General features: G+C 37.8%; 38 protein-coding genes and 2 pseudogenes (1 of these 40 cut by a window edge). 26 read left to right on the plus strand and 14 right to left on the minus strand.

Annotated elements, in window-relative coordinates; genetic code table 11:
- The 4 genes from sov to IPI15_RS18060 all read left to right on the plus strand — a co-directional run.
- Positions 1-2,068: the 3' portion of a T9SS outer membrane translocon Sov/SprA gene (gene sov / locus IPI15_RS18045; RefSeq protein ID WP_287421654.1), read on the plus strand. It extends 2,975 nt beyond the left edge of the window; the window shows 2,068 of its 5,043 coding nt (coding positions 2,976-5,043); its start codon lies beyond the left edge, outside the window; its stop codon occupies positions 2,066-2,068.
- Positions 2,069-2,359: 291 nt separating this feature from the next.
- Positions 2,360-4,231, plus strand: coding sequence for a CocE/NonD family hydrolase (locus IPI15_RS18050; RefSeq protein ID WP_287421655.1), 1,872 nt, complete (start codon positions 2,360-2,362; stop codon positions 4,229-4,231).
- Between the two features lie 211 nt (positions 4,232-4,442).
- Positions 4,443-5,282 carry a cupin-like domain-containing protein gene (locus tag IPI15_RS18055; protein ID WP_287421656.1) on the plus strand — a complete coding sequence of 280 codons (840 nt, stop codon included), beginning with the start codon at positions 4,443-4,445 and terminating at the stop codon, positions 5,280-5,282.
- Positions 5,283-5,622: 340 nt separating this feature from the next.
- On the plus strand, positions 5,623-6,102 hold the full coding sequence (locus tag IPI15_RS18060; RefSeq protein WP_287421657.1) for a nucleoside deaminase: 480 nt from the start codon (positions 5,623-5,625) through the stop codon (positions 6,100-6,102).
- A 366-nt stretch (positions 6,103-6,468) separates the two neighbouring features.
- Here the strand turns inward: IPI15_RS18060 and galE are convergent, their stop codons facing one another.
- Together galE and IPI15_RS18070 are read right to left on the minus strand one after the other, a co-directional pair.
- On the minus strand, positions 6,469-7,488 hold the full coding sequence (gene galE, locus IPI15_RS18065; protein ID WP_287421658.1) for a UDP-glucose 4-epimerase GalE: 1,020 nt from the start codon (positions 7,486-7,488) through the stop codon (positions 6,469-6,471).
- A 25-nt stretch (positions 7,489-7,513) separates the two neighbouring features.
- Positions 7,514-9,982 carry a M6 family metalloprotease domain-containing protein gene (locus tag IPI15_RS18070; RefSeq protein ID WP_287421659.1) on the minus strand — a complete coding sequence of 823 codons (2,469 nt, stop codon included), beginning with the start codon at positions 9,980-9,982 and terminating at the stop codon, positions 7,514-7,516.
- 364 nt (positions 9,983-10,346) lie between these two features.
- On the opposite strand from IPI15_RS18070, the gene IPI15_RS18075 reads away from it, so the two are divergent.
- Complete coding sequence (locus IPI15_RS18075; protein WP_287421660.1) at positions 10,347-11,240, plus strand: aldo/keto reductase; 894 nt, start codon at positions 10,347-10,349, stop codon at positions 11,238-11,240.
- Positions 11,241-11,375: 135 nt separating this feature from the next.
- Here the strand turns inward: IPI15_RS18075 and IPI15_RS18080 are convergent, their stop codons facing one another.
- The 4 genes from IPI15_RS18080 to IPI15_RS18095 form a co-directional block, all read right to left on the minus strand.
- Complete coding sequence (locus IPI15_RS18080) at positions 11,376-16,157, minus strand: M36 family metallopeptidase (RefSeq protein WP_287421661.1); 4,782 nt, start codon at positions 16,155-16,157, stop codon at positions 11,376-11,378.
- Positions 16,158-17,017: 860 nt separating this feature from the next.
- Positions 17,018-17,605, minus strand: coding sequence for a bifunctional nuclease family protein (locus IPI15_RS18085; protein WP_287405217.1), 588 nt, complete (start codon positions 17,603-17,605; stop codon positions 17,018-17,020).
- An 88-nt stretch (positions 17,606-17,693) separates the two neighbouring features.
- On the minus strand, positions 17,694-18,656 hold the full coding sequence (locus IPI15_RS18090) for an electron transfer flavoprotein subunit alpha/FixB family protein (RefSeq protein WP_287421662.1): 963 nt from the start codon (positions 18,654-18,656) through the stop codon (positions 17,694-17,696).
- Between the two features lie 47 nt (positions 18,657-18,703).
- Entirely contained in the window at positions 18,704-19,444 is a 741-nt protein-coding gene (locus IPI15_RS18095; protein WP_287405219.1) for an electron transfer flavoprotein subunit beta/FixA family protein, read from the minus strand.
- Positions 19,445-19,877: 433 nt separating this feature from the next.
- On the opposite strand from IPI15_RS18095, the gene IPI15_RS18100 reads away from it, so the two are divergent.
- Complete coding sequence (locus tag IPI15_RS18100; protein ID WP_287405220.1) at positions 19,878-20,201, plus strand: hypothetical protein; 324 nt, start codon at positions 19,878-19,880, stop codon at positions 20,199-20,201.
- 349 nt (positions 20,202-20,550) lie between these two features.
- Here IPI15_RS18100 and dapF read toward each other — a convergent pair whose 3' ends face one another.
- The gene (gene dapF / locus IPI15_RS18105) at positions 20,551-21,336 is read right to left on the minus strand and encodes a diaminopimelate epimerase (RefSeq protein ID WP_287405221.1); all 786 of its coding nucleotides are present in this window, start codon (positions 21,334-21,336) and stop codon (positions 20,551-20,553) included.
- A 137-nt stretch (positions 21,337-21,473) separates the two neighbouring features.
- Between dapF and IPI15_RS18110 the strand changes: the two genes are divergently transcribed.
- On the plus strand, positions 21,474-22,880 hold the full coding sequence (locus IPI15_RS18110) for a trypsin-like peptidase domain-containing protein (RefSeq protein ID WP_287405222.1): 1,407 nt from the start codon (positions 21,474-21,476) through the stop codon (positions 22,878-22,880).
- A gap of 307 nt (positions 22,881-23,187) precedes the next feature.
- Here the strand turns inward: IPI15_RS18110 and IPI15_RS18115 are convergent, their stop codons facing one another.
- The 7 genes from IPI15_RS18115 to rho form a co-directional block, all read right to left on the minus strand.
- Positions 23,188-23,796, minus strand: a complete 609-nt coding sequence (locus IPI15_RS18115) for a thioredoxin family protein (RefSeq protein ID WP_287405223.1) — start codon at positions 23,794-23,796, stop codon at positions 23,188-23,190.
- 7 nt (positions 23,797-23,803) lie between these two features.
- On the minus strand, positions 23,804-24,289 hold the full coding sequence (locus tag IPI15_RS18120; protein ID WP_287421663.1) for a TlpA disulfide reductase family protein: 486 nt from the start codon (positions 24,287-24,289) through the stop codon (positions 23,804-23,806).
- 62 nt (positions 24,290-24,351) lie between these two features.
- The gene (locus IPI15_RS18125) at positions 24,352-24,918 is read right to left on the minus strand and encodes a hypothetical protein (RefSeq protein ID WP_287421664.1); all 567 of its coding nucleotides are present in this window, start codon (positions 24,916-24,918) and stop codon (positions 24,352-24,354) included.
- The gene (rnpA, locus tag IPI15_RS18130; protein ID WP_287421665.1) at positions 24,908-25,297 is read right to left on the minus strand and encodes a ribonuclease P protein component; all 390 of its coding nucleotides are present in this window, start codon (positions 25,295-25,297) and stop codon (positions 24,908-24,910) included. The genes IPI15_RS18125 and rnpA overlap by 11 nt, the downstream gene beginning before the upstream one ends.
- 67 nt (positions 25,298-25,364) lie before the next feature.
- Positions 25,365-25,520: a 50S ribosomal protein L34 gene (rpmH, locus tag IPI15_RS18135; protein WP_287405227.1), complete on the minus strand. Its 156-nt coding sequence runs from the start codon at positions 25,518-25,520 to the stop codon at positions 25,365-25,367.
- Between the two features lie 886 nt (positions 25,521-26,406).
- Positions 26,407-27,225, minus strand: a complete 819-nt coding sequence (locus IPI15_RS18140) for a universal stress protein (RefSeq protein ID WP_287405229.1) — start codon at positions 27,223-27,225, stop codon at positions 26,407-26,409.
- Between the two features lie 486 nt (positions 27,226-27,711).
- On the minus strand, positions 27,712-29,514 hold the full coding sequence (gene rho / locus IPI15_RS18145; RefSeq protein WP_287421666.1) for a transcription termination factor Rho: 1,803 nt from the start codon (positions 29,512-29,514) through the stop codon (positions 27,712-27,714).
- A 346-nt stretch (positions 29,515-29,860) separates the two neighbouring features.
- On the opposite strand from rho, the gene serS reads away from it, so the two are divergent.
- The 19 genes and pseudogenes from serS to rfbA all read left to right on the plus strand — a co-directional run bounded on the left by serS (position 29,861) and on the right by rfbA (position 49,275).
- A complete protein-coding gene (gene serS, locus IPI15_RS18150; protein ID WP_287405231.1) occupies positions 29,861-31,141 on the plus strand; it encodes a serine--tRNA ligase in 1,281 nt (426 codons plus the stop codon).
- A 95-nt stretch (positions 31,142-31,236) separates the two neighbouring features.
- The gene (locus IPI15_RS18155) at positions 31,237-31,938 is read left to right on the plus strand and encodes a zinc metallopeptidase (protein ID WP_287405232.1); all 702 of its coding nucleotides are present in this window, start codon (positions 31,237-31,239) and stop codon (positions 31,936-31,938) included.
- A gap of 39 nt (positions 31,939-31,977) precedes the next feature.
- The gene (locus IPI15_RS18160; RefSeq protein ID WP_287405233.1) at positions 31,978-34,218 is read left to right on the plus strand and encodes a TonB-dependent receptor; all 2,241 of its coding nucleotides are present in this window, start codon (positions 31,978-31,980) and stop codon (positions 34,216-34,218) included.
- Between the two features lie 39 nt (positions 34,219-34,257).
- Positions 34,258-34,887: a hypothetical protein gene (locus IPI15_RS18165; RefSeq protein ID WP_287405234.1), complete on the plus strand. Its 630-nt coding sequence runs from the start codon at positions 34,258-34,260 to the stop codon at positions 34,885-34,887.
- 174 nt (positions 34,888-35,061) lie between these two features.
- Positions 35,062-35,598, plus strand: a complete 537-nt coding sequence (locus IPI15_RS18170; RefSeq protein WP_287405235.1) for an ArsR family transcriptional regulator — start codon at positions 35,062-35,064, stop codon at positions 35,596-35,598.
- 3 nt (positions 35,599-35,601) lie between these two features.
- Positions 35,602-36,114: a transcription termination/antitermination protein NusG gene (nusG, locus tag IPI15_RS18175; protein WP_287421667.1), complete on the plus strand. Its 513-nt coding sequence runs from the start codon at positions 35,602-35,604 to the stop codon at positions 36,112-36,114.
- A gap of 187 nt (positions 36,115-36,301) precedes the next feature.
- On the plus strand, positions 36,302-36,676 hold the full coding sequence (locus IPI15_RS18180) for a four helix bundle protein (protein WP_287421668.1): 375 nt from the start codon (positions 36,302-36,304) through the stop codon (positions 36,674-36,676).
- A 174-nt stretch (positions 36,677-36,850) separates the two neighbouring features.
- The gene (locus IPI15_RS18185; protein ID WP_287421669.1) at positions 36,851-38,155 is read left to right on the plus strand and encodes a UDP-glucose dehydrogenase family protein; all 1,305 of its coding nucleotides are present in this window, start codon (positions 36,851-36,853) and stop codon (positions 38,153-38,155) included.
- A complete protein-coding gene (locus IPI15_RS18190; RefSeq protein WP_287405239.1) occupies positions 38,152-38,361 on the plus strand; it encodes a hypothetical protein in 210 nt (69 codons plus the stop codon). The genes IPI15_RS18185 and IPI15_RS18190 overlap by 4 nt, the downstream gene beginning before the upstream one ends.
- Positions 38,358-38,825 carry a DUF6036 family nucleotidyltransferase gene (locus IPI15_RS18195; RefSeq protein ID WP_287405240.1) on the plus strand — a complete coding sequence of 156 codons (468 nt, stop codon included), beginning with the start codon at positions 38,358-38,360 and terminating at the stop codon, positions 38,823-38,825. Before IPI15_RS18190 ends, IPI15_RS18195 begins: the two co-directional genes overlap by 4 nt.
- Before the next feature lie 6 nt (positions 38,826-38,831).
- Positions 38,832-39,501 (plus strand): annotated as a pseudogene (locus IPI15_RS18200) (nucleotide sugar dehydrogenase); the annotation flags it as partial.
- A 1,039-nt stretch (positions 39,502-40,540) separates the two neighbouring features.
- A complete protein-coding gene (gene rfbB, locus IPI15_RS18205) occupies positions 40,541-41,593 on the plus strand; it encodes a dTDP-glucose 4,6-dehydratase (RefSeq protein ID WP_287421670.1) in 1,053 nt (350 codons plus the stop codon).
- A gap of 132 nt (positions 41,594-41,725) precedes the next feature.
- Positions 41,726-42,739, plus strand: coding sequence for a UDP-N-acetylglucosamine 4,6-dehydratase (inverting) (pseB, locus tag IPI15_RS18210; RefSeq protein WP_287421671.1), 1,014 nt, complete (start codon positions 41,726-41,728; stop codon positions 42,737-42,739).
- A 247-nt stretch (positions 42,740-42,986) separates the two neighbouring features.
- The gene (gene pseC / locus IPI15_RS18215) at positions 42,987-44,174 is read left to right on the plus strand and encodes a UDP-4-amino-4,6-dideoxy-N-acetyl-beta-L-altrosamine transaminase (RefSeq protein ID WP_287421672.1); all 1,188 of its coding nucleotides are present in this window, start codon (positions 42,987-42,989) and stop codon (positions 44,172-44,174) included.
- Positions 44,167-44,847 carry a pseudaminic acid cytidylyltransferase gene (gene pseF / locus IPI15_RS18220; RefSeq protein WP_287421673.1) on the plus strand — a complete coding sequence of 227 codons (681 nt, stop codon included), beginning with the start codon at positions 44,167-44,169 and terminating at the stop codon, positions 44,845-44,847. The genes pseC and pseF overlap by 8 nt, the downstream gene beginning before the upstream one ends.
- A gap of 168 nt (positions 44,848-45,015) precedes the next feature.
- A complete protein-coding gene (pseG, locus tag IPI15_RS18225; RefSeq protein ID WP_287421674.1) occupies positions 45,016-46,248 on the plus strand; it encodes a UDP-2,4-diacetamido-2,4,6-trideoxy-beta-L-altropyranose hydrolase in 1,233 nt (410 codons plus the stop codon).
- Between the two features lie 511 nt (positions 46,249-46,759).
- A pseudogene (pseI, locus tag IPI15_RS18230) lies at positions 46,760-47,774 on the plus strand (pseudaminic acid synthase).
- A gap of 126 nt (positions 47,775-47,900) precedes the next feature.
- Positions 47,901-48,251: a four helix bundle protein gene (locus IPI15_RS18235; protein WP_287421676.1), complete on the plus strand. Its 351-nt coding sequence runs from the start codon at positions 47,901-47,903 to the stop codon at positions 48,249-48,251.
- A 166-nt stretch (positions 48,252-48,417) separates the two neighbouring features.
- Positions 48,418-49,275 carry a glucose-1-phosphate thymidylyltransferase RfbA gene (gene rfbA / locus IPI15_RS18240; protein WP_287421677.1) on the plus strand — a complete coding sequence of 286 codons (858 nt, stop codon included), beginning with the start codon at positions 48,418-48,420 and terminating at the stop codon, positions 49,273-49,275.
- Positions 49,276-49,438: the final 163 nt, after the last annotated feature.

Consider the following 49,438-nt stretch of genomic DNA (forward strand, 5'->3'; position numbering starts at 1 on the left):
TCTTAACTGGGATCTCACCAAATCATTGAAATTTGATTTTGTCGCTCAGAATACTGCAGTAATAGATGAATTAAGTGACAGATTTGTAGATTCCGGGCTTCCTGATCCTGCTTTTAATACCAATAGCAATCGAGCGGAAATATGGAATAATGTAAAAAATCTTGGAAGGAATAAAAACTATAAGCATACATTCAACCTGAACTATAACGTGCCATTTAAAAACATTCCATTCATGGAGTGGGTTACGATGCGGGCATTGTACGGAGGTTCATATACCTGGAGTGCTGCTGCTATCAATGTGGATACTTTGGGTAATGTGATCCAGAATACTCAGATCAGACAGATCAATGCTGATCTAAGTTTTGATAGATTATATGCTAAATGGGACTATCTCAAAAAGATTGAAAAACCCGGTACTAAGACTACTCCTAAAAAAGGTGATAAAGTCACACCTCCAAAGAAACAAGGCGATAAAAATACTCCTGAAGATGGTAAAATAGGTAAAAATAAGGATGGTGATGCAAAAGTAGACTCTACTTCCACAGGGAGTCTGACGAAAGCAGAAAAAGCTAAGCTTAAGAAAGAAAAAGACAAGGCTAAACGCAAGCAGGAACGAATAGAGAGGAGGGCGAACTATCAACCGTCCCTTGCAGAACGTATACTGATAAGGCCATTGCTTAGTGTGAGAAAAGCCAGATTAACCTATACGGAAAACCTAAACTCTTCAATTCCTGGATATACACCTAAGACCACAGCTTTGGGTATGGACTCCTGGGATGCTCCCGGACTTAGTTATGTAGCTGGCTGGCAACCTGACAATGCATATTTTGAAAGGGCCATAGCACCGAATAATCAATGGATCACTAAGAATATATTCCAAAATCAATTGGTTATCCTTGGTAAGAATCAAGTCATAGAAGGAAGAGTCAATCTAGAACCTTTCAACGATTTTAAAATTGATCTAAACGCGGGTAAGACCTATCAGGAAACGCACACAGAATTGTTCAAGATCAAGGCCCCCGGAGAAGGGTTTGGTAGATATAGCGGCAGGGATGTCGGTTCTTATACCACGACTTTCTTTACATTGGGTACTTTCTTTAATGATATTGACGATGTGTTCAAGCGATTTGAATCCAATAGGGTGGTTATTTCAAATAGGTTAGGTACTAATCCGGATCCAACTACAGGATATGCTGAAGGGTTTGGAAGGATACAGCAAGAGGTGCTTGTGCCTGCATTCCTGGCTGCTTATTCAAACAAAAGTGCCGCCACGCAGAATTTAGATGCATTTAAGACTACTCCAAAGGTCAACTGGCAGGTGACATATAATGGACTGACTAAGATTGCTTTCTTTAAGAAATATTTCTCGAGTATCAATGTCTCTCATGCGTACAAATCTACGTTGACAGTCAATAGCTTTAATACTTCTCCTTATTTCGATGCGAATGACCCTACATTGGTCAATCCAATCACACAGAATTATTACAGTAGGCTGGAGATACCTGCTATTTCTATCACAGAAGGATTGTCCCCTTTGATCAGGTTTGATTTTAAAACTAAAAATGACATTACCTTTAATGTAGATTATAAAAAAATCAGAAACCTTTCTTTGTCATTCGTTGATAACCTGGTGAATGAGACTAAAACTTCTGATTTCACGATTGGAGCCGGATATGAAATGCACAACGTAAAGTTGCCTTTTATGAAAGAATTCCAAAAGAAAAAATCTAAGAAGAAAAAGGATAAGGAAAAAGATACAACCAAAACTTCCTCACAGCCAGGTGCCGGTGGCTCCAGAAAAGCACCTTCTGCCAATGACCTTATTTTTAGACTGGATGTATCTTACCGAGATGATATTTCTGTGAGTCATTTTATAGATCAGGACAGGACACTTACTTCAAGAGGTGCTACTACATTTAGAATAGCCCCGAATATTGAGTATGAATACAACAAGAATCTTACACTCAGACTGTTTTATGACTACAATCTTTCAAGTCCTAAGACATCACAACAGTTTAAGACGATATCTCAAAGAGGAGGGGTAACATTCCGATTCCTTTTGAATTAACTAAGAATATTATTGGTAAAAAAGCAGATCCATTTTCCGGATCTGCTTTTTTTATTAGCTTCCTATCGCATTACCACATAGATGTCCCACCTATTTGAATCGTTGTTTTATTCTCTTATACAGAATGTCGTTGCTATTATTGTAAATACTCCTTAATAGATTCGTTCACATCCAATAAGACAATTACCGTTCAAAAATTACAATTCTTTTCAAAATTTGACTTTGCTTGCATTAATTTTTGCCCAACTGATGAAGATTTACTTAATTTTATCTGTAATTAATATTCATTCTATGAGATTTGCTAGATTTTTTCTTCTTTTCCTTTGTTTAAATGTATTTCACTCACTATCAGCCCAGAACAGTCAGGACTCCCTGTATATGCGGATGCATTATACAAAGGAGGAGAAGATGATCAAAATGCGCGATGGTATAAGCCTTTTTACTTCCGTTTATATTCCCACGGATTTGTCAAAAAAGCATCCTATCATAATGGTAAGAACCCCGTATTCATGTAGACCTTATGGCGTGGAAAAATTTGCCGAACTATACAATACCTATCATAAATATTACCTAAGAGCAGGATATATTATAGTGTTTCAGGATGTAAGAGGAAGATTTATGAGTGAAGGCGTATTTGAAGATATCCGACCATTTATCACCAACAAAAAATCAAGCAAGGATATAGACGAGGCTTCAGATACTTATGATACCGTCGATTGGTTGGCCAATAATGTGAAAAACAATAATGGCAATGTTGGTATCATGGGTATTTCATATCCCGGTTTTTACGCTACGATGGCTGCACTGTCAGGGCATCCAGCGTTGAAAGCCGTAAGCCCGCAAGCACCTGTGACAGATTGGTTCAGAGGAGATGATTTTCATCATAATGGAGCATTTGCATTGATGGATGCTTTTAATTTTTACAGGAGCTTTGGATTGCCAAGACCAAATCCATTAAAGCAGTATGCATCAGTTAAATCAAAATTTTCAGAAGATTCATACGACTTTATGTTGAAGGCCGGAGCATTATCCGATATTAAAAAAAATTATTTTGGTGATAGTCTTCAGTTTATGAATGACATGTATGCACATCCTGATTTGGATAAATTTTGGGCTGACCGCAATCCACTGCCTCATTTAAATGACATTAAACCAGCCGTGATGGTCGTCGGTGGTCTCTTCGATGCAGAAGACTGTTATGGTGCATGGAATACCTTTAAAACCCTTGAATCACAAAGCAGCTCTTCAGATAATATGCTCGTCATGGGACCCTGGTATCATGGTAATTGGGGTGGAAGAGGAGATGGAGCTTCAATTGGAAATGTAAAATTTGGACAAAAAACTGCTGAATGGTATCAGAATGAAATGGAGATCCCGTTTTTTAAAAAATACCTGGAAGACAGCCCTAATAAAATGGTGGGTGGCAAGGTGAATGTCTTCATCACAGGTGAAAATAATTGGCATAAATTTGAAACATGGCCACCTAGTGGTTCACGTCCTTATAAGTTGTACTTGACATCAGAGAATGGCCTAAGTCAGAATGCTGCATCAGATAAAGCTACCGGATCAGATTCTTACATAAGTGATCCTGCCCATCCGGTTCCTTACAGAAGTGAGATTGGCTGGAACAGAACCAGAGAATATATGCTTGATGATCAAAGATTTACTTCCCAAAGGAGTGATGTTCTCACCTATCAATCCGATATACTTGAAGAAGATGTGACGGCAATAGGTCCTGTAATAGCAGACCTTTTTGTTAAATTATCTACTACAGATGCTGATTTTGTTGTAAAAATAATTGATGTCTTTCCTGATGACTTCAAAGAATACTCCTCTGATAAAGTGCCCATGGGTGGTTATCAGATGTTGGTTCGTGGCGAGATCATGCGTGGCAGATATAGGAATAGTTTTTCTGATCCGGAGGGCTTCAAACCCGGTAAGGATGATAGAGTAAAGTTCAATTTGCCGGACATTGCACACAATTTTAGAAAGGGACATCGCATCATGGTGCAGATACAGAGTTCGTGGTTTCCTCTTTTCGACAGGAATCCTCAACAATTTGTCAATATCTACACATGCAAACAATCTGACTTTGTAAAGTCTAAAGTTGAAGTATTTAGAGACAAGGTACATCCCTCCAGCATCGAATTTTTAGTTAAATAGAATATACAAGGAAATTATTTCTTAATTTTTTGCACAATTTCGGTCGATCTGTCGTTAATTAATTGAAAAAAATTAAGTAAAAATGAAACTTAGATTTCATATTTTAGTTAATAGGATATAGAAGATGATTAAATCTTAATAAGGCTGTATTGCATTGTTTTATAGCTTTAATATATCTATTAAAAATTTATCAAGTATATTTTCTAAGCTCATGATTCTCAAGTCAATAGAAAGAAGGTCAAATTTATCCAAAGAAGCATTTAAAAATGAATATTTGGATAAGAATCTGCCGGTTATACTTACCGACATGTCGAAGGATTGGGTAGGGTTGGATAAGTGGTCCTTTGATTTCTTTAAAGAAAAATACGGAGACCTTCAGGTACCCCTTGTGGATAAAAATTTTCATAATCCTGGTGCACATTATATGGAAAAGAAGAAGGTAGCTTTCAAGACATATATTGAGGCTATCGAAAAAGGTCCAACAGATTTGCGCCTATTCTTATTTAATATTTTTGCTGAAGCTCCGGAATTAAGAGAAGATTTTACCTGGCCTACTATTATGGATGGTTTTGTAAAAACGCTCCCTTTTATGTTTTTTGGAGGTAAAGACAGCATCACACCATTGCATTTTGATATTGATTGTCCTTCTAATTTTCTCACACAATTCCATACAAGAAAAAAGGTCTTGCTCTTTGATAAAGATCAGTCAAAATACCTTTATCATCAGCCATTTACAGTCCAAAGTCAAGTAGATTTGCATAATCCGGACTATGACAAATTTCCCGCATTGCGCAAGGCAGAAGGCATCGAAGCCATCCTCGAACATGGTGATACTATTTATATACCCCCTCATTGGTGGCATTATATTGAATACGTGGATAGTGGTTTCTCCTTGGCACTGAGAGCTCATAACAGTATTGCTAATAAATTTGTAGCTGTTAGAAACCTTGTTCAGCACTCTGTCATAGATAAAGGTATGAATAAAATCATGGGTGAGAAGTGGAAGAACTGGAAACTCGAAACAGCAAAGCATAGAGCTGAAACTTATTAAATCGACCAAACTCAATGAAGTTTCAACGCGATTATATTCGGTGAAACAGTTGGTATCATTGATCTGTGAGTTAGAAGTCAGAAACTGGAGTATAGCGGAAGTCCCGAGCTAGATTATCACGTTTGCAAGGAGTAGAAAATCTTATTCGGGATTAGAAGTTAGAATAAAACTTCGAATGTTGTGTTACGCTTATATTTGAGAGAACAGATTAATTAAAATATTAATTGTTTGGATAATAAATTAGATATCAAAATATTAAGATATATTATTATTCTATTATATATATATGTTAAGCAATATTTAACCTTACTCGAAAACTTGAGTTACTAATTGATAAAAAATGAATGAAGATCTGACTTTACGCGAACTTGGTGAAAGTGCCATCAACCTTGCTGTTCAAAATGTCCTGGATGGAGGTGGACCATTTGGAGCAATTGTAGTGAAAGATGGCAAAATAATCGCTTCCGGCGCCAATAGTGTCACCACCACGAATGATCCTACTGCTCATGCAGAAGTGATAGCCATCAGGAATGCGTGCAAGGCCTTGAACGATTTTCAACTGACAGATTGTATCCTTATTACTTCTTGTGAGCCATGTCCAATGTGTTTGGGGGCCTCATATTGGGCCAGAGTAAAAGCCGTTTATTATATAGCAAGCAAGGACGATGCTGCGAAGGCAGGATTTGATGATTCTTTCATTTATCGCGAATTGGATCTTCCACATAGTGATCGTAGTATTCCATTTATAAAAATGGACATGAGTAATTTTAATGCTCCTTTCGATACTTGGGAAAACCTTGAAGAAAAGCGGCTTTACTAATTTATGGCTGATGGCCATTGGCTATTGGCTGTTAGCTCTGCTGTGGAAACTAGAACATATAATATCCTAAAGGACAGTATTGTATATTGATATTAAACCGGAAGTCTGAATATTGAATTTCTCATACCTTCTCACCTTCTCACCTCTTCACTAAAGCTGCCGGCCATTGGCTATTGGCTGATAGCTCTGCTGTGGAAACGAGATAGCATTGCTTAAGGAAACTGACCATCATTTTCAATTTTCCATTCTCAATTTTCCATTCTTCCTTTCTCACCTAAAACTTGATATCTAAATTCTAAGTTACTGACCTGATTACTGACCACTGACCACTGACCACTGACCACTGACCACTGAATTACTCATTACTCATATCGAGCGCTTCTTCTCCCATTCCCACGCCGTTCTCACAATATCCTCTAGATTGTGCTTAATCTTCCAATTCAATAGATCCAAGGCTTTCCTATTATCCGCATATATTGCTATGACATCTCCTGCTCTTCTTGGTACAATTTTGAATTTTGGAAAAAGACCGTTTGATTTTTCGAATGCATGAATTACTTCGAGTACAGTGTTTCCATTTGCTGAACCCAAATTGAAAATTTCAAAATTGGAAACATCCATTTTATCTTTCATATAAGAAATAGCTATGGCATGAGCTGATCCGATATCTGATACATGAATATAATCTCTGATACAAGTGCCATCCCTGGTAGGATAATCATCTCCAAACACACTCATTTCCTGTCGTTTCCCTATGGCAGTTTCAGTGATCACAGGTACCAGATTTGAAGCATTTATGGTAGGGGATTCTCCTATAAAATTACTAATGTGCGCTCCTGCCGGATTAAAATACCTCAGAGCAATGACTTTAAATTCAGGATCTGCAAGACAACAATCCTGTAATATTTCTTCCCCAATAAGTTTTGTTCTGGCATAAGGGCTCTGAATCACACCCAATGGAGTTTGCTCATTGACAGGAAGTGTTTCCGCATCTCCATATACACTGCAAGAAGAGGAAAAAATCAAATTATTGCAGTGATAATCTTTCATAGTCTCGATTAAGACAAGGAGACTTGCAAGATTATTTTGATAATATTTTAGAGGGAAAATAACTGATTCATTTACAGCCTTAAATGCGGCAAAGTGTATCACCGCTTCAATCGGACCTTCTTCCTTAAAAAAAGTCTGCAATGCAACTGAATCGCCAACACTGATTTTTGTATTCTTTACTTTAACACCTGTTATGCTTTCGATTCCCTCGATGGCGGAACCATCAGAATTGCTCAGATCATCTATACATACCACCTCATATCCAAGTTGAATAAGTTCTACTATAGTATGACTTCCTATATAACCGCATCCGCCCGTTACCAGGATCTTGCCCATTATTCCAAATTTAATTAATGTTTGATTACTGAATGATCAATTTTTTTGTCGTAAAGTTTTGCCCTGACACGATCTGAACATTATAAACCCCACTTACCAAATTATTTAGAGGTAGGGTTAATACGTCATCATTTTTCAAGTCGTATTCCTTTATTTTATTGCCCATCATATCCATTACAGTAATGCTGTAATTTGCTATTTTACCGAAGGTAATATGGATCTTATCGTGTGTTGGATTTGGATAAATATTTGCAATTAAGCCATCTTTGGCCTTATTGTTTTTCAATGGAAACTCACAATTTATAAAGGCCTTCCACCCTGGAGATACATTGAATAGACCTGAATGAAACTGAAAAGTTAATGCACCGCTGGGATCAGTTGAAACTATTTTTGGAGGCAATGTCTCTCCACAATACTTCTTAGGAACCGTACCCGAAATATCCGGACCATTGAAGACCCTCAAATAATCATTATTACACCCAGAGCCGAATTCTACATTGAATTCAAAAAATTCCACGCTGACCTTTCCATTTGGATCAGCAGGGTAGAAAGTTTGAACATAATCAATGTTATTATCATAAGCATCCAATCCTCCAGGATCCAAGTACAAGGCACTGCAGGAAGATACCTGAATGCTATCCATGAGATATACGAATCCAGTGGATATTTCCTTTTCCACAAAAGCTATTCTATCGTCTTCTTCGGCCTCAAACCTAAATTTTAGTACAGTATAATCTGGAGTCCCGGGTTCTAAAGAAATCTGAAAACTCACAGAGATTGTTGCGTTTGGCTCAATATCACCAGGTTGAATTACCGGATTGATGACTGTTACATAAGAAGCATTCGGACCTACAGCCTTGCAACGCACTACTGAAGTTGTTGAAAGCCCAAGATCAAGGTTGGTAAGGTTTACATTAAGGTCGAATGTCTCACCACCTATTATTTGGCCATCACCATTGCTATCATTTGTATGACTTAAATATTCCACAGATATAGCAGGTCCTCTGCCGATACTATACTGCATTTCTGCATTTTTCTCACCAAAATTCCATAACCTAAGACCACTCGGATTCCCATCATACCAGTCAGAATTTGGAGTAGAATCGAAATTGAACTCCTCATTTCTGCCTTTTCTGAAACAAGCACCACTATGTTCGTTGATGTTATTATTGTTGTGCACCAGATATGTTTCGTGATGTTCTGTTTGATTATCTCCATCTCTGTCTATATGCCAGATAGTCAATCCTTCATCAGGAATACCGGCACTTCTACCTTGTTTTAATCTATTTTGAAAAATATAAAATTCTCTTTCATTAGCCTTATTTCTATAAATATAACTTGAATAAATATTGGCAGTATCTCTTAATCTTGTATTCAGGTCATTCACTTCAAGAGCATGGCCCCATCCCACTCTGTTAATAAAGTAAGGATTAGGCAAAACGGGATTATGTTCAGGGCCCGTTGCACACATGACATCAAAAGCTCCTATGCCATCTGGTCCTGTAGTATTGTCATACTTATAAGTATCGGGCCACTGACCAATCATATGTCCGTTTTCGTGCACCACGGTTCCAATAGACAGAGGGGCGGCGGCAGGTGAAGTATTATATCGTCCTGTTCTGACACCATCTGCCTGGAATGCACCATAATATCCCTGATGATACCACATACCTTGAGCCCATTCAGGAGGATTGCCTGTATACATCATATTGATAGCCATGATGGTGCCATTTTCATCTGTTGATAGATTTGAAAAGTCAAAACCTTGTTCATCTATCCATTTCAGTGTTAGCCCCAATATTTCCTGTGCTCCTTGCGCATAGGGCATGTCATCATATTCCTGGAAAGTCTTTGGTGCTCTGAAGATCCCATAAACCACATTTTCATAATCCAAAAGGCCACCTGACACATCCAGATAGTACTGTCTTAATGAACCGTTATTGGAGTACTTAGTATAATTTAATCCATTACATAGATTTTCATATTCTTCGATACCTAATGGATTCACTTCATCAGAAAAATCAATGACGATGCAAAGACCCTTCAAATTTCCTTCTAAAACCTTATCTGCTCTATTTTGATTTCCGTATCCTTTTTGCACAGCCGCCATAGAAGGCTGGTTAAACATCTTATGTGCGTTGTCGTCCATGATCTTATTGTAAGATTCTGGGGATATATCCAGATGCTGAGGAAGGCCAATATCGGATCTTAGGCTGAAGATATTATTCTGTTGTCCCAAGTATTTAATATCGGTTGCTACCAATTCTGTTCTATCGGATGAAACGTTGGCATAGTAAATCCAATTAGTCGCTTTATCTCTAATCAACGTAAAACCATCAAGTCCTTCAGCTCTGATATAAAACTCTGAGCCATACAGTTTGACGTCGACTACGGTGCCATCCGGCTGCTTAAATTGGTGGATCTCACCGTGATAATTGGATGCGGACAATGTTAAGATGAAGAGTGCAAAAAATAAGGTAGACAAAAACTTCATTGAAAATTTGATTATGTGTTAAAAGAAATGAACGGTAGAAAAAACCATAAGTTTAAACTCCTACGTTATAAAAAAAGGAAAAGGATAATGAAGAAAGGATAAAAGTACGAAAATAATGGAAAGTGAAGTATTGTATATAATTTGATTCAGGTATTCTTTTTTATCGCAAAAACGGTATTATCATAGTAATTTTCTTTTAGCCCTTTAGGCGATAAAATATAACCTTCGTTATATGCTTCCTCTTTTTGGATATCTCGTGACATTTCATTTTTTTCAAATAATTCAAAACATTTCTCAAGTTTTTCCCTTTAGAAAGTAGTGATTCTTATATTCACCATTCACCATTAAATCATTTATAATTACCATGATCTACAGAACTTTAGGCAAAACAAATAAACAAGTCTCCGTCATAGGCCTCGGCACATGGCAGTTTGGTGGAGAGTGGGGTATTGATTATACTCAGTCAATGGTAGATGACATTATGGAGGAATCCAAGCGATGTGGTATTACGCTTGTTGATACTGCAGAGTGTTATGGCGACCACCTGTCTGAAAAGTTTATTGGGGATTATTTTTCAAGAAATGATCGTGAAAGTTGGTTCGTGGCAACAAAATTTGGACACAAGTTTCACGATTTCTTGAGCAGAACGGATGTGTTCCAGGCTGATAAAGTTGTCGAACAATTGGACTTAAGTCTAAGGGCATTAAAGACCGATTACATCGATCTTTATCAATTCCATTCCGGACCTGATGGCGCTTTTCGTAATGATAAATTATGGACGTTATTAGACAAACAAATTAGTGCCGGCAAGATTAGACATCTTGGTTGTTCATTAAATAAAACGACACAGATCCAAGCAGAAGAAGCCTCACAATATGGGATCGAAGTCATTCAAATATTATATAACAGATTAGATCGAAGCGCAGAGCAAAGACATCTGCGCGCAGCTATTAAAGATAACTTAGGTGTTTTGGCCAGAGTGCCTTTGGCCAGTGGATTGCTTTCAGGAAAGTATAATTTGAAAAGTACCTTTCCGGATAATGATGTGCGCTCCAAACAAAGTGCCAACCAGCTGAAAGAGCAACTGGTGGAAGTTGAAAAAATCAGGAATGAAGAAGTACCATCAGGTGTTCCCATGTCTCAATGGGCCATGGCATGGTGTCTCGATCAGCCGGGTGTTACTGCTGTCATACCAGGATGTAAAAATCCAGAGCAAGTAAGAATGAACGCTGAAGCTGCTGATCTTTTGAAGGAATGATTTCATTTTTAATTCCAAAAAATTTATTTTCAGGTCTTGTAAATAATTAAAAAACCCCCTTAATGATGATTTCTTTAAGGGGGTTTTTATTTCAGACTTAATTAAAAATGACCAATTAAATTTTTTCGTTTGGAATTACTTTATCTTGACAAACCGATTTTTGAACAATTGATCATTCTCAGATGATTTGTAAATGATATAATAAATACCGGAATTAAGCTCAGCAGTATTTATCGAATTTGTAAAAGTTGTCTGATTGTTTATTATTACTTGTCCAAGCATATTATAAATAGTAAACTCAATAGAAGCAGCATCCATATCAAAATGTAAAAGATCCTCAGTAGGATTTGGATAGATATTCCCTGTTATAATATCACTGGTAGTGGTTTCGGTGGCAAAAATAGTCTTAAGATTTGGATCAGAATCTCCACCTGCCATTATAAATTGACCATTCTTATTGGTATGAAGAACTTTCAGATTTACTTTTGCAGTAGATAGGCAGCCTTCTTCATTTTCTATCACTACTGTATAAACACCAGCCCTAAATCGTGTTATCTTAAGAATGAAAGGATTCTGAATATCAGAACTGAAGTTGAGCGGACCAGTCCAACTATGTGATACTCCATTACTGGAAGTAAATTGTACAGTATTATATTCTTTCACCGGATTAGGTGAAGCACTAGCCTGAGCTTTTGAAGTAACAGGAGTTACTGCCACGTCAAAAGAATTGATTGCGTCTTCGCATCCGCCAGTATTGTGGATCACCACTGCATATTCACCCGCGGCAGCCAATGATGTATTGTGGATCACAGGATTTTGTTCATAAGAATGAAATCCATTTGGACCCGTCCATATATAAGAATCACCGCCTGTGGCATGCAGTTCCAAGGTCGAACCTTCGCACACAGGATTTGGAGTAGCGAATGCATTGCTTTCAATTCTATAACTCACCACAATACTTAATCCAACAGCATTGACACATCCTGTATTTCCTGTAGATTTTACCGTATAAATACCTGACATGTAGCCCGGTATGTTTTCTATCACAGGGTTTTGATAATTAGATATATAACCATATGGTCCATTCCATTGGTAATTAACGCCATTTCCAGAGGAAAATAATGAAACAGTACTTCCTTCACATACTTCATAATCACTGGCCAACGCCGAAACTATTGGAAGTTCCTGAATAACTATATTCGTAGAAGATGCTGAAGAACAACCATTAGGCGCTGTAATTACAAAATTATAATTGCCACTATTGACTGCTGATGCATTGGCAATAGTTGGATTTTGAGCAGTAGATGTAAAGCCATTCGGGCCTGTCCAAACATACGAACCACCATCATTCGCAAACAGTTGAAGCTCAGAGCCCATGCATGCTGTAGTTTGATCGAATCCTATTTTGGCAATTGGGGAAAGTTTTATCTCCACGTCCACACTGAAAGACTTTACACATCCTTGTGAAGAAGTTACAACTACCGTATAAGTGCCATCATTGACCAGTTGTGCGTCTGGAATTGATGGATTTTTTAATGTAGATGTAAATCCGTTTGGTCCCGTCCATGCATAAAATGTTCCTGATGGTGCGTCCAGATTCAACGTATTTCCGGTACATAAAGGATTGGGATTAGCAGAGATCGCTCCTAAAGGACCTTGATTAACCACTACATTTATACTCAAATTAGAATTACATCCTTGTATAGTAGTCATAGCAACTGTATACAAACCACCATCTGCTACAGAAGTAATGTTTCTGGAAGGGTTCTGAAGTGAAGACGTAAATCCATTTGGACCTGTCCATGAATAACTTGTACCGCCGGTAGCTGACAAATACATTGTTTCACCTGTACATACCGGATTAGGGTTAGCAGAAATACTGGTTGGTGGAGCAGGATTTACTGTAACTGTCGCAAGTAATGTGGTTCCGGTACAGCCATTAGCTACAGGTGTGATGGTGAATGTTACAGTGATTGGTGCATTAGTAGTATTTATCAAAGTTCCGGATATGTTACCGCTACCTGAAGCAGCAATTCCAGTTACATTAGCTGTATTATTTCTGGTCCAATTGAAAATTGTTCCTGTGACTGCGCCTGTAATTATTATAGGTGTGATGGTACTTTGCGAACAAACATTTTGTGTTAATGGTGTAGCCAAAATTGTCGGTGTTGGATTGACCAAAACAGTAGTTGTTATATCCGGGCCGGCACATCCATTTAAGGTAGAATGAGCAGTGAAGGTAACAGTCACGGGGCTGGTCGTGGTGTTGGTAAGTGTCCCGGTTATATTTCCGGCGCCTGAAGCAGCTATTCCTGTGACAGTTCCGGTGTTATTTCTCGTCCAGGAAACAGCTGAACCAGCAGCTAATCCAGTTAATTGGATAGTTGTAATTGAATTCCCCGAACAAATTGTTTGAGAAACTGGGGTTGAAGTTATATTCAATGTTGGATTGACAACAACTGTAACCAAAATATTAGTGCCGGGACATTCAGCATTCACAGGCACTATTGTAAATGTTACTGTAATCGGAGCATTTGTTGAATTTATAAGGTTGCCCGAAATATTTCCACTACCGGAAGCCGGGATCCCCGTGACATTGGCTGTATTGTCTCTGGTCCAGTTATAAATACTTCCCGGAGCTCCACCTGATGGTACAATCGTTGTTATAGCTGCTCCTTGGCAAACATTCTGTGATGCCGGGGTGGCAATATAAGTAGGTGAAGGATTGACAGTAATTGTGGCAGTATATGCTAAACCATTGCACCCGTTTTTAGATGGAATGATGGTGAAAGTCACAGTGATTGGAGCATTTGTGAGATTAGTCAAGGTACCGGAAATGTTTCCTGTTCCGGATGCAGGGATACCTGTGACGTTAACAGTATTGTCTCTGGTCCATGAAAATGTCGAACCTAGAACATCTGCCGTAAGTGTTATTGCGGCAATTGGACTTCCTGAACAAGTACTTTGAACTGCAGGAGCGGCCATTCCAACCGGTACAGGAGGTACATCATAAGCTTCTACACCATCACTTCGACTACTAGTACTACCCTGACTTGCAGAAACACCTAATCCTCTTCTTGCAAAAACTTCCCAAATAAGGCAAGTATTTGCAGAATTGTATAGCAACGCATCTGCTGCTAAAATTCCATCTCTACCACTTACAAAACCCGGAGAACAAGTTGTTTGTTTTAGGCCTTCCATGACGAGATTTAAAGCTATATCCAGACCCTGGCTTTCTCCATTTTTATCTATTAACTTTACAGTAAGATCCCAAAGCATTGACGCCCATACATATCCAATTCCATGTGGAATAGCGGCAGTTTTAATGGTGTTGTATTTAGAGGGATTAATTATCAAATCGTAAGAATACTTGGTTGGTCTGATACCATTGCCACTTGTCGATTGATTCAATACATAAGTACCAATACCTCTGGAACTGGTAAGGTTCGTTCCTGCCTGCCATGTACTCGCAAAGGCAAAAAAGTCACTCCATCCCTCTCCCATTTGTTCGGTATTATCTAAACATGACACAGATGTGCCTACAAGCCTGTTTGATATTCCATGTGCATATTCATGTGCTATTACTCCATTGTCGAAATCCCCGTCCCTTCCTGGACTTGAATAGTTCCATAGGTACATCTGCATTCTTGGATTATTTCCATCATTTGGCGTGCCAAAATTTGCATTGTTGGTTCCACCACCATCCTGAGCTTCGGCATATACATAGTCACTTCCAAGTCCTCCATTTCCATAGTTGTTTTCCTGAAAGTTGCCATTTGATTCATCGAAACCATATACGTGGGCAAAATCGTGTATATAATTATTGAAATAAAATAAGTTAGTTACAGCAGCAGGTCTATATGTGCTGGGTTGCAAAGTCAAATCAATAGGAAAATCAAAATCTAATCCTGCTCCTCCGCTTGGTGATGAACCGGCATCTGGATTATCATCATCATTTAGATCTGTGTATGCATGGGCGTTATTGCCTTGTGTAGTAGTAAATTCAGCACCCGTGGCACCATTGGTATCATGCCAGCCAAATGGTGATGCCGACGCCACAGCAGGGTCCGCCAATAATGTTCTTGCACCAAATGAAGGTGCTTCGATAGGAGCAGCATATACTCTATAAGAAGATCCATCTCCAACAGCTGTAATAGATGGTGACGACATGGATATCGGTGTGACATAATTAATAGAATTATTCTTTTTTAAGTCGTGTACTTCACAAGTACTATGAGTTCCTTCATGACTACCGAAGTTACATTCCTTTGTCCAATTTTCTTTAAGTACGGTATTGCCATTATTGGCATCTATATATATATTGTACCAATCGCTTCCATTAACAGCAGAGATGTTGAGTTCCCATGTCAGTACTACAACACCCTCTAAATTGACATACATTAGTTTTACAGGAATGTCTACTCGGGAAAGATCCGGAACACTAAATATTTTAGCGTTGCCATATAATCTGTAATTATTTTTCAGTTTACTGTCCTTCTTCTCAATAATTTCAGATTTAAAACTGTATCCTAATTGGCTTGCTGCTGCTTGAATAGCCTGCTTTTCATTGAGTGAGGCAGCCATGGGAGCATTATCTTTATTTGAAATAGGTTCTATACTATTGCCCCAATTGAAGACAGAGTTGTCAGATTTTAAATGGACATTGACCGTAGCATTCCGTACCTCCATCCCATTAATTAGCTGGTTGAAATAGATGTTGGTAGAATTAGTTTTCTTTGAAATAGTATATTTTAAAACTTTAAGGTCTAAAAGATCTTTTTCGCTAAATCCTAATTCGTTGATTTTTGTTTTTAGAAATTCTTTTGCAATATTCACTTTTTGAGTTTCGCCTGGATCTGACTGGGCGAATAAGTGAAAGCAGAGAAAAAGAAACGAAATGCTTAATAATTTTTTCATTTTAATAGTATTGGTAGTTGATAAAAAAAATTAATAGTTAGTTTATTAAATCAGTCAAAGTGTACAGATTTATTAAAAATTAATATATTAAAATTAATATATATTTATATACAACTATTAATCACTGATTAAATATATTTTTGAAAAAAACAGCTGTATACTTTTAGTTTTAGTGTTTAATGTTGATTTAAAAGTACAATAAAATTTTCAATATTAACACTTTGTTAGTATATGTTAATATTATAAAAAACAACATGAATATTGCTGTTTTTATTTTTGTAGAAGAAAAAAGTTTAATAGCAAATACACTTACTAAATTAGCCTAGTGACTGTAAATTCGGAAATGGGCGCAGAATTGCCGGCTATCTTGATGATAACAATTCGAATAATATATTACTTAGTGGGGTTTTAAGAAAAAAACTATAAAAAAATTTTAAAAATTTTTTTGGTTGTTTTTTTTTCGTGCGGCGGGCGCCCCCCCCCCCACTCCCCTTTTTTCCTTTTTATACCAAAAAAAAAAAAAAAAAAAAAAAAAACCCAACAAATCCCACCACAAACCCCACAACACCAACCACCCCCCTTTTTTTTCCCTCCTAAACTTGAGTATATTACTTTATACCAGTGGCATTAAATAATAAATTTCGAATAGATATTGTTTTTATATCGCCGCGAGCGATAAGTAGTACGAAACGCAAATATAGATGAGACTAAAATTATACCATAAGATAACGAGCTGAAAGTCGCTTGGTCAAATTTGTTTAAACTATTCTGATTTACAAGTGGTATTTATCTTCATGGGTGTATTGTGACCAAAACTTCAAAAGTAAGCAATTGATATAAATTAAATATTATAGCTATGTTCAGCTAGTCCCTTTGCGTTTTTTGATCTCATCGCGGATCTTGGCTGCTTTTTCATAATTTTCTTCACCAAGTGCTTCTTCAAGAAGTTCTGTCAAAGTCTCAGATGATTTCGTGGAGTAACTATTGCTTTCATCATATGCTTCCTCTTCTTCATCACCATCAGGGGCAATTTCCAGCACAACACCGGCTGTCTCAAGAATAGTATCAAATGTGTATATCGGACATTCGAATCGAACTGCCATAGCAAGTGCATCTGATGTTCTGCTGTCTATCTCGTAAACTTCTCCATTTCTTTCACACACTAATTGGGCATAGAAAATACCCTCTACTAAATCACTTATAATAATCTCTACGATCTGAATACCAAAAGTATCAAAAGCATTTTTAAACAAATCATGGGTAAGTGGTCTGTTTGGCACCATTCTTTCCATAGATACTGCGATAGCCTGGGCTTCGTAACCTCCTATGACGATGGGTAGTCTCCGCCCACCTTTTTTCTCTCCTAATACAACTGCGTAGTTGTTGGACTGTGTCACGCTATGAGATAGTGCAACAATTTCTAATAGTATTTTTTTTCCTGAGGCCACCGAGGCTTTATTTTAATCAAATGTACATAGAAAAATGAGTTTTAAATCATGAAATTAATTTAAAACCAAATTTACGAGAAAGTCTAGTTTAGTGACTTGCTTTGAATTTCTTTACTGATTCTATCAATCTTGGTACGACATCAAATACATCACCGACGATACCATAATCCGCTGCTTTAAAGAAAGGAGCCTCCGGATCTTTATTTATTACTACGATCACTTTGGAATTGTTCACCCCTGCCAGGTGCTGTATTGCTCCTGATATTCCCAGTGCTATATATAATGTAGGTCTGATAGCTACACCTGTCTGTCCTACATGCTCATGGTGAGGTCTCCATCCTGAATCAGCTACTGGTCTTGAACAGGCAGTAGTAGCGCCTAGTTCTGAGGCGAGTTCTTCTACTATTCCCCAATTTGAAGGGTCTTTAAGACCACGTCCAGCAGATACAACCAAAGAAGCTTCAGGTAATGGCACTATTCCGCTAACTGTTTTTCTAGAGATAACTTTGATGGCTGGAGTACCTATATTTACTGATAAGGATTTAACATCTACTGCACTTCCGGTTTTCTCAGGCTTGATGGCATTTCCCATCAGTGATATGATCTTTTTATCCGAACTTATATTGTAAAGGGCTTTTGCTTTTCCTGAATAAACGCTTTTAGGAACCTGAAACCCAGCATTATTTTGAGGTAATCCACTTGCTCCTGATACACAACCAGCATCCAGTTTCACTGACAGCCTTCCTGTAAGTGACTTACCCATAGCGGTATTTGCCAAAATTAGGATAGTACCACCCAATTGATTAAATACATCTGCAATGGCTCTTGTAAATAGTTGTGAATCAAAATTATTAAAAACCTCATCTGAAATATTGTAAACCTCCTCAGCTCCGTATGCGCCAAGTTCGTTAGCGTTTTCGGCAAGTCCTAAAGTAAAGGCTTTGCAGGAAGTGCCCATCAACTCGGCTGTTTTCTTGCCGTAAGTTACAGCTTCAAATGCATTTTTTTTGACTTTTCCATCTGTAGACTCTGCAAATATTATAACTGACATAAGATATCTTTTTTTGAATTATTGGGAAATGATTTAACTAAATAAGATCAGATCACTTTTGCCTCTTCGTGCAAAAGTCTAATCAACTCATCTGTGTCTTCAGGAGCGATCATATGGACTGATTGTTTAGCCGGAGGCAGTTCATGAGTCACCAGCGTAACATGATCAACTACAGTCACAGGATCAACTACTACAAGTGGTTTACTTTTAGCTGTCATAATACCTTTCATATTAGGGATACGCTGTTCAGCCATACCTTTTGCGCAGGAAATTACCAAAGGCAATTGAGCCTCCATCGTTTCTGTTCCACCTTCGATCTCTCTGTTGATAGTTGCAGAAGTTCCGGTTATGTCCAGTTTATTTGCATATGAAATAAAGGGCAGGTCTAATAATTCTGCCAGTGTAGCTCCTACTTCAGAGTCATTATAATCAATAGTCTCTTTTCCCAAAAGGATTAAATCGTATTGTTGTGTTTTTATATAGGCTGCCAGTTGATGCGCCACATCCCAGGCTCCCTCGGGATCTTTATTGATGCGCACAGCGTCAGAGGCTCCGATAGCCAGTCCTTTTCTGATAATCGTATCATTGTCCGCCAAACCTACATTTATAACCGTAACAGTTCCGCCACTGGTTTCAGTAAGTTCAAGTCCTCTGACCAATGCATACCATTCATCGTAAGGATTCATTATAAATTGTATGCCATCCGCCTGAAAGTCACGACCATCATTTTTAAAAGCTATTTTAGCTGTCGTATCAGGAGTTTTGCTGATGCAAACCAATATTTTCATAGATTAAAAATTAAATATCATTTATTCAACAAAAGAGCGAAGATTTGCTCAACGAAATAGTATTTTAAAATGATCAGGATTGTCGTCCATAATCGGAATAATATTTCGTTTTAAAAGCTGCAAAGATAAGGAAAAATATTCTGAAAAAATAATTGTAAAGTCCTATAATGTAGCTTTTAAATCAAGCACTAAAAAAGCAAAAAAGTTTTAACTTTTTTCAGGAGTCTAATGCATTGCAGGTTAAGGATTTGAAGCATTCTACATTATCCAGGTGAAAATTAGGCATGTAAATTTTCTTTTACCAAATAATGAATGATTATATTTACATAACAGATGATAGTCATCAATGTATTCTAATATACAACCATAGCAACGCTTTTGGCGAAAGAATACACTTGTAATTTGTAATTTAGTCCTATAAAAAAGTGGAGAAATGATGACGCAACGATTGACAGAACTAATGGATCTTCTGGAGCAGGATCCGCATGACAGTTTTATTTTATTTGCTGTGGCTAAAGAATATGAAACTAACGATATGCCGGATCAGGCAGAGCATTATTATTTGGAATTAAAAAAAGCAAATCCATCCTACGTAGGTCTCTATTATCATCTCGCAAAGCTTTATGAAGAAATAGGACATGCAGAAGATGCCCTTCAAATATATGAGGAAGGAGTGTTTATGGCTACCAAAATGAGCGATCAGCATGCGCTGGCTGAATTAAAAAATGCTAAAATGAATCTGGAGTTGATGCTGTAGTTAGTATGTCAGTATTAAAGTATGTCAGTATTAGAGTATGTCAGTATTAGAGTATGTCAGTATTAGTATTATTGTTAATCAGTAATCATGATACAGTAATCAGCTTTTGGCTATTTGTCTGATCCTCGCTTGCTTGCCAACAAAGGCAGGAATTTAATTGATTTATTAGATTACACTGAATTTTTCCTGACGAATTGATGGTTGGTGAAAGAAAGGTATCCTATTTTCTGCAACGAAGCCATCAGCTATTGGCTATTGGCCATTGGGTATCAGCCTATAGCTTTAGGCCACCCTTAACATGAAAAACTACTCACTCTCCTTCGCCCCTTTATAAATTTTCCATTTCATCTCACAGCTCAATACATCCCTCAAATACAAATACAGCCGGACCTGTCAACCAAATATTTGACATTTTTCCGGATTTATCCATGATTGCCATTACATTTAGTATTCCTCCTTTTGTTCTGACCTCCACTTTTTCGCTGAAACACCCTTTTTTCATGGCAACTAATGCTGAAGCGGTCACGCCGGTGCCACAGGATAAAGTTTCATCCTCTACTCCTCGTTCATATGTAGCAACTAACATATGATCTGAAAATAGTTGGACGAAATTGACGTTGATTCCGTCCTTAATATAGGGCTCACTATTTCTGATGGCTCTTCCCTCATTGACCACACTCACTTCTGAAAGATCGGCAACTATCTTAACAATGTGCGGAGAACCAGTATTGAGTTCAAAAAAATTATGTTCTATTTCCTTGATCTGATCTACATCTTTCATTTGGAGCGAGATCATGCCATCGCTATTCAGGAAAGCTGAATGGGGCCCATCACTAGCTTTGAAATCAGCTTTTTCTCCTATAATTTGGATGTCTTGTGCAAACCTGAAAGAACATCTGCCGCCATTACCACACATAGACCCGGGAAATCCATCTGCGTTATAATACAGCATCTCGAAATCATACTTAGGTGTTGGTTTAATGACAATCAATCCATCCGCACCAATACCAAAGCGCCGATCACATAGTATTTCAATCTGATGTTGGGTCAATGATTTATATTCATCATACTCAAAGCCATTGATCATAATGAAATCATTCCCTGCACCCTGATATTTACTAAAATTAATTTCCACTATTTAATCTTAATTTTTTGTTATTGAGTTATGTCACTTGTGATTTTGATAAAACAAAGCTAAGAGTATTTCGTTTCATTTGTTTAACTTTAATTCTCTTAATTGATTATCAGTTAATTGTTTCAAAAATGACAAGCATGATCCAAAAAAAAGATCTAATAATCATAGCATTATCTGTCCTCTTAAGTACTGTCCTTTTTAGCTTGTTTTCAAGTAAGGATAAGGAGTTAAAGAATACTGACCAAAACGCCTGGAGCAAGTTTGTTAACCATAGTTTAGGTTCTTCTAGTAGTTACCCTCCGATAGATTTTATTAATGCAGCCAGAATAGGGACACCAGCTGTGGTCAAAATAGCTGTTAGAAATGGTGGTTATGAATTTTGGAACAATGAAGAGAATGCTGTCATTTCAGAGGGTTCGGGAGTAGTTATTTCAGAAGATGGTTACATCGTTACCAATCATCATGTAATCTCCATGGGCAATTCTTTTGAGGTCATGACCTCTGACAAGAAAAAATGGAAAGCCACCCTCATTGGTTCAGATGAATCAACAGATATTGCAGTTCTTAAAATCAATAAATCTTCTTTGCCTTTTTTATCTCTCGGCAATAGTGATTCAGTCCAGATCGGACAATGGGTCATCGCTATTGGCAACCCTTATCAGCTCAGCTCTACTGTCACCAGCGGAATAGTCTCTGCTAAAGGAAGAACTATCGATCTCTTAAAAGGTGCTTACCCTCTTGAATCTTTCATCCAAACAGACGCTGTATTCAATGAAGGCAATAGTGGTGGTGCATTACTTAACGCGCGTGGCGAACTCATAGGGGTAAATACTGCTATCTTTACTAAAAGTGGAAAATTTGAAGGTTATTCTTTTGCAATACCTAGCAATATTGTACGTAAAATGGTCAGCGACATTATGTCTTATGGCAAGGTTCAGAGGGCTATGCTTGGCGTTGGTATCGAAGATATAAGCGATGCTTTGTCAAAGAAAATTGGAGTAGATCCGGAAACTGGCGTTTTTATAAATCGAATTTCTCAAGGTTCAGCAGCTGAAAAGGCAGGAATGTTGTATGGTGATATAATTACTGAAATTAATGGTAAAATCGTTCGCTCATGTCCGGCCCTTCAGGAACAAATAGCATTATATAAACCGGGAGATATTGTTAACGTAAAATACTTAAGAAGCAATAATTCCTATACAGGATCACTCAAGTTGACAAGTCCTATTTCAACCGCTTTTGATGTGATCATTAGGTCTGATTTGGAATTGAAGGCGATAGGTATAGAACTCAGAGAACAAATAATGCGGAATGGAGAGAAAGGAGTTATAGTTCACACGATCTATCAAAATACTCCTTCAGGGAAAACCGCCATGGAATCAGGTTTCATTATAAATGAAGTCAATGGCATGAAAGTCTCGAGCGCTGATGATGTTATTTCAGAGATTAGAAAAAACAATTCTCAATTGATACTAAAGGGCAGGTACAGAAATATGAATAAAAATTATGAGTATCAAATCAATAGGCAAGGAACAGGGCTATAAAGATTAAGCGGATCGTATTTTATTCTTGGACCAAATTTTTGTAGTTGAATTCCGAGCCGACAATAGGTTATCCAAATGTAAACGGTTTATTATGAAGCCTTTTCGGTATTGGACTTGTTTATCTTTTTACCGGCGCACATTTTTCCTTAAATGACCAAATAATAAAAAGCAAGCTTGCCATTGTTTTCATTTTGAATTAAATGATCCGGATCAATTAAGGCATTCTGCCTTATAAATAAAAGAATGTTCCGGACATAAAAAAAGAGAAGCATTGCGGCGCTTCTCTTTTGATAAACATACTCAAAACTTATTTTTTTAACTTGATCGAGCAACCAACGGCTTTTGTATAACTCGTCTTGATTTCCTTTCCAGATTTTAATGCTTCAATAGCATTTTCCAGATATTTAACCTGAACGCTTTTAGGTTCGTTTACATTGTCATCGATAGCTCCAATGTACTTGACAACACGGTTTTTATCTAACAAAAAGACGTGCGGTGTTCTCGTAGCTCCATATACAGGAAATACTTTCTGCCCATCATCAAATAGATAGGGGAAGGTGAATGCTTTTTCTTTGGATCTTTCTTGCATCAGCTCGTAACTGTCACCTTCAGAAACTGCAGGATCATTGGGATTGATAGCTATGACAGGATAACCCTGACTGGCATATTTATTATTAAGTGCTATGATTCTGTCTTCATAAGCGACAGAAAAGGGGCAATGATTGCAGGTGAAAATAACGATATAACCCTTAGCGTCTTTAAAGTCTGCCAGCGAAACGGTCTTGCCATCCACATTTTTAAGTTTAAAATCTGAAGCAGTATCACCTACTTTATAGCCACCATCAGCCGGCATTGTAAAGGCAGAAATTCCGACATATAGAAAGGCTATACTTAGAAAAGAAAGAAATAGTTTCATGTGTTTTTTAATTTATTGAATTAATGTTTTTTATTAGTTGCTCAGCATTTTCAAAATTAGTGCTGATAAAGATACTTTTTTCTTTATTATAGATATAAGTGACAGGGATAGCTCCGTCCCAATCCTTATTTACTTTTGGAATCCAGGTGTTACCGTCAGGATCATTCAATAAAATGACTTGCCCGGGTAATTTATTTTTTTGGAGAAATGGCTTTAAGCGACTTTCCAACATTTTTGGAAAATCCATACTTACCATGATGAATTTAACTTTCTGTCCTTTAAATTTTTCTTCAGCCTCAAGAAAGTATGGAAGCTCTTCCACGCAAGGTCTACACCATGTTGCCCAGAAATTCACGACATAGGTGGTGTCATTTTTCTTTGATAAGAAAGGTGCCAACCCATCAAAATTAACCATAGGTATATCTTGAGCCTCAACTCGAACAAGTGATAGTAAGAGAATACTAAGAATACCGAAAGAAATTTTTGATTTCATGCTCATAAAAACATCAAAACGCTAAAGCGTGTTGCATCCTGCGTGTTAAAATACTGTGAATATTATGGTCGGGCCGACTCATCTTGTAAATAAATGGTGACATCTATGGCTCTTAAATTGTATTTATTGCCTATCGGATATACTTTTCTGATCTTTGCCATTTGCTTGAGTCCCAATCCTGACAGGGCAATCGCGCTTGTTGCTATAAGAAAGTCCAGAGTATTAGGAGGTTGGAAAAATATACCATATAATGCCGAAGTAGCAAATGTAGCAAGTCCGGCCTTCCACAGCACTTCGCCAATGACAGGAGATATGAAAGGTTTGTAACTTTTTATATATTCAATTGAATCGATCGGCACAGTCAATCCAAACATATGTATGACATTATTGTCCACATCTATCTCATCAATTGCAGTTCGGATCCATTGATCACTTTGTCTGAGTTTGAAGATGATCTCATCCCCTGAGCCATATTTGAGTTTGGTTTTAACAAAGTCTTTTTCTAATTGAAGAAACTTTTGTGCAAAAGAAACATGTAGGGTTGAAGATAAAAAAAGGACAATAAGTAAAAGCTTTAAAGCGGGTCGGATTCGTTGATCGAATATGAAGAAGTTTACTTTATTGAACATTTCTGGTTAATTTTTCAAATAAAGAACGGACAGCTTTGTCGATTTGTTGATAATCAGTCATTTCTTTACCTACAAAGATCAACATAAAGTCGAGGCTAATGTTTGCGGATTGGCATATTTCATGTAGGGATGCCTGATTCAGCCTAACAGATTCTCTTAACCGACGTTTTAAGGTATTGCGATCCACCGCCTTTTTAAATAGTTTTTTTGGAACCGAGACAGCAACTTTGAAGGAAAGTAGCCGACCAGAAGAAGGTTGGACGGAATAAACCATCTTTATAGGATAAGTAAATTGGCTTTTGCCCTCATTGAATAGTTCTGAGATAGTGACAATACTTTTGAGTTTATTGTCGCGGGGAAGTGCAAAGGTTCGTTTCACGTTAAAATAAAATAGGCTATCAAGCTGCAATAGCCCAATAGCCTACTCTTTGTTTTATAAAGATAACTTACTTAGTCTTCATCTCATCAGAAACAGTCAGCTTGTGCCTTCCCTTCGCTCTTCTGTTGGCAAGGACTCTCCTACCGTTTTTAGTACTCATACGAGATCTGAATCCGTGTTTGTTTACTCTTTTACGCCTTGAAGGCTGGAATGTCCGTTTCATAGGAATTAATAATTAAATGTTTTTAGAAAAGTGGGACAAAGGTAAGTCAATGTTTTTGAATATCAAAATTTATTTTAAAAGTATTTTTAGGATAAATGATTGGTATTTATTTAATTATGTAAAAATTTAATTGATAGGGAGTTAGATCAGGTGATAGGGTGATAGGGTGATCAGGTGATCAGGTGATAGGGTGATCGGGTGATAGGATAGGGTGATGGGTGTGCTGTAAATAATTATAAATGATAAATTACAAATGATGGTGTTACCCACGATACTATTATGATTTGTATTTTAAACAAATTTAGCCTTCTGGCATAAGCTCAATGTCATAAAGTTATGGCCATAGGTTCTTTCAAAATATCCCGGTGCGCTGCACCTTGGAGCAGCCTTCATACGAACTCGATAAATATTGTGGTGCGCTGCACCTGGAAGAAAAGCAAAGGTGCAGCGCAAAGGGATATTTATAGAAATAGATTTGATAGACTATCAGGTGCAGGGCACCGAAATATAGTCTATAATAGATTATTGATTTCAATTGCTTAACTTAATGACATTGACCATGAGCTATAAACATTAAGCTTTAGCCCGGAAATTGCACCAATAAATACTTCCCAAACTTCGCACCATTTTCAATTTCCTAAGAATACAAACTATTCTCGATACCATTATGGAGCCCCCCTTCCTCCTAAACCTCTCGATACCAATATGGAGCCAACAGCCAATGGCCAAAAGCTATAAGCATTAAGCTTTAGGCATTACTTCCTAATCTTCGCGTCGTTTTCAATTTTCAATTTTCAATTTTCAATTCCCCTTTCCTAAAGACACAAACAATTCTCGCTACTACTATGGAGCCATCAGCCATCAGCCAATAGCCATCAGCCGAAACCTACTCTTCATGCAAACACAACAAAGCAACATCAGAATAATGTGCTAGCGACTTCGATACGCTGTGGTAAAAAATATTCTCAAACCAATTACGCTTCTTAGTTACGGTACACAATACAGCATTAGTATATTTTTCTTTGAGTTTCAATAGGGCTTCTTCAACCTTACCACCAGGTATGCTAATACTTCCATCTATCAGAGATTTAAAATTATCTCTAACATATTTTTCTCTATCTACATTTTCTTCCCCTTCTTTTTCGATATGGATAAGTTGGATTCTAAAATTAAGTTTCTCCTTGAAGAATTCAATTATGTTCAAAGAACCTGGATCAACAGCTGTTTTGTAGTCAGTACCGATGAGTAAATGGCCACTTTCAGGCAAGACATAATCCTTTGGAATAAGAAATAAAGGATGATCGATCTTTGATAAAACCCCGCCTGCTGTGCTTCCAAGAATCACCCCACTGAGTCCACTGGTCCCAGTAGAGCCCATTATAACGAGATCAGCCTCAAATTCCGCTGCAGCGTTTACGATAGAAGGAACTGTAAAATCTACCTTATTATCGGTAGATATTTTACCATCAAATCCTTTTTCCTTCAGGCGCTCAGCCATCTGTTGTAGGTTTTTTCTCTTGATCTCAAGATATTCGTGGATATAGATGGCAGCGTACACATTGCTATTGATCCCTTCCGTAGGAAGAGATGTATGCATCAATACGATCTCAGCATCGCCTTTGGTAGCGATTGCCACTGCCACATCAATAGCTTTATTAGAGACTTCACTAAAGTCTGTTGGTGCAAGAATTCTTTTTATGCTCATTTTCAATTAAGGGTTTACTATGTGATGTAAATGATATTTATATTTAATTTTTTGAAAGATTTGAATTCGTAAATTCATATGTTAGAATACATTAGCGATGCCGTAATTTTCCATTGCTCATTTTTCCTTCCTCATTTTCAACTTTCCCTTTCCTGCCAATAACCATCATTAATTTGTCTGAACCACTGATTAAATTGATTTCTTTGATTGCACTGATTTCTACATGCAAATTGCTTCAGAGGAATTAAAGCCATAAGCTTTTAACTACAAGCCAAAAGTCAAATTAGATATATCCTTCCCACTCTTCGCCCCATTTTCAATTTTCAATTTTCAATTTTCAATTCTCCACCCCTCTCCTAATCTCATAACCCTCTCACCTCCAATAACGTTGCCATTTTCTCCAAAATTAAGAAAATTTAATATTGGACAAAAAAAAATCCCCTACAACATGCGTCATAAGGGACTTCTATATTTTCAATTTAGATACTAACCATTCATTGAGGTCAGAAATTCTTCATTGCTGGTTGTTCCAAGAATATACTTTCTGAGGAATTCCATTGCTTCATCAGGACGCATATCAGCAAGCTGATTTCTAAGGATAAACATGCGTTGTAATGTTTCTTTATCAAGCAATAGATCGTCTCTTCGTGTACTTGACTTGGTAAGATCAATGGCAGGATATAATCTTTTGTTGGCCAAAGTTCGGTCAAGTTGTAATTCCATATTACCCGTACCCTTGAATTCTTCAAAGATGACGCCGTCCATTTTCGAACCGGTATCGATCAATGCCGTAGCCAGGATAGTCAACGAACCACCATTTTCGATCTTTCTGGCAGCACCAAAGAACTTCTTAGGTTTGTGCAGAGCATTAGCTTCCACACCTCCAGATAATACTTTACCACTGGCAGGTGCCACGGTATTGTATGCTCTTGCTAGTCTTGTGATTGAATCCAAAAGGATTACCACATCATGGCCACATTCTACAAGTCTCTTTGCTTTCTCAAGTACGATACCTGCCACTTTAACATGATTCTCTGCTGGTTCGTCAAATGTGGATGCAATTACTTCGGCATTTACGTTTCTTCTCATATCAGTAACCTCTTCCGGACGTTCGTCGATCAAAAGGACAATTAGGAAACATTCAGGATGGTTAGTTGCTATAGCATTTGCGATGTCTTTCAATAAGAAGGTTTTTCCTGTCTTAGGCTGAGCTACTATCAATCCACGTTGACCCTTTCCGATCGGTGTGAATAGATCGATCATCCTATTGCCATAATCTTTACCATTTTTACTTCCACTCAAATTGAATTTTTCGATTGGGAATAAAGGCGTTAGATAGTCAAAAGGAACCCTGTCTCTGATCTGACTTGGCAATAGACCGTTGATGTTAGCAACTCTCAGAAGGGCGAAATATTTCTCACCTTCCTTCGGTGGTCGTATAGCTCCTTTAACAGTATCACCTGTCTTCAAGCCAAATAATTTGATCTGTGAAGGTGATACATAAATATCATCAGGAGATGTTAAGTAATTATAATCTGAAGATCTTAGAAATCCATATCCGTCAGACATCATTTCCAGGATACCTTCTCCTTCTATCATCCCATCAAAGTCAATGTTGAATTTTGGGGCTTCAGGTTCCGGTTTAGTTGTTTGTCTTGATTCGCGAACTTCTCTAGGCGCTTCAGCAGCAACTTCATTGTTTGCAGTCACAGCATTCTCAGTTTTAAGAGCTTTTTTGGCTTTAAAGGGCTTTTCGGCAGGAGTATTCTGGACTGTTTCGGTTGCGGGTTTTGAATTTTTCTCGATATCTGCAGGTGCAGTTTCTGTTGCTGCGGTTTTGAGATGAGTGGAGGTGAAGAATTTTTTTCTTTCAACAACTGGTTCGATCACTGCAGGTTCCTGTGGACCTTTTGCACTTTCGCCTTCTGCTTGCGCAGTTTTAGTTTCTTTCTTAGCAGGAAGAGGTTTTTTAGCTTTTGGCTTTTTGTCCGCGGCAGCTCCTTTAGTTTGTTTGCTCGTGGTGAAAAGGTTTGCTTCCTCCTCGTCTTGATTGTTGTTGGGTCTTGGAGCGGAAATCCTTTCTTTTTGATGAGGTTTGCTTTTTGAGCTTTCCTTTTCCATGGCCAGCACTTGCTCCGGCGTGATCTGAGTATTTAAAGCTTGTTGATCAAGGATCTTATAAATCAGCTCTTGTTTGCTTAATTTTTTATATCCTTTAAGATCATTTGCTTCTGCTACTTCTCTTAGCTCCGGGACCAACATACTGTCCAATTGCAAAATGTCATACATACAAATAAATGTTATTTTTTTTGGAAAAATAGTTGGGCCCCTTTTTGGACAACAACTATGACTATTTATTTATTCTGGTGAATAAACTAGAGTTAAAATTAGATTAAAAGATAAAAATTTGAAATTTCAAACCAAGTGCCAATAACACAATTTAAAAGACCGATTTGGTAATGTAAAAAACTTTAATTCGGAAAATTCTTTCGTTGAAATTAGCCTTAACCCAGATTTGAATGGCTTAAGCCCTCTCGGCTTGAAATGATTTCGCAAATGTACAATATCTTTTTTTATTAAACTATATTTGCACCTTAAAAATTACAATTTTCAATAATTTAATGAATTTATTCCCATGCTTAAAGTAGAAATGCTTCGTAACCAAAGAGATAGAGTGGATGTTGGCCTTAAAAAAAGGAATTGGTCGGAAGAAAAACTAGTGATAATAGATCAGATCATAGTACTTGATGATCAGAGAAAAGAAGTACAAACTGCTCTGGAAACTGAACTTTCAGAGATGAATAATCTCTCAAAGGCTATTGGAGAATTAATGAAAAATAAAGCCATTGATGAAGCCAATAGCTTGAAAGTAAGAGTAGGCCTGCTTAAAGATTCAAGTAAGATCAAAGAAGAAATGCTCAAGTCGCTTAAGGAAGAACTTGAAGAGCATCTATATACTATCCCGAATATTCCTCATGAAAGTGTGCCATTTGGCATTGGTGCTGATGACAATATGGTATATCAGGACTTCACAGGAGTTATGCCCACATTGCCGCCCAATGCGCTCCCTCACTGGGAGATTGGTGAGAAATATAATTTGTTTGATCTGAAACTCGGTGTGAAAGTCACGGGAAGCGGGTTTGTAGTTTATCGCGGCCAGGGAGCCAAGCTGCAAAGAGCGCTAATTAATTATTTCCTGGACTTTAATACTAAAGCCGGTTATGAAGAAATACTGCCTCCTCATCTTGTAAATGAAGACAGTGCCACGGCTACAGGCCAGTTGCCCGACAAAGAAGGTCAGATGTATTATTGTGAAAAAGATGATCTTTATCTGATTCCCACATCCGAAGTCCCTGTCACTAATATTCTTAGAGACGACATTCTGCCTGATCACCTTATACCGTATTGTATGACCTCTTATACGCCCTGTTTTAGAAGAGAGGCAGGATCATACGGAGCTCATGTCAAGGGTCTAAATAGAGTCCACCAGTTCGATAAAGTGGAGATCGTCCGCGTAGAGAAACCAGAGAGATCTTATGAGGCATTGCAGGAAATGGTAGCACACGTAGCCAGATTGATGGAAAGTCTTGAACTACCTTATAGAATCCTAAGATTATGCGGCGGAGATATGGGATTTGCTTCAGCAATGACATATGATTTTGAAGTTTGGTCAGCAGGACAGGAAAGATGGTTAGAAGTTAGCTCTGTGTCGAATTTTGAGACCTTTCAGTCGAATAGATTGAAACTCAGATATAGGGATGAAGACAATAATATGCAGTTGTTACACACACTGAATGGTAGTTCTCTAGCACTGGCGCGCATAGTAGCCGCTCTACTTGAAAATAATCAAACAGAAGAAGGTATTCGGATACCGGAAGTACTTAGGAACTTTTTCGGAGCTGAATTCATTAATTGAGGAACTTGAATAAAGGGATTTGTCGTAAATCTGGATTAGAGCTTTGACCTTTTAGCGAGTTATTAATAAATTTAATTTCTAAAATATATTGTTCAATGGGTGGTGGTTATTTAGTATATATGATTCTTGGGGGTATTGGAACCGTAGTTGGAATGATTCTGAGTGCAAGGTTGAAATCAAAATTTAACCATTATAGCCAAGTCGGCCTTCATTCAAGATTATCTGGCAAAGAAGTCGCTGAAAAAATGTTGAAAGACAATGGTATCTATGATGTTCAGGTCATATCGGTAGACGGCTTCCTTTCAGACCACTACAATCCCGGCAATAAAACTGTCAACCTTAGCCCTGATGTTTTTAATGGAAGAAGTGTTGCAGCGGCTGCAGTCGCTGCACACGAATGTGGCCATGCTGTACAGCATGCTACATCTTATGCCATGCTTAAATTCAGATCAGCCATCGTTCCTGTGGTGCAATTTGCAGCCACAGCACAGCAATTTTTACTGATGCTTGCACTTGGAGTTCTGGGGGCGACAGGCAACTCAACTATATTACTCATCACCATTATAGCCTTCTTTATCACTACGGTATTTAGTATCATCACGCTCCCTGTTGAGTTCGATGCCAGCAATAGAGCGCTCGCATGGTTAGACTCTTCCGGCATCGCTTATGGTGAAGAACATGCCGGAGCCAAAGATGCACTTTGGTGGGCAGCCATGACGTATGTGGCAGCAGCACTTTCATCACTCGCTATGCTAGTATATCTCGTCTTGAGGTATGTCGGCATGAACCGAGACTAACAAAGATTATACTACGACTACTTGTAAATAATTAAAGAAATGATTAAAGTCCTTACCCTATTTTTGTTTCTTTTATTTTCACTGGATTCATACGCACAAAATACCATCCATGGAAAAACCACGGATGAAAATGGCAATAGTATTCCTGGTGTAAATGTCTACATAAAGGATGCTTATGATGGTGCTATTTCAGATTCTACTGGAAAATTTACATTTAAGACTTCCTCCGAAGGTCCGGTGACTCTCATAGGATCTTTTATTGGTTACAAGTCTGCCGAGCAGTATCTTGATATCAACAAGAATAATATTGAAATTAATCTCAAGCTAATAGAAGAGATCTCTGAACTGAATGCCGTAGTTATTACCGCAGGTTCATTTGAAGCAGGTGACAAAAAACGTGCTACTGTGCTTTCGTTACTGGATATAATTACTACTGCCGGAGCTGACGCTGATATTTCAGCAACTCTTCAGACGGTGCCTGGTGTGCAGAAAGTCGGCGAGCAAGAAGGCTTATTCGTTAGAGGTGGTTCTGCCGAAGAAGCCAAAATTATTATCGATGGGGCAGTGGTCAATAATTTCTTTTATTCCAGTATTCCGGGCATTGCTTCACGAGGCAGATTTTCGCCTTTTTTATTTAGCGGAACCTCTTTTACGAGCGGTGGATATAGCGCATTATATGGACAAGCACTTAGTGCTGTACTTAATCTGGAAAGTGTTGATCTGCCTGCAAGAAGTGAGTTTCAACTTGGAGTGTCACCAATTTTTCTTTCAGCCGGCTTTCAAAAAGTCAATTCGGAGAAGACTCAAAGTTTTGGAGCAAGCTATTCTTATGCCAATCTTGGACTGTACATGGCTGTTATTCCTCAACGTTTTGACATATCTCAGGCACCTATCGGTCATGACGGGGATATGAATTATAGGTTTAAAACAAAAAAGAACGGTATTTTCAAAGCATACGCCACATATAGTTTTGGCAAGCAGGGTATTCGGCAGGAGTCACTTGATTCTATTGGTCTAAAAAATGGTTATCGTGTCGACAATGCCAATGTTTACTTCAATACAAGTTTTAAACAGTCCCTAGGAAAGCATTGGAAATACTTCGGTGTAGCGAGTTATAGTTATAATAAGGACAACATAGATGCTAAATTACTAAATGATCAAAATCAGCAATTGATGAATATCGGCATTGAATCCTTGGACAATGTCAATTTTTCATCTATTGCTACCCAACAAATGTGGCAGTTGAGGTCGCTCCTTGAAAGGAAGTTTGATGGTTTGAATGCTTTGAGATTTGGTGCAGAAGCATGGTATAATAAAGATCATGCGGATATCAATTCAGCATTTTTCAATGGTGAAACTGATATTGAGGATACTTATGGAGCCGCATTTGTTGAGTCAGATATTTATCTTTCAAAAAATCTGGCCTTTCGTCCCGGCATAAGAATTGAATATAGTAAATTGATTTCAAGGGCCAATATTGCCCCAAGAATGAGTCTTTCCTATAAGATTGCTCCACAGATGCAACTAACAGCGGATTACGGTATCTTTTACCAAACACCTGAAAGAAAATACTTGTTATTTGACAATGATTTTGACTTCCAACGAGCTGATCACTACATCCTTACTTATCAATGGCTGACAAAAGATTATACATTTAGGATTCAGGCTTATGATAAAGAATATGTTAGCCTTGTCAAGACAGATGATAATGCTATAAGCATAGCTAATACCAACGGCACAGGTTATGCGCGTGGACTTGAGTTTTTCTGGAGAGACAAAAAAACTTTCAAGGGATTTAATTACTGGTTGAGTTATTCTTACATCGACACAAAAAGAGATTATTTAAATTATCCTATTTCGGCCACACCCACTTTTGCAGCAAGACATTCCGGAAGTATAGTGCTAAAGAAATTCTGGATGAGTAAATTTATCGGCATCAATTGGAGTTATACAGTGACGTCAGGTAGACCATATTTTAACCCAAATTTACCTGCTGAGGATTTCTTAAGTGAAAAAACAAGGGTTTATCAAAGCCATAATGTAAGTGTAAATTGGCTGACTAACATTTTCAAGAGTAATGCGGTAGTGGTATTTAGTCTCAATAATGTATTTAATCAAAAGCAAATATTTGGGTATAATTATAGCTCAAGATTGTTGGATGAAAACAATCTTTATGTAAGAAAAGCCGTTCAACCTCCTACTGCACAAAGCGTTTTCTTAGGAGTATTTATGAGTTGGGGTGTAGACAGGACATTGGATAATATCAATAATAATTTATAGACTTTTTCACAAAATCATTTTATCAATAAATTTTAACAAATGAAAAATTTACTTCTATTATGTGTTCTATTACTTTCGACAGGTTTGTTTGCACAATCCGGTTATGAGAAAGCAATGGCTGCGGGACTTCAGCAAATTAAAGATGCTAAGACATCAAATGAAATGAGTTCGGCTTCAGCATATTTTGAAAGAATTGCAAATTCCGAAAAAACAAATTGGTTACCTTATTACTACGCTGCGCTCACAAATAACCTTGCGGGATGGATGGATGAAACAGCAGATAAAGATAAAGTTTCTGCCAAAACAAATGAATTGATTGCTCAGGCTGATGCACTTAGTAAGGATAATTCTGAGATATATTGCTTAAAGCAAATGTCCGCTGTGATGGCTATGTCAGTCGATCCCATGGCCAGATGGCAGACTTATGGTATGGAGGCCAGTAGTGCACTTGATAAAGCTAAGAAGCTGGATCCGACCAATCCAAGGCCGTATATGCTGGAAGCACAAACTACATTTTATACTCCGGAGCAATTTGGGGGTGGCAAAGCTGTTGCAAAACCTATATTTGAAAAATCAGTAAGAATGTTTGAAGCATTTAAGCCTGCAAGTGACCTCAGCCCAACATGGGGGCTTGATCAGGCTCAGGAAGGTTTGGCCAATTGTCAATAGATAATTTAAAGGGCTGAATTTTCGGCCCTTTTTTCTTTTGTGTAAAAATCCAAACCGTATTTATGTTAGAAAACTACTGGTAGTTTTTCTGTATATTTAGTAACAATCAGCTTTTTAACACTATTTTGCTTCACAAATAATTAAAAATGAGTAGTTTTGCTACTCATTTTTGATATGATAGAAACATTAATATCCTCAAAGACTAGAGTCAAGTTACTTTTCAAGTTCTTCTTGAACAAGGGAGCGACAGCGTATCTTCGTAGTCTGGAGAGCGAGATGGGTGAGTCCACCAATGCCATAAGACTGGAATTAAACAAGTTTGAAAAGGCCGGATTAATCAATTCTATCCCCAATGGGAATAAAAAGATCTTCTCTGCAAATACGTCCCATCCGCTTTTCCGCGAGATTCACAATATCCTTTTAAAGCATATCGGTATCGATCAGATCATCAATGATGTGATAGAAAGATTAGGCAATGTTGATCATGTGTATCTTACAGGAGCCTTTGCTACAGGTGTTGATTCGCCTATAGTTGACCTTATTATACTTGGGGATATCGACAGAGAGTATCTTTCTACATTGGTATCAAAAGCGGAAGTGGTGATTAAACGTAAGATCCGCTATGTAATTTTCAGTAATTCAGAATATGGACAATATGCATTGACAGTAAAAGGTCAGGAGCCATTGTTGCTATGGTCATCAAAAATATAATCGATGCAGGATATAAGTGAAAATGCTTGGTATGCTATTAAGGTGAAGTACAAAAGTGAAAAAATTGTACTCCAACAACTTGATAAAAAAGGAGTGATTTCGTATGCTCCAATGCGCAATTATACAAAGCGCTACCAAAGGAAAATAGTGCATCACACAGTTCCAATATTACCATGTTACTTATTTGTACAGATACCAGCTCAGGATTATGTCAAAGTTCTTGAAACGGAATATGTGTACAATTTTGTCAAAACCGGTCCTCAATTGCGACCAGTTCAAGATAGAGAGATAGAGATACTAAGGAGAATTGAGGGAATTGAAGAAGATCTGATCTTAACAGAGGTAGAATATGGTCTCGGCCAATCTGTAAAAGTCTCCAATGGTCCGCTATTCGGCATGAAAGGCATCATTTCACAAATAAAATCCAAAGGCAAATTAGTTGTCAATTTTGACTCACTTGGTATTGCTTTACAAATAGAAATCAATAAAAAACAACTCGAACCATCCACCGTTTAATTATTTTATATTATGTTTATTTAAATTTTTAAGTATAACATAATCAATATTTTAGTGATTTATTTTAGGGCTATAAGTGCGACTTATTGACGGCGAAGCCATGCGGTAATTGTTAGTTATTAGTTGTTAATTGTTATTTTTGCACAGATTGAAGAATATATAAAAATAGATAAATTCACCCGGAATTATGACAGAGAATCACTTTAAAACCAAAAGTTTTCAGTTTGCCCTTGATGTTGTTGAATTATGCAGAGATTTACAAACAACAAAGAAAGAATTTGTTTTATCAAATCAACTCTTACGCTCAGGAACAGCGATCGGTGCATTATATAGAGAAGCACAACATGCCGAAAGTGGAAAGGATTTTATTCATAAATTGTCAATTGCTCAAAAAGAAAGCAATGAAACAATATATTGGTTAGAGCTTTTAAATGGTTCGAATCTTATTTCAAAAGATAAATTCGAAAGACTAAATTCAATTAGCATCGAGCTAATAAAAATGCTAACCAGTATCATAAAAACATCGAAAGCAAAGCAAAATAGGAATCCCACACCCAAATAATAATTAACAATTATCCAACTTCGCACAAAATAACCGTTTAATAGATCCTTCAAATCAAAGTAGTATAACAATTAACAACTAATAATTAACAATTGAACCTCCTTGCTCAAATCAAACATTTTACAGTCCCTTCACATCGGGGTAGAATAACAATTAACAACTAATAATTAACAATTGAACATCACAGTTATCGGCACCGGCTACGTTGGACTCGTCACAGGAACATGTTTCTCTGAGACAGGCAATCATGTCATGTGTGTGGACATAAATGAGGAAAAAGTCAAAAGTCTTAGCGCAGGTAAAATTACTATTTACGAACCTGGACTTGAAGTAATTTTTCACAGAAATATCGAAAAGAAAAGACTGGAATTTACCACTGATCTTGCAAAAGCAGTGGATTTTGGTGATATTATTTTCCTTGCATTACCTACTCCGGAAGGAGAAGATGGTTCTGCCGACCTATCTTACATTATCGATGTAGCGAATAAGTTGGGCAATTTGATAAAAAAATATAAAATCATTATCGATAAAAGCACAGTTCCTGTAGGAACAGCAGAAATGGTTCATAATGCCATTGCAAAGACTATTTCGGAAGATTTGTTTGATGTGGTTTCCAATCCGGAATTTCTAAGAGAAGGAGTTGCTGTGGAAGATTTTATGAAGCCTGATAGAGTCGTAATCGGTACTAATTCTGAGAGAGCCAGAGAAGTGATGCGCACCCTTTATGAACCCTTCGTCAAACAAGGAAATCCGATTTACTTCATGGATGAACGTTCTGCAGAGTTGACCAAATACGCTGCGAATTCATTTCTTGCTACCAAGATCACTTTCATGAATGAGATCGCAAATCTATGTGAAAAAGTAGGTGCTAATGTAGACATGGTGCGTCTAGGCATGGGTTCTGATACGAGAATTGGAAAAAGGTTTTTATTTCCCGGCATTGGTTATGGAGGGTCTTGTTTCCCGAAGGATGTCAAAGCTTTGGCAAAAATAGCTGACCAGAACGAATACGAGTTCAGCATTCTGGATTCTGTGATCAAGGTCAATGAAAAACAAAGAACCGTCCTATTCGACAAGATCAGAAATTATTATAAAGGTGACCTGAAAGGTAAAACCATTGCTCTTTGGGGTCTAGCATTCAAACCAAATACAGACGATATCCGTGAAGCTCCGGCATTATACATCATTGAAAAATTATTAAAAGCAGGAGCTATTGTCCAGGCATTCGATCCGGAAGCAATGGAAAATGTGGAAAAATTATATGGTGATAAAATAGCCTACGCGAATGACCAATATGAGGTTTTAAATAATGCAAATGCATTGATGATACTCACTGAGTGGAATGAATTCCGTTCACCGGACTTCAACTTCATTAAAAGTAAATTGATCGACAAAGCCATTTTCGATGGTAGAAATATCTTCGATCCGGCCACGATGCAACAAAATGGATTTTATTTTGAATCGATAGGGAGACCGTGAAAGAAAACCAAATTAAACTCGACCGAACTGCCATGCGCATTGTTTCCTTTGAAGAAAAGGGAAATAATATTGAATATTGGTTGAGCCGTTCAGTAAAAGAACGATTGTCCGCTTCATGGCAGCTTACATGTTCAGCTTATGGTATTCCTTATTCGAATAAAAGGATAATGGATAAAACTCATTTCAATATGAGGAAAAGTCAATGACAAACAATATATTCAATTCTGACTTTAATGATTTTTTATCTTCATTTGAAAGGGCAGGTGTTGAATATGTTCTTGTAGGTGGATATTCTGTTATAATTCATGGTTATCAGCGTACTACCGGAGACATGGATCTATTTGTAAATCCAACTAGTGAAAATTATTCCAAAATAATTCATGCCTTTGATGAATTTGGAATGTCCTTGTTTAGTATGACATTGGAACGATTTTTAAATATAAAAGAATTCGATGTTTTTGAATTTGGTCGACCACCGGTCTCCATTGATATAATGACAAAAATGAAAGGAGTAGAATTTGAGGAAGTCTTTAATAATAAAGTCAGATACCAAGTCGAAGAAGATTTAATTATTAATGTCATTCATTTGAATCAATTAATTACTGCTAAAAAATCTTCAGCCAGACACAAAGATTTGAATGATATAGAACAATTAACTAAAAAGAACTAAAAGTAATTGAGTAAAAAAATAGCCATCATTGGCCTCGGATATGTAGGTCTTCCTCTCGCAGTTGAATTTGCAAAAAAATTCAAAGTCGTCGGATTTGATATTAATCAAACCAGACTTAGTGAATTAAATTCAGGTCTGGATAAAACTTTAGAGATTGATTCTGAGAATTTAAATTCAGTGCTTAATTCTACAGGCAATACTGGACTTTCCTTAACTTCGGTTTTGAAAGATATTGAGAGCTTTCATTATTATATCGTAACAGGTCCCACTCCAGTAGATAAAAATAATACACCTGATTTTACAATGACCACTCATGGCAAGGCAATAGTAACTGTTGGGAAAGAATTAAAAAAGGCCAGTTTACGAATCGACTGTATATCCGGGTGCAACAGAAGAAATTTGTATTCCTGTATTGGAAAAAATATCTGGTCTAACATATAATACCGATTTTCATGCCGGATATTCGCCTGAAAGAATAAACCCCGGTGACAAAGAGCACACTGTGACAAAGATCCTGAAAATCGTTTCAGGTTCCACTGCGGAAATAACCGAAAAAATTGCTGATTTATATGGTCAAGTAATTATTGCCGGAATTTACAAAGCCGCCTCAATTAAAGTTGCGGAAGCTGCCAAAGTAATCGAAAATACCCAGCGGGATATCAACATTGCCTTTGTCAAGAGCCAGGGTGGGGGGCCAAGGTCCGGCGGGCTTAAACCTTTCATTGCCCAGAGCACAGGGGGGAAATTTTTAACCCCCCCCCCAACAGGGGGGGCCCTGGGTGAATCCATGAATTGCCCATGAATATATGGAGAAGTATAAAATCATTAGATGAATCCATGAGGTAAGCCCCGTCTTAGAACAAAAAGGAAGCTTTATTTATAATGTAAAACCAGGCTTGGCCCCAGGGGGGGGCGCCGCGGGGAAGGGGAAAATTTCCCCCAGGGGGGGGGGCCGCCCGCCGGGGGGGGGGGGGAAGAAAAACGCCCCACCGGTGGAGCAGGATTCTAGGTTCGCACATAGCTGATGCACTTTTGATCCTGATATTGGATCTGGGCATCCTGGAAATTAGCTACAGGCAAAATGCAAAACGTAAATCACAATCTATCAAACGGAAATTCTTCCAGCAAGTTGATATCACAAATTTTGAAGATTGAATGAAAGCAATGGAAGACAGCTATTGTTGCCACGGGGGGAACCGTTAACCACCAATGATGTAAATATTTAGGGACGTTAAATAGATCCAGGTAAAAAGCAGGCATTTCAAGAGTTGTCTTGCACTCTTCCACTTGGGATGTCCAAATTTACCAAAGAGAAAACAAATTGCCCTTTCACCTTATGCAATTACAAAATATGTCAATGAATTGTGCATTAGAATCATTGCGAGAATTATCAGATTGATTGATATTTATGTTCGATCTTGGGTATTCCGCTTTTCACAAGCTTTTTGGACAATGAGCCCCATTTATCAAGGAATGAAAAGCTTCATTTATCGAACATTCAATCAAACCATGATTATGATGGCAACGTTTTATTGTCGCTCTTGGAGAAGTCCATCAATGAATGGAATTTAAAATAATTGAATCTTGATATAAAAAAATTGACCAAGGTGTCCTTAGCAGTTTATATATGACATCAAAAGAATACTTCCCAAAAAAAAAGTTAGGAAGGTTTGAAAAAACCTTAGACTGTAAAAATTCAATTTTAAAATAAATTAATGAGTTCTAAAAACATCCTCATCACCGGTGCTGCCGGCTTCATCGGTTCCCACGTAGCCAGATTATTTGTCAATAAATATCCGGAATATAATATTTTCAATTTCGATCTATTGACCTATGCAGGTAATCTTGAAAATGTCAAAGACATCGAAGCCGCTGCTAATTATCGCTTTATTAAAGGAGATATTTGCGACCTTGAAACTTTAAGATATGTATTCAAAAAATATGACATCACCCATGTCATTCATCTTGCAGCAGAAAGTCATGTAGACCGATCGATAGAAAATCCATTTGTATTCATCGAAACGAATGTCATGGGAACAGCAAACCTGCTTCAGGCAGCCCGTGAACATTGGGATAATGAAACGGATGACCATTTATTTTACCACGTTTCCACTGATGAAGTATACGGCGCACTCGGTGAAACTGGTTTTTTTACAGAGGACACAAAGTATGATCCGCATTCACCTTACAGCGCTTCCAAAGCATCTTCTGATCATATGGTTCGATCCTTTGGAGATACTTATGGCATGCCGGTCATGATCTCCAATTGTTCCAATAATTACGGTCCTTTTCATTTTCCGGAAAAGTTAATTCCTTTATTTATTAATAATATCATTCAAAAAAAATCCCTACCGGTGTATGGAGATGGTTTGTACACTCGCGACTGGTTGTACGTTATAGACCATGCAACTGCAATTGATGCAGCTTTCCACAATGGAAAAGTAGGTGACACATACAACATCGGTGGATTTAACGAGTGGAAAAATATCGACCTGGTAAAATTATTGTGTTCTATCATGGACAGCAAACTCGACAGGACTCAGGGAGAATCTGAGCAATTAATTACCTACATCAAAGACCGCCCAGGACATGATCGCCGTTATGCCATCGATGCTACTAAGATCAACAAAGAACTTGGTTGGTATCCATCCGTTACTTTCGAAGAAGGCCTAGAAAAAACCATCGATTGGTACCTTACTAATTCAGAATGGCTGGAACGTGTGACCAGTGGTGATTATAGGAAGTATTATGAAGAGATGTACGGGTAAATTAATGAAGAATGAAAAATGAAAAATACACCAAAGAGCAAAAGTTTTTCAAATTAAACTTAAATATGAGGCCAAACGCATATCCCCCTTTGGAGGGGGCCAAGGGGGTGGACCATCAAAAAACAAACAACCATGACCTTTTCCTTCTCTAACAAATCAATCCTCATCACAGGTGGCACCGGCTCCCTTGGTAAGGCTTTGACCCAATATATCTTTAAGAATCATCCTGACATTTCACGACTTGTGATATTTTCCAGAGACGAGCAAAAGCAATTTCAAATGGCTCAAGATTATCCACCGGAGAAATATCCACAGATCAGGTTTTTTATCGGTGATGTGCGAGACAAGGATCGATTGGTAAGAGCAATGAAAGGCATAGATTATGTCATCCATGCCGCGGCAATGAAACATGTGCATATCGCAGAATACAATCCAGACGAATGCATCGCAACCAATGTCGTAGGAGCTCAAAATGTCGTCCATGCATGTCTTGAAACAACGGTGCAGCGTGTTGTGGCATTATCTACAGATAAAGCTTGTGCTCCTATCAATTTATACGGTGCGACAAAATTAACTTCTGATAAATTATTTGTAGCTGCTAATAATATTAAAGGAAATAATCCAATACGCTTTTCTGTAGTGCGCTATGGCAATGTAATGGGTTCAAACGGTTCTGTGATTCCTTTTTTCATCAAAAAGAAAAAAGAAGGAAAATTACCCATCACAGATCCTAATATGACCCGATTCAATATTTCCTTGACTGAAGGAGTTGAAATGGTCATTCATGCCCTGGAACACGCTTGGGGAGGTGAGATATTTGTACCTAAAATACCATCTTACAGAATCACAGATGTAGCTACTGCTGTTGGCCCGAATTGCGAACAAGTAATTGTAGGTATCCGCCCCGGAGAAAAAGTCCATGAAGAAATGATCACTTCATCCGATTCATTTTACACATATGACCTTGGTAAATATTATACCATTATTCCCAGTACACACAATTGGAAATTGGATGAATTTATAAAGGAATTCAATGCAAAAATCGTACAACCTGGATTTTCATATAATAGTGGGGAGAATACGGAGTGGGAGACGGTGGAGACTTTGCGCGAATTGATCAGGGAGCATGTGGATGAATCGATTTAAGCGAAGTATTGGATAGTAAATTGGTTGGTCCACCTAAATGTTGAATAACTTTGAAGGTGCAAACGAGTCCACCTCCTAGCCCCCTCCAAAGGGGGACATCATACGATCATATTTATTACAAAAAATATAACCATCCTTATTAGAACAACTTTCACTAATAACAACAAACATGAGGCCACACGAATGTCCCCCTTCGGAGGGGGCCAAGGGGGGTGGACTTCTAAAAAATAATTAGCACAACACTCACATGAGAAACCCCATTCCATACGGACGCCAAAATATAACAGATGACGACATCGCAGCTGTAACAGAATCGCTGAAATCAGACTACCTGACTCAAGGCCCTAAAATCGGTGAGTTTGAAAATGCTTTTGCTAAATACATAGGTAGCAAATACGCAGTAGCAGTTTCTAATGGCACTGCCGCACTGCATCTTTGTACAATGTCGCTGGATGTAAAACCGGGAGACAAGGTAATAACTACTCCGATTACCTTTTCTGCTTCTGCTAATTGCGTTAGATATTGTGGTGGAGAAGTTGTTTTTGGAGATATAGATCCTGAAACTTATTTACTTGATATTAATTCTGTAAGAAAGATATTAGAAAATGACCCTGAGGGGAACTACAAAGGAATTATTCCAGTGGATTTTGCGGGAAGAGCAGTGGACTTGCAAGCATTTAGAAAATTAGCGGATGAATACGGTTTATGGATCATTGAAGATGCCTGTCATGCTCCCGGAGGGTATTTTAAAGACACAAATGGCGTTGAACAATGGTGCGGAAATGGCAAATTTGCTGAACTTGCCATATTTTCATTCCACCCTGTCAAACACATTGCTTGCGGGGAAGGTGGGATGATCACTACCAATGACGAAGAATTGTACAAGCAATTAAATAGATTGCGCTCCCATGGTATTACTAAAGGAGATGATAATTATACTAATTCTATGGAATTCGCCAGTGGTGGAGGCGATGAATACCCCGGATGGTATATGGAATTGCAACAGCTAGGATACAATTATCGAATCACAGATTTCCAATCTGCCCTCGGCTTGAGCCAATTAAATCGAGCTGAAGAAGGATTAAAAAGAAGAAGAGAAATAGCGAGAATTTATGAAAATGCATTTCAGGAAAAAACATATATCCTAGGTCAATCGGGTGTCATCGAAGGTCATGCTTATCATTTGTATGTGATTGAAGCAGAGAATAGATTAGGTCTATACAAACATCTTAGGGAACATAATATTTTTGCTCAGATCCACTATATACCTACACATTTGATGCCTTATTACAAACAATTTGGATGGAAGGAAGGAGATATGCCACATTCAGAGCAATATTACCGACATTGCATTAGTCTACCTATGTTTCCGACATTGACCTCAGAAGAACAACAATACGTCATCAACACCATCGACAATTACTACAATGCCTAGACTGGCCATCATTCCGGCACGTGGAGGAAGTAAGAGAATTCCAAGAAAGAATATTAAAAATTTCCACGGGAAACCTATTATCGCTTACTCGATCGAGGCCGCATTAAAAAGTGGCTTATTTGATGAAGTTATGGTGTCCACAGATGATGTAGAAATAAAAAATATCAGCCTTGAACTTGGTGCTAAAGTACCGTTCCTAAGGTCAGAAAATACTTCGAACGACACAGCAACGACACTTGAAGTAATCAGAGAAGTACTGGAATCCTATAAAAAAGAAGATCGAACATTCGACGAAGTTTGCTGTATTTATCCCACTGCTCCATTGATGAAATCATCGCATTTAACAGCTGGTTTAGATCTTTTAGAAAATGAAATAGCAAGTGTATTTCCTGTCGTACCTTTTTCATTTCCAATCCTTAGATCCTTAAAGGTAGATGAAGATAATTTTGTATCCATGAACTGGCCTGAATACAGCCATACCCGCAGTCAGGACCTACCAGCGGCTTATCACGATGCAGGTCAGTGGTATTGGCTCCGACCGGAATTAATTAGTAATAGTTTGTACTCGGATAATTCTAAAGTCATCATTCTTTCAGAAATGGAAGTTCAGGACATTGACAATGAAAGTGACTGGAAGATGGCGGAGGTGAAATGGGAGATGGGTAATGAGTAATGAGTAATGGGTAATGAGTAGTTATTTTAATAGTTTATTTCATAATATTTGGTTATCCACTAGCCCTGAAAGGGCGACTTCCCATAACCCAGGTCGTAGGCCTGGGATTTCCCTCATCATCTCAGGTCGTAGGCCTGGGATGTTCATAATAATATCAAAGATATAATTATGAACATCCTCCTCCGCGCCGACGGCTCCACCACTCTCGGCATGGGCCACCTCTACCGCTGTCTGGCCATGGTCCAAATGCTGGATTCCAAGTATGACATCACATTCGTTTGTAGAGAAATAACCGGTGATTTCGAGTATATTCTGACCAAAAATAATTACAAACTGATTCAAATTAAGAAAGAAAATGACTTTCTGGATCTGTGTGATGAAAAGAGAATAGTAGTCATAGACGGTCATCATTTCCCTTCAGAACTGTATCAAAAAGTGCGGGAAAAAGGTTCTCAAATCGTTTGCATCGATGACCTGCACGATAAAAATTATCATTCTGATGTCATCATAAATCAAGCTCCGGGAATAACTTCCACGGATTATTCAACTGATCCATTTAATTATTTTGCACTCGGACCCAACTTTGCTCTGCTTAGAGAACCGTTCTTAAAAGCAGCTAATAATAAAAGGAAAATTACTTCTATTAAGTCTTGTTTTATTTGTTTCGGTGGAGGCGATCAATTAGATCTGACTCTTAGAACTTTAAAAATTGCAATTCAATTTCCGGCATTTAAAACTATAAATGTCGTCACAGGAAGTGCTTACAAACATTCAGAATCATTACAGGTGTTTGTTGGGAATGAGAGTAGAATTAAATTATCACATGCTATTGATGAATATCAAATGGCAGAAATAATGTCGGCTTCTGATGTCGCCATCGTGCCCTGCAGCACCATTTTATTGGAAGTATTTGCAGCCGGTTGTATTCCAATTTCCGGATATTTTGTTGAAAATCAAAAATACTTTTATCAAAATTTTCTTTCACAAAATGCCTTCATCGATGCGGGTAATTTTTCTGAAATAGCAATTGAAAATGCTTTAAATATTGCCCTCAATTCAGATATTAATATTACCGAAATAATTGATGGAAAATCAAAAAGTCGCATAAATAAATGCTTTCAATTGCTGGAAAATATTGCATCAATCGAATTGACCAGAGCAAAACCTGAGGACTCAGAAATTACCTACAAATGGGCATCTGACCCTGAAGTAAGAAAATGGTCCTTCAATACAAATCCAATATTGTTGGAGGAACATAATAATTGGTTTTCAAGGAAAATAAATGATCAAAACTTTGTTTATTTCATTGCAAAGTTGGATAATGAGCCAATCGGTTCAATTCGATTTGACATGAATGAAAACACTGCAACTATTCGATCCCGATTTCTGGAAAGGGTTTAGGTCAGGCTCTCCTAAGTTGTAAAGGATCCGTAAAACTTTCTGGACCATAAACCTTAACAAGGTTTTGTTTCAAAGGATTACTCTTCCTTTGAAAAACGGTGAAACGAAGTTGAGAAAACAAGGGGAAAAGGGTAACAATGGGTAAGAGAAGCAAAAACCGAGGTTGACATTTTTATAGAAAATCAAATGCATGAAAATCCCAAAACCCCGAAGGTGGTGACATTATGAATTCAAGTGATAAATGATAAATAATGGGAAATAGGTAATGCGTAATGGGTAATCAAATCAAGGCACAACAGTTTCATCTGTGCAAAATTTTAATCAAAGATTAAAATCCCTCCGTGAACTCTTGTTTTTGAAGTAACATTTAAGTCAAAGGACTTTAATATAAATAAAAATCTATATCTCAAATCTTCATTAAATTCTCTAAAATTAATCAATTCCAATAAACTAATTGCCTCGTGATTTATCCACTTAAAAGTCCTAACTTCTAACTTCTACCTTTATAAAAATGCAAATAGGCAATTACACCATATCCTCCACCTCCCCCGTCTTCATAATAGCTGAGCTATCCGCCAATCACAACGGTAGCCTGGACACAGCTATTGAAACTATCCGTGCCGCAAAACGAGCCGGTGCGGACGCAATTAAATTTCAGACTTACACAGCTGATACCATCACAATTGATTCAAAGAAGAATGACTTTTTGATCAAAGGCACCATCTGGGAAGGACGTAATTTACACAGTTTGTATTCGGAAGCATTTACACCTTGGGAGTGGCACGAACAATTGTTCGCCGTCGCAAAAGAAGAAGGATTAGAATGTTTTTCATCGCCATTTGACCCAACAGCTGTTGAATTATTAGAAAGTCTGAATGTTCCGGCATACAAAATAGCATCCTTTGAAATAACAGACATTCCATTGATAGAATTGGTGGCATCCAAAGGAAAGCCCATCATCATTTCCACAGGCATCGCCGAACTCGAAGACATCGAACTTGCCATCGACGCTTGTGAGCGCATGGGCAATGAGGACATCGCATTATTAAAATGCACATCTTCCTACCCGGCTCCCATCGAAGAAGCAAATATGATCATGGTAAAAGATTTCGCTGAACGATTTAATATGATTGTCGGATTGTCGGATCACACCATCGGAAGCACTGCACCTGTCGTAGCTACTTGTTTTGGAGCCAAAATAATTGAAAAGCACTTCATCCTCGACCGCAGTATTGGTGGCCCGGACGCATCCTTCTCCATGAACGAAGCAGAATTCACAGAAATGGTCAAAGCCGTCCGGGAAGCAGAGAAAGCCATTTGATAAGCAGAAGAAAGGGAAGGATTTTAGTCGATCGCTTTATATAGTAGAGGATATTGCTGAGGGTGAAGTTTTAACTGAGAAGAATATCCGTTCGATCAGACCGGGATTTGGATTGCATCCGAAGTTTTTTAAAGAAGTGTTGGGAAAGAAAGTGAAGAGGAATATTGAAAAAGGGGAGAGATTAAGTTTGGAAGATTTGGAATAGAAGGGGTGAGAAGGTGAAGAAGTGAGGAGGTGAGAAGGGAGGTCAAAAGCATATTTTTGTTATTTATTATAGGGTTTGGTGAATAATGTTTAATTTAGTGTTTTTGATCACCAAAGCTTAATTAAAATGAAAATTTCATCCCACAAAGACCTCGTGGTCTGGCAAGTTTCTATGGATTTAGTTACCAGCATTTACGAAATCACAAAATGTTTACCTTTAGATGAGAAATATGGACTTTCCTCACAAATGAGAAGATGCGCCATATCTATTCCGTCTAATATAGCAGAAGGGGCAGCCAGGCAAAGTGGTCCTGAATTTAAAAGGTTTCTTTTTTATTCCCTTGGATCCTGCGCAGAACTGGAAACCCAATATATTTTATCAAATAGAATCGGATATATAAAAGAAGATCCTGAGATGTTCAGAAAATTGAATCATATCAAAAGTATGTTATCAGGATTAATAAAAAAACTTGTTTAACTCCTCATCACCTTCTCACCTTCTCACATTCTCACTCCATTAATATTAAAACATTGAATAATAAACAAAACCATGCGGCTCTCCACATGTCCCCCTTCGGAGGGGGCCAAGGGGGTGGACTCCTTCTCACTTTCTCACATTCTCACCTTCTAACCTCTTAAAAAAAATGAAAGGAATTATCCTCGCCGGCGGCTCCGGCACCAGACTCTACCCCATCACCAAGGCGATCAGCAAGCAACTCATGCCGATCTATGACAAACCGATGATCTACTATCCATTGTCTGTGTTGATGATGGCAGGAATAAAGGAAATTCTGATCATCACAACTCCTGAAGATCAAAGTCAGTTTCAAAGGTTACTTGGAGATGGTGCAAATATCGGTTGCAGATTTGAATATGTGGCGCAGGAAGTGCCTAATGGACTTGCTCAGGCCTTTGTCTTGGGTGCAGAATTCATTGGAAATGATAGAGTAGCCCTTGTACTTGGAGATAATATATTCTACGGAGCAGGCCTTGGCGAACAGTTAGAAAAGTTGAGCAATGTCGAAGGGGGATATGTCTTTGCATATGAAGTTTCAGATCCTGAGCGTTATGGTGTCGTAGAGTTTGACGAAAATAAAAGGCCATCAGCATCGAAGAAAAAACCAGATTCACCAAAATCGAATTACGCCGTTCCCGGACTTTACTTCTATGGCAATTCTGTTGTACAAATAGCACGCGATCTTGCTCCTTCTCCTCGCGGAGAATACGAGATCACAGATATTAATAAAGAATATCTCAATCGTGGAGATCTGAATGTGTCTATTTTAGGCCGCGGCACAGCCTGGCTGGATACAGGCACTTTCGACTCACTGCATGACGCATCAGAGTTTATAAGAGTTATCGAGAAGCGCCAGGGATATAAGATTGGGTGTATAGAGGAGATAGCCTTTAGAAAAGGGTTTATCTCCAGGGATCAACTAAACGAACTTGCTGAATTGTATATTAAAAGTGGGTACGGGGAGTATCTGAAACGTATTAAATAGATATTTATTGACTCATTTTAACTAAATTCAGTCAGTTGAAAACCCCAAATACCTGTTGCTTTCGCGCAGACTTATCATGACGATTGTTTTGATGTAATAAATAAAATTTTATATTATGTTTAATTCATTACTATTTATAATAAATCATCCATTAAATAAAGGT

Origin of the sequence: Candidatus Brachybacter algidus (assembly GCF_016707225.1) — a bacterium.
Lineage (GTDB): Bacteria > Bacteroidota > Bacteroidia > Chitinophagales > Saprospiraceae > Parvibacillus > Parvibacillus algidus.

Excerpts from the sequence above, each read along its gene's own strand:
- IPI15_RS18070 (WP_287421659.1), bottom strand. The coding sequence starts at position 9,982 with ATGAAGTTTTTGTCTACCTTATTTTTTGCACTCTTCATCTTAACATTG.
- IPI15_RS18160 (WP_287405233.1), top strand. The coding sequence starts at position 31,978 with ATGATTAAAGTCCTTACCCTATTTTTGTTTCTTTTATTTTCACTGGAT.
- pseB (WP_287421671.1), top strand. The coding sequence starts at position 41,726 with ATGACCTTTTCCTTCTCTAACAAATCAATCCTCATCACAGGTGGCACC.
- IPI15_RS18195 (WP_287405240.1), top strand. The coding sequence starts at position 38,358 with ATGACAAACAATATATTCAATTCTGACTTTAATGATTTTTTATCTTCA.
- IPI15_RS18115 (WP_287405223.1), bottom strand. The coding sequence starts at position 23,796 with ATGAAACTATTTCTTTCTTTTCTAAGTATAGCCTTTCTATATGTCGGA.
- serS (WP_287405231.1), top strand. The coding sequence starts at position 29,861 with ATGCTTAAAGTAGAAATGCTTCGTAACCAAAGAGATAGAGTGGATGTT.
- IPI15_RS18055 (WP_287421656.1), top strand. The coding sequence starts at position 4,443 with ATGATTCTCAAGTCAATAGAAAGAAGGTCAAATTTATCCAAAGAAGCA.
- galE (WP_287421658.1), bottom strand. The coding sequence starts at position 7,488 with ATGGGCAAGATCCTGGTAACGGGCGGATGCGGTTATATAGGAAGTCAT.
- pseF (WP_287421673.1), top strand. The coding sequence starts at position 44,167 with ATGCCTAGACTGGCCATCATTCCGGCACGTGGAGGAAGTAAGAGAATT.
- pseC (WP_287421672.1), top strand. The coding sequence starts at position 42,987 with ATGAGAAACCCCATTCCATACGGACGCCAAAATATAACAGATGACGAC.
- rfbA (WP_287421677.1), top strand. The coding sequence starts at position 48,418 with ATGAAAGGAATTATCCTCGCCGGCGGCTCCGGCACCAGACTCTACCCC.
- IPI15_RS18235 (WP_287421676.1), top strand. The coding sequence starts at position 47,901 with ATGAAAATTTCATCCCACAAAGACCTCGTGGTCTGGCAAGTTTCTATG.
- rho (WP_287421666.1), bottom strand. The coding sequence starts at position 29,514 with ATGTATGACATTTTGCAATTGGACAGTATGTTGGTCCCGGAGCTAAGA.
- IPI15_RS18125 (WP_287421664.1), bottom strand. The coding sequence starts at position 24,918 with ATGTTCAATAAAGTAAACTTCTTCATATTCGATCAACGAATCCGACCC.
- IPI15_RS18155 (WP_287405232.1), top strand. The coding sequence starts at position 31,237 with ATGGGTGGTGGTTATTTAGTATATATGATTCTTGGGGGTATTGGAACC.
- pseG (WP_287421674.1), top strand. The coding sequence starts at position 45,016 with ATGAACATCCTCCTCCGCGCCGACGGCTCCACCACTCTCGGCATGGGC.
- IPI15_RS18060 (WP_287421657.1), top strand. The coding sequence starts at position 5,623 with ATGAATGAAGATCTGACTTTACGCGAACTTGGTGAAAGTGCCATCAAC.
- nusG (WP_287421667.1), top strand. The coding sequence starts at position 35,602 with ATGCAGGATATAAGTGAAAATGCTTGGTATGCTATTAAGGTGAAGTAC.
- IPI15_RS18110 (WP_287405222.1), top strand. The coding sequence starts at position 21,474 with ATGATCCAAAAAAAAGATCTAATAATCATAGCATTATCTGTCCTCTTA.
- IPI15_RS18120 (WP_287421663.1), bottom strand. The coding sequence starts at position 24,289 with ATGAAATCAAAAATTTCTTTCGGTATTCTTAGTATTCTCTTACTATCA.
- IPI15_RS18050 (WP_287421655.1), top strand. The coding sequence starts at position 2,360 with ATGAGATTTGCTAGATTTTTTCTTCTTTTCCTTTGTTTAAATGTATTT.
- IPI15_RS18080 (WP_287421661.1), bottom strand. The coding sequence starts at position 16,157 with ATGAAAAAATTATTAAGCATTTCGTTTCTTTTTCTCTGCTTTCACTTA.
- rfbB (WP_287421670.1), top strand. The coding sequence starts at position 40,541 with ATGAGTTCTAAAAACATCCTCATCACCGGTGCTGCCGGCTTCATCGGT.
- IPI15_RS18140 (WP_287405229.1), bottom strand. The coding sequence starts at position 27,225 with ATGAGCATAAAAAGAATTCTTGCACCAACAGACTTTAGTGAAGTCTCT.
- IPI15_RS18165 (WP_287405234.1), top strand. The coding sequence starts at position 34,258 with ATGAAAAATTTACTTCTATTATGTGTTCTATTACTTTCGACAGGTTTG.
- IPI15_RS18100 (WP_287405220.1), top strand. The coding sequence starts at position 19,878 with ATGATGACGCAACGATTGACAGAACTAATGGATCTTCTGGAGCAGGAT.
- IPI15_RS18075 (WP_287421660.1), top strand. The coding sequence starts at position 10,347 with ATGATCTACAGAACTTTAGGCAAAACAAATAAACAAGTCTCCGTCATA.
- IPI15_RS18170 (WP_287405235.1), top strand. The coding sequence starts at position 35,062 with ATGATAGAAACATTAATATCCTCAAAGACTAGAGTCAAGTTACTTTTC.
- IPI15_RS18090 (WP_287421662.1), bottom strand. The coding sequence starts at position 18,656 with ATGTCAGTTATAATATTTGCAGAGTCTACAGATGGAAAAGTCAAAAAA.
- IPI15_RS18095 (WP_287405219.1), bottom strand. The coding sequence starts at position 19,444 with ATGAAAATATTGGTTTGCATCAGCAAAACTCCTGATACGACAGCTAAA.
- IPI15_RS18180 (WP_287421668.1), top strand. The coding sequence starts at position 36,302 with ATGACAGAGAATCACTTTAAAACCAAAAGTTTTCAGTTTGCCCTTGAT.
- rpmH (WP_287405227.1), bottom strand. The coding sequence starts at position 25,520 with ATGAAACGGACATTCCAGCCTTCAAGGCGTAAAAGAGTAAACAAACAC.